General features: G+C 64.6%; 50 protein-coding genes and 1 tRNA gene (1 of these 51 running past the window's edge). 28 read left to right on the top strand and 23 right to left on the bottom strand.

The features are described from left to right. Positions 1-330: 330 nt before the first annotated feature. Genes CT676_RS29055 through CT676_RS29045 form a run of 3 tightly spaced genes read right to left on the bottom strand, consistent with a single transcriptional unit; the run spans position 331 to position 3,425 of the window. Positions 331-1,143 (bottom strand): enoyl-CoA hydratase/isomerase family protein, encoded by an 813-nt coding sequence (locus tag CT676_RS29055; protein WP_135215912.1) that lies wholly within the window; start codon positions 1,141-1,143, stop codon positions 331-333. Between the two features lie 41 nt (positions 1,144-1,184). Continuing rightward, complete coding sequence (locus CT676_RS29050) at positions 1,185-2,345, bottom strand: acyl-CoA dehydrogenase family protein (protein ID WP_008133127.1); 1,161 nt, start codon at positions 2,343-2,345, stop codon at positions 1,185-1,187. A gap of 18 nt (positions 2,346-2,363) precedes the next feature. After that, on the bottom strand, positions 2,364-3,425 hold the full coding sequence (locus CT676_RS29045) for an acyl-CoA dehydrogenase family protein (RefSeq protein ID WP_135215911.1): 1,062 nt from the start codon (positions 3,423-3,425) through the stop codon (positions 2,364-2,366). 260 nt (positions 3,426-3,685) lie between these two features. Between CT676_RS29045 and CT676_RS29040 the strand changes: the two genes are divergently transcribed. Beyond that, the gene (locus CT676_RS29040; protein ID WP_135215910.1) at positions 3,686-4,471 is read left to right on the top strand and encodes an SDR family oxidoreductase; all 786 of its coding nucleotides are present in this window, start codon (positions 3,686-3,688) and stop codon (positions 4,469-4,471) included. Positions 4,472-4,598: 127 nt separating this feature from the next. On the opposite strand, the gene CT676_RS29035 is transcribed toward CT676_RS29040, so the two are convergent. Both CT676_RS29035 and CT676_RS29030 read right to left on the bottom strand, forming a co-directional pair. Further along, entirely contained in the window at positions 4,599-4,871 is a 273-nt protein-coding gene (locus CT676_RS29035) for a GlsB/YeaQ/YmgE family stress response membrane protein (RefSeq protein WP_080586664.1), read from the bottom strand. Positions 4,872-4,913: 42 nt separating this feature from the next. Next, on the bottom strand, positions 4,914-5,516 hold the full coding sequence (locus CT676_RS29030) for a YidB family protein (protein WP_135215909.1): 603 nt from the start codon (positions 5,514-5,516) through the stop codon (positions 4,914-4,916). Positions 5,517-5,683: 167 nt separating this feature from the next. On the opposite strand from CT676_RS29030, the gene CT676_RS29025 reads away from it, so the two are divergent. Together CT676_RS29025 and CT676_RS29020 are read left to right on the top strand one after the other, a co-directional pair. Further along, a complete protein-coding gene (locus tag CT676_RS29025) occupies positions 5,684-6,691 on the top strand; it encodes a 2-dehydropantoate 2-reductase (protein ID WP_135215908.1) in 1,008 nt (335 codons plus the stop codon). Positions 6,692-6,720: 29 nt separating this feature from the next. Then, a complete protein-coding gene (locus CT676_RS29020; RefSeq protein ID WP_135215907.1) occupies positions 6,721-6,933 on the top strand; it encodes a hypothetical protein in 213 nt (70 codons plus the stop codon). 76 nt (positions 6,934-7,009) lie between these two features. Here CT676_RS29020 and CT676_RS44360 read toward each other — a convergent pair whose 3' ends face one another. Beyond that, on the bottom strand, positions 7,010-7,645 hold the full coding sequence (locus CT676_RS44360; RefSeq protein ID WP_167768194.1) for a hypothetical protein: 636 nt from the start codon (positions 7,643-7,645) through the stop codon (positions 7,010-7,012). A gap of 208 nt (positions 7,646-7,853) precedes the next feature. Between CT676_RS44360 and CT676_RS29010 the strand changes: the two genes are divergently transcribed. The 5 genes from CT676_RS29010 (at position 7,854) to CT676_RS28990 (ending at position 12,560) form a co-directional block, all read left to right on the top strand. After that, entirely contained in the window at positions 7,854-8,882 is a 1,029-nt protein-coding gene (locus CT676_RS29010; RefSeq protein WP_167768193.1) for an alpha/beta hydrolase, read from the top strand. A 95-nt stretch (positions 8,883-8,977) separates the two neighbouring features. Further along, positions 8,978-10,495, top strand: a complete 1,518-nt coding sequence (locus tag CT676_RS29005) for an AMP-binding protein (RefSeq protein WP_135215905.1) — start codon at positions 8,978-8,980, stop codon at positions 10,493-10,495. A gap of 23 nt (positions 10,496-10,518) precedes the next feature. Beyond that, positions 10,519-11,157, top strand: coding sequence for an RraA family protein (locus CT676_RS29000; protein WP_135215904.1), 639 nt, complete (start codon positions 10,519-10,521; stop codon positions 11,155-11,157). A gap of 27 nt (positions 11,158-11,184) precedes the next feature. Further along, entirely contained in the window at positions 11,185-11,556 is a 372-nt protein-coding gene (locus CT676_RS28995; RefSeq protein ID WP_135215903.1) for a cupin domain-containing protein, read from the top strand. Between the two features lie 47 nt (positions 11,557-11,603). Beyond that, positions 11,604-12,560 carry a tripartite tricarboxylate transporter substrate-binding protein gene (locus tag CT676_RS28990; protein WP_135215902.1) on the top strand — a complete coding sequence of 319 codons (957 nt, stop codon included), beginning with the start codon at positions 11,604-11,606 and terminating at the stop codon, positions 12,558-12,560. A 57-nt stretch (positions 12,561-12,617) separates the two neighbouring features. Here CT676_RS28990 and CT676_RS28985 read toward each other — a convergent pair whose 3' ends face one another. Both CT676_RS28985 and CT676_RS28980 read right to left on the bottom strand, forming a co-directional pair. Continuing rightward, positions 12,618-12,911: a GYD domain-containing protein gene (locus CT676_RS28985; RefSeq protein ID WP_135215901.1), complete on the bottom strand. Its 294-nt coding sequence runs from the start codon at positions 12,909-12,911 to the stop codon at positions 12,618-12,620. A gap of 124 nt (positions 12,912-13,035) precedes the next feature. Further along, positions 13,036-13,389, bottom strand: coding sequence for a VOC family protein (locus tag CT676_RS28980; RefSeq protein ID WP_135215900.1), 354 nt, complete (start codon positions 13,387-13,389; stop codon positions 13,036-13,038). Between the two features lie 142 nt (positions 13,390-13,531). On the opposite strand from CT676_RS28980, the gene CT676_RS28975 reads away from it, so the two are divergent. Then, positions 13,532-13,608: transfer RNA gene (locus CT676_RS28975), tRNA-Arg, on the top strand. A gap of 108 nt (positions 13,609-13,716) precedes the next feature. Continuing rightward, a complete protein-coding gene (locus tag CT676_RS28970; protein WP_135215899.1) occupies positions 13,717-14,439 on the top strand; it encodes a DUF2569 family protein in 723 nt (240 codons plus the stop codon). A 178-nt stretch (positions 14,440-14,617) separates the two neighbouring features. On the opposite strand, the gene CT676_RS45415 is transcribed toward CT676_RS28970, so the two are convergent. After that, complete coding sequence (locus CT676_RS45415; protein WP_231145450.1) at positions 14,618-14,788, bottom strand: BA14K family protein; 171 nt, start codon at positions 14,786-14,788, stop codon at positions 14,618-14,620. A gap of 72 nt (positions 14,789-14,860) precedes the next feature. On the opposite strand from CT676_RS45415, the gene CT676_RS45410 reads away from it, so the two are divergent. Then, positions 14,861-15,280: a hypothetical protein gene (locus CT676_RS45410; RefSeq protein ID WP_244623299.1), complete on the top strand. Its 420-nt coding sequence runs from the start codon at positions 14,861-14,863 to the stop codon at positions 15,278-15,280. A 221-nt stretch (positions 15,281-15,501) separates the two neighbouring features. Next, entirely contained in the window at positions 15,502-16,641 is a 1,140-nt protein-coding gene (locus CT676_RS28960) for an amidohydrolase/deacetylase family metallohydrolase (protein ID WP_135215898.1), read from the top strand. A 36-nt stretch (positions 16,642-16,677) separates the two neighbouring features. On the opposite strand, the gene CT676_RS28955 is transcribed toward CT676_RS28960, so the two are convergent. Both CT676_RS28955 and CT676_RS28950 read right to left on the bottom strand, forming a co-directional pair. Continuing rightward, the gene (locus CT676_RS28955; protein WP_085398819.1) at positions 16,678-18,288 is read right to left on the bottom strand and encodes an ABC transporter substrate-binding protein; all 1,611 of its coding nucleotides are present in this window, start codon (positions 18,286-18,288) and stop codon (positions 16,678-16,680) included. Positions 18,289-18,486: 198 nt separating this feature from the next. Further along, positions 18,487-19,212: an alpha/beta hydrolase gene (locus CT676_RS28950; protein WP_135215897.1), complete on the bottom strand. Its 726-nt coding sequence runs from the start codon at positions 19,210-19,212 to the stop codon at positions 18,487-18,489. 158 nt (positions 19,213-19,370) lie between these two features. Here CT676_RS28950 and CT676_RS28945 point away from each other — a divergent pair, with 158 nt between their 5' ends. After that, on the top strand, positions 19,371-20,351 hold the full coding sequence (locus tag CT676_RS28945; protein WP_135215896.1) for a helix-turn-helix domain-containing protein: 981 nt from the start codon (positions 19,371-19,373) through the stop codon (positions 20,349-20,351). 6 nt (positions 20,352-20,357) lie between these two features. Here the strand turns inward: CT676_RS28945 and CT676_RS28940 are convergent, their stop codons facing one another. Beyond that, a complete protein-coding gene (locus tag CT676_RS28940) occupies positions 20,358-21,503 on the bottom strand; it encodes an acyl-CoA dehydrogenase family protein (RefSeq protein WP_038957794.1) in 1,146 nt (381 codons plus the stop codon). A 125-nt stretch (positions 21,504-21,628) separates the two neighbouring features. Here CT676_RS28940 and CT676_RS28935 point away from each other — a divergent pair, with 125 nt between their 5' ends. Continuing rightward, positions 21,629-22,306 carry an alpha/beta family hydrolase gene (locus tag CT676_RS28935; protein ID WP_135215895.1) on the top strand — a complete coding sequence of 226 codons (678 nt, stop codon included), beginning with the start codon at positions 21,629-21,631 and terminating at the stop codon, positions 22,304-22,306. Positions 22,307-22,309: 3 nt separating this feature from the next. On the opposite strand, the gene CT676_RS28930 is transcribed toward CT676_RS28935, so the two are convergent. Further along, on the bottom strand, positions 22,310-23,284 hold the full coding sequence (locus CT676_RS28930) for a ketopantoate reductase family protein (protein WP_135215913.1): 975 nt from the start codon (positions 23,282-23,284) through the stop codon (positions 22,310-22,312). Between the two features lie 159 nt (positions 23,285-23,443). Between CT676_RS28930 and CT676_RS28925 the strand changes: the two genes are divergently transcribed. Next, a complete protein-coding gene (locus tag CT676_RS28925; protein WP_085398815.1) occupies positions 23,444-24,241 on the top strand; it encodes an enoyl-CoA hydratase-related protein in 798 nt (265 codons plus the stop codon). Between the two features lie 17 nt (positions 24,242-24,258). Here the strand turns inward: CT676_RS28925 and CT676_RS28920 are convergent, their stop codons facing one another. Beyond that, positions 24,259-24,813 (bottom strand): NADAR family protein, encoded by a 555-nt coding sequence (locus CT676_RS28920; RefSeq protein WP_085398814.1) that lies wholly within the window; start codon positions 24,811-24,813, stop codon positions 24,259-24,261. Positions 24,814-24,853: 40 nt separating this feature from the next. After that, positions 24,854-25,102 (bottom strand): hypothetical protein, encoded by a 249-nt coding sequence (locus CT676_RS28915; RefSeq protein ID WP_244623293.1) that lies wholly within the window; start codon positions 25,100-25,102, stop codon positions 24,854-24,856. Positions 25,103-25,301: 199 nt separating this feature from the next. On the opposite strand from CT676_RS28915, the gene CT676_RS28910 reads away from it, so the two are divergent. Both CT676_RS28910 and CT676_RS28905 read left to right on the top strand, forming a co-directional pair. Beyond that, positions 25,302-26,291, top strand: a complete 990-nt coding sequence (locus CT676_RS28910) for a TRAP transporter substrate-binding protein (protein ID WP_085398813.1) — start codon at positions 25,302-25,304, stop codon at positions 26,289-26,291. Positions 26,292-26,308: 17 nt separating this feature from the next. Continuing rightward, positions 26,309-28,345: a HAMP domain-containing methyl-accepting chemotaxis protein gene (locus CT676_RS28905; RefSeq protein WP_071916963.1), complete on the top strand. Its 2,037-nt coding sequence runs from the start codon at positions 26,309-26,311 to the stop codon at positions 28,343-28,345. 43 nt (positions 28,346-28,388) lie between these two features. Here CT676_RS28905 and CT676_RS28900 read toward each other — a convergent pair whose 3' ends face one another. Further along, a complete protein-coding gene (locus CT676_RS28900; protein ID WP_085398812.1) occupies positions 28,389-29,273 on the bottom strand; it encodes a LysR family transcriptional regulator in 885 nt (294 codons plus the stop codon). 110 nt (positions 29,274-29,383) lie between these two features. Between CT676_RS28900 and CT676_RS28895 the strand changes: the two genes are divergently transcribed. Genes CT676_RS28895 through CT676_RS28880 form a run of 4 tightly spaced genes read left to right on the top strand, consistent with a single transcriptional unit; the run spans position 29,384 to position 33,402 of the window. Continuing rightward, positions 29,384-30,751 carry an FAD-dependent oxidoreductase gene (locus CT676_RS28895; protein ID WP_135215894.1) on the top strand — a complete coding sequence of 456 codons (1,368 nt, stop codon included), beginning with the start codon at positions 29,384-29,386 and terminating at the stop codon, positions 30,749-30,751. Positions 30,752-30,796: 45 nt separating this feature from the next. Then, positions 30,797-31,801 carry an ABC transporter substrate-binding protein gene (locus CT676_RS28890; RefSeq protein WP_085398810.1) on the top strand — a complete coding sequence of 335 codons (1,005 nt, stop codon included), beginning with the start codon at positions 30,797-30,799 and terminating at the stop codon, positions 31,799-31,801. Positions 31,802-31,817: 16 nt separating this feature from the next. After that, positions 31,818-32,591, top strand: a complete 774-nt coding sequence (locus CT676_RS28885; RefSeq protein WP_135215893.1) for an ABC transporter ATP-binding protein — start codon at positions 31,818-31,820, stop codon at positions 32,589-32,591. Further along, on the top strand, positions 32,584-33,402 hold the full coding sequence (locus CT676_RS28880; protein WP_085398808.1) for an ABC transporter permease: 819 nt from the start codon (positions 32,584-32,586) through the stop codon (positions 33,400-33,402). Before CT676_RS28885 ends, CT676_RS28880 begins: the two co-directional genes overlap by 8 nt. A 116-nt stretch (positions 33,403-33,518) precedes the next feature. Here the strand turns inward: CT676_RS28880 and gtdA are convergent, their stop codons facing one another. Beyond that, on the bottom strand, positions 33,519-34,559 hold the full coding sequence (gene gtdA / locus CT676_RS28875; RefSeq protein WP_085398807.1) for a gentisate 1,2-dioxygenase: 1,041 nt from the start codon (positions 34,557-34,559) through the stop codon (positions 33,519-33,521). Between the two features lie 143 nt (positions 34,560-34,702). On the opposite strand from gtdA, the gene maiA reads away from it, so the two are divergent. After that, a complete protein-coding gene (gene maiA / locus CT676_RS28870; RefSeq protein WP_085398806.1) occupies positions 34,703-35,335 on the top strand; it encodes a maleylacetoacetate isomerase in 633 nt (210 codons plus the stop codon). Next, positions 35,325-35,837: a MarR family transcriptional regulator gene (locus CT676_RS28865; RefSeq protein ID WP_085398805.1), complete on the top strand. Its 513-nt coding sequence runs from the start codon at positions 35,325-35,327 to the stop codon at positions 35,835-35,837. Before maiA ends, CT676_RS28865 begins: the two co-directional genes overlap by 11 nt. Positions 35,838-36,001: 164 nt before the next feature. On the opposite strand, the gene CT676_RS28860 is transcribed toward CT676_RS28865, so the two are convergent. The 5 genes from CT676_RS28860 to CT676_RS28840 form a co-directional block, all read right to left on the bottom strand. Then, complete coding sequence (locus CT676_RS28860) at positions 36,002-37,615, bottom strand: benzoate-CoA ligase family protein (protein WP_085398804.1); 1,614 nt, start codon at positions 37,613-37,615, stop codon at positions 36,002-36,004. Beyond that, a complete protein-coding gene (locus tag CT676_RS28855; RefSeq protein WP_085398803.1) occupies positions 37,612-38,751 on the bottom strand; it encodes an FAD-dependent monooxygenase in 1,140 nt (379 codons plus the stop codon). The genes CT676_RS28860 and CT676_RS28855 overlap by 4 nt, the downstream gene beginning before the upstream one ends. Before the next feature lie 188 nt (positions 38,752-38,939). Then, entirely contained in the window at positions 38,940-39,155 is a 216-nt protein-coding gene (locus tag CT676_RS28850; RefSeq protein ID WP_028148322.1) for a hypothetical protein, read from the bottom strand. A gap of 126 nt (positions 39,156-39,281) precedes the next feature. Next, positions 39,282-40,073: a cysteine rich repeat-containing protein gene (locus tag CT676_RS28845; RefSeq protein ID WP_085398802.1), complete on the bottom strand. Its 792-nt coding sequence runs from the start codon at positions 40,071-40,073 to the stop codon at positions 39,282-39,284. A gap of 236 nt (positions 40,074-40,309) precedes the next feature. Further along, positions 40,310-41,311: an NADP-dependent oxidoreductase gene (locus CT676_RS28840; protein WP_085398801.1), complete on the bottom strand. Its 1,002-nt coding sequence runs from the start codon at positions 41,309-41,311 to the stop codon at positions 40,310-40,312. A 210-nt stretch (positions 41,312-41,521) separates the two neighbouring features. Between CT676_RS28840 and CT676_RS28835 the strand changes: the two genes are divergently transcribed. Together CT676_RS28835 and CT676_RS28830 are read left to right on the top strand one after the other, a co-directional pair. Then, positions 41,522-42,817: a dicarboxylate/amino acid:cation symporter gene (locus CT676_RS28835; RefSeq protein ID WP_085398800.1), complete on the top strand. Its 1,296-nt coding sequence runs from the start codon at positions 41,522-41,524 to the stop codon at positions 42,815-42,817. Positions 42,818-42,829: 12 nt separating this feature from the next. Beyond that, positions 42,830-43,750, top strand: coding sequence for an amino acid ABC transporter substrate-binding protein (locus tag CT676_RS28830; protein WP_085398799.1), 921 nt, complete (start codon positions 42,830-42,832; stop codon positions 43,748-43,750). Between the two features lie 189 nt (positions 43,751-43,939). Here the strand turns inward: CT676_RS28830 and CT676_RS28825 are convergent, their stop codons facing one another. Then, positions 43,940-44,746 (bottom strand): ATP-grasp domain-containing protein, encoded by an 807-nt coding sequence (locus tag CT676_RS28825; protein WP_085398311.1) that lies wholly within the window; start codon positions 44,744-44,746, stop codon positions 43,940-43,942. 374 nt (positions 44,747-45,120) lie between these two features. Here CT676_RS28825 and CT676_RS28820 point away from each other — a divergent pair, with 374 nt between their 5' ends. The 3 genes from CT676_RS28820 to CT676_RS28810 form a co-directional block, all read left to right on the top strand. Then, complete coding sequence (locus CT676_RS28820) at positions 45,121-45,894, top strand: ferredoxin--NADP reductase (protein ID WP_014490313.1); 774 nt, start codon at positions 45,121-45,123, stop codon at positions 45,892-45,894. Between the two features lie 379 nt (positions 45,895-46,273). Continuing rightward, positions 46,274-47,149 carry a patatin-like phospholipase family protein gene (locus tag CT676_RS28815; RefSeq protein WP_094183797.1) on the top strand — a complete coding sequence of 292 codons (876 nt, stop codon included), beginning with the start codon at positions 46,274-46,276 and terminating at the stop codon, positions 47,147-47,149. 202 nt (positions 47,150-47,351) lie between these two features. Further along, positions 47,352-47,597, top strand: partial view of an FMN-binding glutamate synthase family protein gene (locus CT676_RS28810; RefSeq protein WP_085398313.1) — the beginning only. Its footprint extends 1,380 nt past the window's final position; 246 of the gene's 1,626 nt are visible here — the first part of the coding sequence; it begins with the start codon at positions 47,352-47,354; the stop codon falls past the right edge of the window.

Here is a 47,597-nt window from a genome sequence, read left to right as displayed (position 1 = left end):
AACGAAGGGGTATGATCACGGTGCCTGTCCCTGTGATGCGAGGTCTGTTGCCGCAGCCTCGTGCAACTGTTCAGGTTGATAGATGGAACGGGCGGGAGACCGGGCCGGATCACGGCGTCAAGCGCCAAGGACCCAACGGCTTCCCGCCCACTCCATCATGACAGGCTTCCAAGACACAGGGACCCAGAACCACAGGGAGTGGTTTGGCGAAGACTCGTGTTGACCAGCTTCGCGCCACAACTCCTCCCTGTGGTTATGGGTCCCTGCTTTCGCAGGGACGACAGGAAGGTTGTGGCAATGCCAAAGTAATACGGCGAGACGCCGCTGCAATCACCTTCCCTTGAAATTCGCCGCGCGGCGCTCTTCGGTGGCCTTGACGCCTTCCTTGAAGTCTTCCGTCGCACGCAGCCGTGTCTGCTCGCCAAGTTCGTGGTTGGTCGCGGCCATCACGCGGTCGGCGAGGTTGGCGCGCATCGTGGCACGGGTGGAGAGGAGGCCGAGCGGGGAGCATTCGGCGATCTCGGCGGCGAGCTTCATCGCGCCGGCCTTCACCTGGTCCTGCGGCACCAGCTCGTTGGCGAGGCCCCACTTCACCGCCTCTTCGCCGGTGACACGGCGGCTGGTGTAGAACATCAGCTCGGCGTTGTTCTTGCCGATCAGCTCGGGCAGCGTCACGGTCAGGCCGAAGCCGGGATGGAAACCGAGCTTCGTGAAGTTCGCGGAGAAGCGCGCTTCCGGGCAGGTGACGCGGAAGTCGGCCGACACCGCGAGACCGAGCCCGCCGCCGATGGCTGCGCCCTGGACGGCCGCGACGATCGGCTTCTTGGCGCGGAAGATGCGCACGGCCTGGATGTAGAGATGGTTGATCGGGCCGAGATTGTCGGCCGGGTCGCCCTTCTTCTCGGCCTCGCGCGCTTCCTGCGCCTGCCGCGCTGGATCGCCAAAATTGGCACCGGCGCAGAATGCCTTGCCTTGTGCCGACAGCACGGATGCGCGGATCTCGATGTCGCGATCGAACTCGTCGAGTGCATCCGCGATCTGGTTGATCAGCGAGATGTCGAAGAAGTTCAGCGGCGGGCGGCGGATCTCGATGGTGCCGACGTGGCCAACTTTTTCGACGCCGATATCTTGATAGGTGCTCATGACGATCCTCGATTGAATTAGCGCAAACCAAGTCCGCGCGACTAGCGCAGGCCAAGTCCGCGCGCGATGATGCCGCGCAGCACCTCGGTGGTGCCGCCCTGGATGGTGAGTTTCGGTGCGGTCTTGATGGCGAAGTCGAGTTGCCGCTCCAGCGTCTCGCGGTTGGTCGCAGTCTCCTCGACGAAGGCGGCGAGATCGCGCACGCGGTGCGGAAGCTGCTGCTCCCAGACCGTGCCGATGTCCTTGACGATGGACGCCTCCACCACCGGCTCCTTGCCGGCCTGCAGCATGCCCGCAACCGAGACCGACATGCGCCGCATGGTGTGGAGCTGCGCCACGAGCCGGCCGATGCCTTCGGCGCTGCGCGTGTCCGGATTGGGGCCGACCGCGCGCACCAGCTCGGTCAGCACGTAATACGTCTCTAGAAAACGCTCGGGGCCCGAACGCTCATAGGCGAGCTCGCTCGTCGCCTGCTTCCAGGCGCCGTCGACTTCGCCGAGCACGTGATCATCGGGCACGAAGAAATCGGTGAAGACGACCTCGTTGAACTCGTACTGGCCGGTGATCTGCCCGATCGGGTTCACCTGGATGCCCGGCTGCTTCATCTTGACCAAAAACTGGGTCAGGCCGTGACGGCGGTTTTCCTTGGTCGGCTGCGAGGTCCGGAAGATCGCGATCATGTAGTCGGCGATGTGCGCCGACGAGGTCCAGATCTTGGTGCCGTTGATGAGGTAGCCGCCGTCGGTCTTGGTCGCGCGCGTCTTGGCCGCGAACAGGTCGGAGCCGGAGTTCGGCTCGCTCATGCCGATCGCAAAGCAGATCTCGCCGCGGCAGATGCGCGGCAGGATGTCCATCTTGATATGCTCGGGCGCGTATTTGATCAGCACCGGCCCGCTCTGGCGGTCGGCGACGAAGAAACGCCGCGTCGGCGCGTTGGCGACGCGCATTTCCTCGGTCACCACGTAGCGTTCGAGGAAGGAGCGCTCCTGGCCGCCATATTTCTTCGGCCAGGTCATGCCCAGCCAGCCCTTGGCCCCGACCCGGCGGGAAAATTCCGGCGCGTCGGTGTCTTCGCGGTTGGGCTTGTGCGGATCGAAGGTGCCGGCGGCGATTTCCTCGGCGAGGAAGGCGCGCACTTCCTTGCGCAGTTGCTCGCACTTCTCGGGCAGGCGGATCGGATCGAAACGAAGGGCAGCGGTCATTGTTGTCTCGTCCCCTGATCAGCGCGAAGCCACGAGCGGCCACAATTCGTCGGCGCCACGATTTGCCACCAGCTTGCCGAGCTCGACGGCCCAGTGACTCTCAGAACCGAAATCGTCGCGCCAGGCCAGCGCCCGCAGCGAAAAGCGGTGCAGGATGTGCTCGCTGGTGAAGCCAATGGCGCCGTGCACCTGATGCGCGATGGCGCCGCCTTTTTCCGCGGCTTCCGCGCAGCGGATCTTTGCCGAGGCAGCCTCGAGATAGACCTCGTCGTCAAACGATTTTGCGTTCGCGATGGCATCGGCTGCCGACGTCGCGGCCGCAAGCGCCGCGGCGGATTCGCCGGCGAGACGGGCGAGGTTGTGCTGCACGGCCTGAAACTTCGAGATATTCTTCTCGAACGCGACGCGCTCGTTGGAATAGCGCACGGAGATGTCGAGCATCGCTTCCAGCGCGCCCGCGATCTGAAGGCTGCGCGCGACGCCGCCCATCAGCATAAGCGTGGTCTGGTCAAAGCCCTTCGCGGGCTTGACGGTGACGGGCTGGACCTTGTCGAGCGTCACGGTATCGCTGTGGTCGTAGCCGACGTTGAGTCCGGATTCGATCCGGCCCTTGCTCGCATCGACCAAGGCAATCGAGATCCCATCCTTGCCGTGCGCCAGCACCGCAAAGTGCTTCGCAGCCTTGGCAAAGGGCACGCCGCGGGCGCGGCCGGAGAGCGCGCCGTCGGCATCGAGCGTGATGCGGTCCTTCGGCGAGGCCGGCAACACCGTCATCTCACCTTCCGGGGAGGCGATTTTCGCCTGCGCAAGCAGCCAGCCTGCGAGCATGGTCTCGGCCAGGGGAACCGCGACTGCGAAGCGGCCGGCGGCGTTCAGCAGCGCAAAACCGTCGGCAAGGCTGGCGCCGGAGCCGCCGAGATCGTCAGGCACCCAGGACAAGGGCAAGCCAGCTTCGCTCAGCGCCTGCCACAGCGGCGCCTGCCACGAACCCTTCTTGTCGTTGTTGATGGTCTGCGGATCGGCGAGATCGGCGAAGATTTTCTCCGCGGTCTCGACGACGATATTGTCACTCTCCGCCACAGCGTTCCCCGTGTTTTGCCATTGGCGCGTTCCGTCCGGTCGGCGCGGCGCGCGGTCTCTTCTTGCGCCCGATGATCCGAAAAAGCCATGGCCCTGACAAGCGTTGACCGCAGGCCCATCTGCGGCTCCGGCATGGGCGCAAGAGCTGCTATGGACTAATTCCGCTTAGCGGAGTTTGCTCGATTTGCAGGGCGCGGCAAACTCGCTAAACGGGGCCAGCTGCTTAAGGCTTGCATTCAATCAAGGGGAAGGAAATCCGGATGGCAAAAGACGGCTTGTGCGCAATCGTGACGGGGTCCGCATCCGGACTTGGTGCAGCGACCGCGGAAATTCTCGCGCGGAGCGGGGCGCGGCTCGTCATCAACTATTCTTCGAGCCAGAAGGAAGCCGAGGCCACGGCCGAACTCTGCCGCAGGGCGGGGGCGGCGGAAGTCCTGGTCGCGCAGGGCGACGTTTCGCGCGACGAGGATTGCCGCAAGATCGTTGCGGTAGCCAGCGGCTGGGGCGGGCTCGACGTGCTCGTTAACAATGCCGGCATCACCAAGCATGTTGCGCATGCCGATCTCGATGGATTGTCGGCTGAAGATTTCCAGCGCTTGTACGGCGTCAACACGATCGGCCCGTTCCAGATGGTGCGCGCGGCGCGCAGCCTGCTCGAGGCCGGCGCGAAGGCTTCGGAGCGGCCGTCCGCCGTGGTCAACGTGTCCTCGGTTGCCGGCATCAGCGGCGTCGGCTCGTCGATCGCCTATGCCGCGAGCAAGGGCGCGCTCAACACGATGACGTTGTCGCTGTCACGTGCACTGGCGCCGCTGATCCGCGTCAACACGGTGTGCCCCGGCTATATCGACACGCCCTGGTTCACCAAGGGCCGCGGCGAGGCCGGCGCCAAGCAGGTGCGCGACAGCGTGGTGGCGAAGGTGCCGCTGAAGGTCGCTTCATCCGCCAATGACATCGCGCAGCTCGTCTGCTTCCTGGCAACGCCGGCGTCGAGCAACATGACCGGCGAGGTCGTGCGGATGGATGCGGGGATGCATCTGATAACTTAATTCGTCATTGCGAGCGAAGCGAAGCAATCCAGAGAGCGTCCGCGCGGACAGTCTGGATTGCTTCGTCGCAAGGGCTCCTCGCAATGACGGAGTGCGAGGGCGGCGTCGTGCCGGACGTCCCGCACCACTATCCTTTGATCACGCCGCTCGCGACCAGCCGGTGCCAGATGAACAGCACCACCACCGCGCCGATCGTGGCCATGATGAAGCCGGCGCCCTGGTCGGGGCTATAGTGCCCGATCGCCTGGCCGATGAAGGTCGCGAGAAACGCACCGGCAATGCCGAGGATGGTGGTGAGGATGAAGCCGCTCGGGTTGTTCGGTCCCGGCGCCAGCCAGCGCGCGATGAGGCCGGCGATGAAGCCGACGACGATGATCCACAACAGGCCGCCCATGCTCATGTCAGTGCTCCCCTTCCCGAGAACGCGTAGATCAAGGTTCGATTAAAGTCTGCCCGAGAGTTCGTTCTCGGTCGGCAGCCGTCCGTCCGGCGTCAGGTGGTCGATCACCTGTGGCAGATACTGGCTGAGGCCGGAGAGCAGCTCGTCGCGCGACAGGCCGCTCTGGGCGGACAGGCTTTGGATCTGGTCGGCGCCGAGGGCGCTGGCGAGATCGCCGGGCGCGATCGCCTTGTTCTCGCCCTTGCCGACCCAGGTGCTCGCGGTCTCGCCGTGGCCGCCCTGCTGGAGCTGGTTGAGGAGATCGCCGAGACCGCCGCTCAGCACGCTGCCGGCGGCGCCGCCCGCGAGCAGGCCGCCGAGGCCGCCCTTGAGCAGGTCGCTGAGGCCGCCGCTACCACCGGGGCCGCCGGGAACAGTGCTGCTGCCCGTATTGACAGGCGTCGGAGGCGGCAGCGGCGAGCGCTGCTGCGGCGCCGGCGCCGCGTCGGGCTGGCCAGCCGTCAGATGCTTGAAGGCCTTCCAGGCGATCAGGCCGAGCAGCGCCATGGTCATTGGCGACATGCCGCCGGAGGATTGCTCAGAGCTGGGCGTGCTCGGGCCGCGGGGGCCGTTCTGCATGCCGTTGAGGACGTCGAGTAGACCCATGGTGCTCTCCTTTGGCGTTCTCGTCGGCGAGTTCTCGCCGGTGACAGCCCCCGGGGCAAAAACATATGAGGCTCTCATGACGGTTACAAGGCGAATGCACCGCAACCAATGGGCAGCCGGCGTTGCCTCTGCTATCGAGGGCGGGTCATTCAAGGGAGCAAGGTCAGGTGGTTGCGGATCGACCGATCGTTGTGGCCGGCGCAGGCGCCATCGGCTGTTTCGTCGGAGGCCAGCTGGCGGCCGGAGGACGCCGCGTCGCGCTGCTGGTGCGGCCGCGGGTCAAAACCGAGATCGAGCGGTTCGGCCTGCGGCTGACCGATTTCGACGGCTCCGAGCAGAAGCTCGGCGCGGGCCAGCTGGCGCTGTCGGAGGATCCCGCGATCTTCCACAACGCCGGCATCGTGCTGGTCACGGTGAAGAGCGCCGACACCGCCGATGTCGCGGACCAGATTGCCCGGCACGCGCCGCAGGACGCCGTCATCGTCTCCCTGCAAAACGGCGTCGGCAATGTCGCGGTTCTGCGCGGGCGGCTCGGCGGCCGGCGCGTGCTCGCCGGCATGGTGCCGTTCAACGTGATCGCGATGGGTGAGGGGCGTTTTCACCGCTCGACGTCCGGCGACATCCATGTCGGCGCGGATGAGGCGAATACGGCCGCAGCGCTGTCGGTGCCCGGCCTCGCCATGCGCGCAAGCCGCGACATCACCGGCGTGCAATGGGGCAAGCTGATCATCAATTTGAACAATGCGCTCAGCGCGCTGTCCGACATGCCGCTCGCCGCGCAACTGGCGAACCGCGACTGGCGACAACTGTTCGCCGACCAGATGGCCGAAGGCGTGACTGCGATGAACGCCGCCGGCATCGCGCCAGTGTCGGCGACGCCGATCCCGCTGAGGTGGACGCCGACCCTGCTGAGGCTGCCCGATGTGATCTTCAATGCGATCCTGGGGCGCACGATGAAGATCGATCCCGAGGCGCGCTCCTCGATGTGGCAGGACCTGAAGCAGGGCCGCAAGACCGAGATCGACTATCTCCAGGGCGCAGTCATCGCGCTCGCCGAGCAGAACAACGTCGACGTGCCGCTGATGCGCCGTATTGTTGCGCTGATCAAGCAGGCCGAGACGGCAGGCAATGGTCCGCCGCGGCTGACGCCGCAGCAGATCCGCGGCGTGGCCTGAGGGCGAGCCGGGCGGCGGGAGGAGCAACGATGCGGCGTTATCTGGTGATTGGGCTCGCGCTGGCCGCGCTCTGCGCCGCGTCGACGCTGGCCTACGCAAGGCCGCCAACGGTCGTGAACTCGCCCGGCTATGACAGGCGGTTGCAGGAGAGCAGGTCGCAGTTGGGCAATTCGCCGACGACAGAGCCCACGCGTGCGCCGGTGGTCAAACCGAAGCGCAACAAGAAGAAGCAGCCGAACTGACGCCACACGCCCGCTGTCGTCCCGGATCAGCGCTCCGCTTGTCCGGGACGACAGCGGAGTTTGCTGCGCGAGAAGCTTACCCCTTCTTCGCCGGCTTGCTTGGCGCCGGGGTGAACAGCTTCTTCAGATCGCTCAAGCTTTCCGACAGCCGCGGCCATTCGCAGGAGAACGAGCCCTTGGTGCAGGGCGCGCCCTTCGGTCGCGGGCTCACGGACTGCTGCACCTTCGGCCGCTCGACCGGGACAGGCACGCGCGCGACCGGGACGGACACGCGCTCGACCTCGGTTCGCAGTGCGACCTGCTGCTGCCGGGCTTGTTCCTGCTGCTCGCGCTGCTGACGCGCGGCGGCTTGAGCGGCTTCATTGCTGCGGCGCTGATTGGCGAGGTAGGAGGTGTAGGATTCGTCGATCTTCTTCTGCTCCTCCGGCGTCGGATTGGGACCTGCGATGTCGAAGGTACGGTCCTGGAGGAAATCGTAATAGGAATAGCCGCCGCCTGGCTTGCGGCGGCCGGCGAACTTGGCGTTGCAATCGGCAAGCGCAGCCGTCTTCTCGGTCTTGTTCGCGGCCTTCTCGGCGGCGTCGGCGCATTCCTCGAAATCGACCGGCGCGCGCTTCCACCATTGGGCGTGGGCATGCAACGGCGTCAGCAGAAGAAATCCTGCTGCGGCAACGACTAGCGCCGCACGACGCGATGCAACTACGTCCGACATTCTACGAGAGCATTCCTTGCAAAACTCAACCCGAACTGAGTCGGGTCCGATTTTTGCCCCTTTATCGCCGGCTTGTCACCCGTGGAACTCGGGAATTTCATGACTGCAATGCTGACATTTTTTGCTTGACGTGGCGCGGGAGTCACAGCCGCGCGGCACATGATCGGCTTAGACTTTATTGGTTTGAATTCGAAGGGGAATATCCGTCATGAGAGCGTTGGCCCGTCTCGCCGTAATCACATTGGCGTTCATTTCCAGCCATGCGTTCGCAGCGGACGAGGAGGCGCCCAACCGCAAGCCGGTGAGGGCGATTGCCGACGCGCGGCTCTCGGTCGGCGGCCAGGGAATGCTGCCGCTCTATCTCTCCAGCGACTGGTCGCTGCCGCTGCCGGCGATCTCGCGCGCCATCATCGTGCTGCACGGACGCCTGCGCAATGCCGACGAATATTACATGTCGGCCCATACTGCGCAGGTTGCGGCGGGCGACGACGGCAAGAGCGCGCTGATGATCGTCCCGCAGTTTCTGGCGGAGATCGATATCGACGCGCACAGGCTGCCCGCGGATACGCTGCGCTGGTCGCTGGAGGGATGGGAGGGCGGCGACGCTGCGCTGGCGCCGAATCCGGTCTCGTCCTTCGATGCGCTCGATGCGATCCTCGTCAAACTCTCGGACCGGCGCATCTTCCCGAACCTGAAGCAGGTCGTCGTCGCCGGCCATTCCGGTGGTGGCCAGGTCGCGCAACGCTATGCCATCGCCGGCAAAGGCGAGGCGGCGCTGTCGCGCCAGCATATCGATGTCCGCTACGTCGTCGCCAATCCCTCTTCCTACGCTTATTTCAGCAACACGCGGCCCGTGCCCGCGATCGCCGCATCCTGCCCGGGCTACAACAACTGGAAATACGGCATGGACGGGCGTCCGCCCTATCTTGCGAACGCAACGCCGGTCGCGCTGGAGCAGCGCTATGTCGAGCGCGAGGTGATCTATCTGCTCGGCACGCTCGACACCAATCCGAAGCATCCCGCGCTGGACAAGAGCTGCATGGCCGAGGCGCAAGGTCCCACGCGCTACGCCCGCGGCCACGCTTATGCGGATGCGATGGCCAAGCGCGACCGCGGCACGCCCAATCACCGGGTCTGGGACGTCGTAGGCGTCGGCCATGACGGCGACAAGATGCTGACCTCGAAATGCGGCCTCGCGGCGCTGTTCGATATTCCGGGGTGCGGGGCAGAGCGCTGACATCGACATCTTGAAGGCTTGGCTCCGGCTGTTACACTTCGTCTCGCGACGCCTCATCCTGAGACGACGCCAAGAAGACGAAGTGGAAACACCTGATGCTGCTGCCCCTGTCCGACGTGCCTCGCTGGTACGCTCAACGCAAACCGCAAGGCACGATCGCCGTCCGTCACGGGCAGGATACGCTGACATGGGACGAGCTCGAACGCGGTGCCAATCGGCGCGCACGGGCGTTCATGGCCAAGGGCGTCAAGCCCGGCGACTTTGTCGCAATCGGCTTGCCTAACGGCAACGCGTTCTTCGAGACCTCGTTTGCGGTATGGAAGTGCGGAGCGACGCCGACGTCACTGTCGTGGCGGCTGCCGCGCGGCGAGGCCGCCGCGGTGCTCGACATCCTGAAGCCCGCGCTGGTGGTCGGCGGCGAGGCCGACTGGAACGCGCCGAACCGCCTGCCGGCGGATTTCGTGCCGGAAGGTTTTTCGGACGAGCCGCTCGATCCGCCGGTGGCTCGCTACTGGAAGGCCATGACCAGCGGCGGCTCGACCGGCCGGCCAAAGGTGATCCTCGATCATCAGCCGGCCGTGACCGACACGGTCGCCGCGCCGCCGCTCAACATTCCCTTCGGGGTTTCGCTGCTCAATCCCGGTCCGCTCTACCACAATGCGCCGTTCATCGTGTCGCACTACGCGCTGTTCACCGGCGGCCAGCTCACCGGCCTCGTCAAGTTCGACGCCGAGGAGACGCTGCGGCAGATCGCGCGCGAGCGCGTGCAATGGGTCAATTTCGTGCCGACCATGATGCACCGGATCTGGGCGTTGCCGGAGAGCGTGCGCAACGCTTACGACGTATCGAGCCTCCAGACCGTGTTTCACATGGCAGCTCCGATGCCGCCCTGGCTGAAGGAAAACTGGATCGCCTGGCTCGGCCCTGAGCGGGTCTGGGAGCTCTATGGCGGCACCGAGCGCCATGGCTCCTGCATCATATCAGGCACGGAATGGCTGACGCACAAGGGTTCGGTCGGCAGGATCGGCGAGATGGCGCGCTTGCGCATCGTCGGCGAGGACGGCAACGACGTCGCGCCCGGCGAGACCGGCGAGATCTATTTCCTCAACAATGACGGCAAGGACGCCACCTATCACTATCTCGGCGCCGAGCCGAAGCGCCGCGCGGACGGCTGGGAGTCGCTCGGCGACATCGGCCGGCTGGATGCCGAAGGGTATCTTTATCTCGGCGACCGTCTCGCCGACATGGTGCTGCGCGGCGGCGCCAACATCTATCCGGCCGAGGTCGAGGCTGCGGTCTCTGAGAGCCCTGGCGTGCGCTCCTGCGTCGTCGTGGGATTGCCCGATCCCGAATTGGGCCAGCGCGTGCATGCCATCGTCGAGCCCGAATCTGGCGCGGATGGTCAGGCCATCGCCGACGGCATGGCGGACTTCTTGAAGGACAGGCTCAGCCGCTACAAGCACCCTGAGAGTTTCGAGATCGTCAGCGCGCCACCGCGCGATGATTCCGGAAAAGTTCGCCGCACCCTGTTGCGCGACGAGCGCGCGGCGTGGATGAAGGAAGGGCGCGCCTTCCGGATTCGGCCGGCGAAGGCACCGGCGCACGCCGAATAAGAAAAATACACAAGGATTGAGACATGACGATCACCATCGCAGCGAACAGCGTGCCGAAGCCGCCGGCCGAGATCATTGACGGCTTCCGCGGTGCGCCGACCTCGGTCATTTCAGACAATCTTGCCCGGCTGCCGGGCGCGGTGGGGTTGAAACCCTATCATCGCGGCGGCAAGCTGGTGGGGACGGCCTTCACCGTGCGTACCCGTCCCGGCGACAATCTGGCTATCCACCGCGCGCTCGAGCTGGTCGGCCCGGGCGACGTCATCGTGGTCGATGGCGGCGGCGACGAGACCCGCGCGCTGGTCGGCGAGATCATGAAGAACATCGCGCAGTGGCGCAAAGCCGAGGGCTATGTCATCGACGGCGCGATCCGCGACGTCGCGGCCTTCGCCGCTGACGACTTCCCCTGCTACGCCCGCGCGGTGATCCATCGCGGCCCCTACAAGAACGGGCCCGGCGAAATCAACGTGCCTGTGACGATCGGCGGCAGCGTGATCTCGCCCGGCGACATCGTGGTTGGCGATGAGGACGGCGTGGTCTCGTTCCCCGCCGCCGGCGCCGCGGCGCTACTGGAAGCCGTCCGCGCCCAGGTCGCGCGCGAGAAGGAAACCATGAAGGCGATCCGCGAGGGCCGCTACCAGGGCTCCTATGGCAAATCCTGATCAGATCAGAATGAAGGGGAGGGCGGCGTGAGCCAGAAGGACGAATTTCACAACATCGACGACACCAGCGATGGCCTCTTCCGCGAGCTCGCGGCGGGGGTGACCACGCGCATCTTCTCCGGCGAGCAGGCGATGCTGTCGGTGGTGACGCTGGCCCCGCATGCGCAAGGCACGCTGCATCATCATCCGGAGGAGCAATGGGGCGTGCTGCTCGACGGCTCCGCCATCCGCGTCCAGGGTGATGAGGAAATTCCGGTGAAGAAGGGCGATTTCTGGCGCACGCCCGGCAATGTGCCGCACACGATGCGCGCCGGCCCCGATGGGGCCCGCGTGCTGGACATTTTCAGTCCACCACGGCCAGAATACAAAAAAGCGGGGTCGGGCTTCGGCACGACCTAAGCGCCAAAGAGCAAAAGGCCAGGCGCAAAACCAAAGGGGAGGGGACTATGACGATCACACGACGCACGCTGCTGGCAGCGCCCGCTATTCTCGCAATCGCGCCAGCGGTGGCGCAGGCCGGCAAGATTACGCTGGTCGTGCCGTTTCCGCCGGGCGGCTCAACCGATGCGATGGCGCGGCTGTTGCAGGCCAATCTGCAGACAAAACTCAGCCGCATCGTCGTGGTCGAGAACAAGTCGGGCGCCGCCGGCGCGCTCGGCGCGGCGCAGGTCGCCAAGAGCCCGCCGGACGGGTCGACGTTCCTGGTGACCTTCGATTCCCACGCGGTGATCCCGTCCATCCTCGACAAGCCGCCGGTCGATGTCGAGCGTGAGCTGATGCCGGTGCTGCTGGTGGGCACCGCGCCCTACGTGATCGCCGCCGGCGCCGGCCGTCCCTACAAGAGCTTTGCCGACGTGGTCGCCGCCTGCAAGGCGACGCCCGGCGCGGTGAAATATGCATCCGTCGGCATCGGCACGCTCGGCCATCTCGCCATGACGGTGCTCGGCACCAAGGCCGGTGTCGAGATCATGCACGTGCCCTATCGCGGCGGCGGCCCGGCGATGAACGACGTGCTCGGCGGCCATGTCGACCTGATCGCGGGATCGGCGGCGCTGGTCTCGGCCCAGCTCGGCACCAACATGCTGCGGCCGATCCTGCAACTCGGCCGCGAGCGCCTGCCGGCGCTGCCGGATACGCCGACTGCGATCGAGGCGGGCTTTCCGGACTTCGAGACGCTCGCCTGGTGGGGCATCTTCGCGCCCGCGGGCACGCCTCCGGATGTCGTCGCGGCCATGGCGACTGCGTCGAGGGAGATCCTGAGCGAGCCCGCGACCGCCGCCCAGCTCAGGGAGACCCAGCAGATGACGCTGCTGCTCCAGGACGGCGCCGCCTTCAAGACCTTCTTCGACAAGCAGGTCGCTTATTGGGGCAAGGTGGTGCGCGAGAACAATATCAGGGCATGAGAGGCCTATTCCCGGGATTGCCATCCCGGGTCCAGTGCGCTCGCGCGGGCTTGAGCGTCAGAGCATCTTGCCGACGATCTTTGTCATATCTGCCGCCGAAAACGCGCGCAGCGTTTCGGTGCGGACATTGCCGAGTGCGCTGAGACTAAGGCTGAGCGACATCGCGGCAGCCTCATCTGGAGCCTCGAGAACGGTTACAACGTCATATCGTCCCTGCGTCCAGACGATTTCTTTCACGGTCACGCCGAACGTTTTGGCCATCTCCTTGAAGGCGTCGGCCCGCTTCGGCGAGTCCTTGACGTTGCGGACTCCCTGATCAGTGAAGTTCGCCAGCACGACATAGGTTACCATGGTCGTCCTCCCTGGTTAGAACCCAGATACAATTCTCGCTTGAGGCAACCGCGCCGAGCTTGCCACGGCGGCTGAGACAGCGCTACTTGCGCGTTGCGAACGTCAGCGGATGTGACTTATGCGGTCAGGACAACGGTCGCGCGAAACTGAGCTCATGGCCGTCGAGGTCGGTGAGATGGAAGTAGCGCTCACCCCATTCTGCATCGCGCGGCGTGGTCGACGGCTGCCATCCGGCGGCGCGTGCGCGCTCGTAGGTCCCGTCGACATCGGCGACGTAGAAGATGATGCGGCCCCACCAGGACCAGCGCTTGTCGTCCGGCTGCGCCGTCAGGTTGAGATAGCTGGTGCCGGCGCGAAAGCTGGTGAATGCAGCGGCTTCGCCGCCATACAGGAGCTCGAACCCCAGCGAACGGTAGAAGTGCACGGCGCGCCCCATGTCATGCGTGCCGAGCGTGATGGCGCTGATGCTTTCGATCATGTGATCTGCTCCGCCGAGAGGGGCCTGGAAGCGATTGTATAGCCGCCCTGTTCAGGTTGACGATGGTCCGGCCCGCCTGACGGCTGGCGAACCGCATTTTGCTCTGCTATGACGGGATCGAACCCGTACCAGCGGGTTCCGCGGTCCCGTAGCTCAGCCGGATAGAGCGGCGGTTTCCTAAACCGTAGGTCGCATGTTCGAGTCATGCCGGGATCGCCATTTGCCGCGCGTCGCCATGGACGTGTAGTGCCAATACCCCACTAATCGTTTTTCTATCGTGACGTGTACCTGCGTCGGGTAGAATACGGCGGGTGCGGGGGCGTTGGCATGACGGATTTATGGTACTACGCGGACGGCGGGCAGCAGCGCGGCCCGATCTCGATTTCGGAACTCCTTACGCTCCTCGCTCGTATCGCCGATCCTCGGCGTGTGATGGTCCGGCGGCACGGCTTCGAGGATTGGAAGCCGGTCGAGGAGGCGCACGAGATCGCGCAGCAGCTTCTTCAATCGCCGCCGCAAGAGCCGGCATCGCCACCGGCGGCCGCCGTTCGGGAGCCCGCCGTTCTCGCCGAGGACGCTACTGCCCTCAAAGATGTCCGGCGCGAGATGACCGGCATCAGCGGTTGGCTCGCGCTTCTCGCGTTCGGCCAGGTGATGGGCATCCTGCGCCTGATCTTCAACGTCGGACAATATGTGCAATCGATCGACGACAAAGTCTGGACTTACTTTCCCACGGTGATCTGGAGTGAAATGCTGGTAAACGCCGCCATGATCGGCTTCGCGATCTGGACAACGGTGCACCTGTTCAGACACTCCCACAGGTTTCCAGCCTTCTTCATCGTACAAATGATCTGCGCGGTGCTGATGCCGCTCGTCGATCTCCTCTGCGTCGCATCGTTTTTTTCCGCCGCCCTCAATCGCCCGTTCAGCGATTTTTTCATCATCGAACCTCGACAGGTCGGACAAACGGTTGTCGGTGCAATCAGTGCCACGATTTGGATAACGTACGTCCTTCGCTCCCGCAGGGTCGCGAATACGTTCACGAAGTAGACCCGCCTTATGACGCGCGTGGCGGAGGGGCTGTTCTCCTGGTTTTGCTGCCCGTCAAGTCCCCAATAAAAAAGAACCAGGCCGCCCAGTTGCGAATTGTTCGGGCCGTGCGTCGTCAGCGATCTCAGGGACTCCCGAAGTGCCGGCGAGCACGGCTCGAAGACATCACCACATCGAGCTATGGGCAGGGGTGTCGCTTGCCATCGTAGCCGAGATACGTTCCCGAAGCCGGGTCGTACGACCGATATTTTTGTTCGCAATAGGACGAGCCATCAGCGGAGTCGTCGTAATCGCCGTAGTAGCCGTCGTCGTAGCCGCCATAGTAAGGCCAGCCCGAATAGGCGCCCAGCGCTAAGGCGCCGCCAAGGCCAAGACCCCCGCCGTAAGCAAATGCGTGGCGGTAGCGATGCCGGAATCCGGCATGATGGAATTGACCGCCATGGAAGCCGGCGCCGGCCGCGACGGGACGTGGCGCATGGAAGCCGCCGGCGGCCCGGAAGTGACCAACTCCGCCGTGGAAGCCTCCGCCGCCTCCGAAGTGCCCACCACCGTGAAATCCGCCGCCGCCTCCGAAATGTCCGCCACCGCCCCCATGTCCACCGCCCCCATGCCCGCCGCCGCGCGCAGAGGCGGCCGCTCCCGGCGCCAAGGTTGCGCAAAGAGCGATCACGCCAAGCAATTTCAGTCGTTCCATCGTTTTTTCTCCAGCTACATGATGTCGGCCACGTCTCGACCTTTGCCGGACACTCATTGGCCCGAGACCTGCCGACGACTCCATGTTTGCCGGATGCGCGCTCGCCGTCTTTTCAATAGGCCGCGGATGTTTCAGCTTCGCACGTGAAGCCGGAATCCGAGCGAACAGGCCGCTGATATTGTTGACCTGAGAGCGGTTTCGTAAAACATGGGTTGAAAGTTCGAGTCGTCCCGGGATCGCCATTTTGTCATGGGCAATCGTCGCAGTTTGCCACGCTCGTCGGCGCAAAATTTGCTAGAAGCGAAAGACGTCCTTCCTGGCCTTGCCGACGTGCCGGCCACGCCTCGCTACCCCATCCGGAGACAACAATGCCTTTCGACTTGATCCTGCGCGGCGGCCGTGTGGTCGACCCGTCCCAGAAGCTCGATGCCGTGACGGACATCGCCTTTGCCGGCGGCAAGGTCGCCGCCGTCGGGACCGGGCTCAAGGCCGATCCGGGCACCGATGTGCGCGACGTCTCGCGTTACATCGTGACGCCGGGGTTGATCGATCTGCACACCCATGTCTATTGGGGCGGCACCTCGCTCGGCATCGATGCCGAGGAATTCTGCCGCCTCTCCGGCGTCACCACTGCGGTCGATACCGGCAGTGCCGGTCCCGGCAATTTCGCGGGCTTCCGCAAGCATGTGATCGAGCCGAGCCAGGTCCGCATCCTCGCCTATCTGCACGTCTCGCATGCCGGCATCTTCGGCTTCTCGCACCGGATCATGGTCGGCGAGAGCGAGGAACTGCGGCTGATGAATCCGATCGAGGCGGCCAAGGTGGCCGATGCCAACCGCGACCTCATCGTCGGCATCAAAGTGCGCGTGGGGCTGCACTCCTCGGGCACGTCGGGGATCGTGCCGCTCGACATCGCGCTCGAGGTCGCGAACGAGGTCGGCATGCCGCTGATGGCGCATGTCGACCATCCGCCGCCGAGCTACGAGGAGGTGCTGGGCCGCCTGCGTCCGGGCGACGTGCTGACCCATGCGTTCCGCCCCTTCCCCAACACGCCGGCGACCGCGCAAGGCACAGTGAAGAGGGCGGTGCTGGACGCGCGCGAGCGCGGCGTGCTGTTCGATATCGGCCACGGCAAGGGCTCGTTCGCCTTCAAGACCGCGCGCGCGATGCTCGCCAACGGCTTCTATCCCGACACGATCTCTTCCGACATCCATCAGCTCTGCATCGACGGCCCGGCCTTCGACCAGGTCACGACCATGTCGAAATTCCTGTGCATGGGCATGGAGCTGTCGGACGTCGTCGCCGCCTCGACGGTGAACGCGGCCATGGCGCTGCGGCGTCCCGAGCTCGGCAGCCTCAAGCCCGGTAGCGTCGGCGACGCCACGCTTGTTACGGTCAGGCAGGGCCAGTTCGACTATGAGGACGTCGTCGGCGAGCACCTGATCGGCGATCGCAAGATCGTCTCCGAGGGCGTCGTGATCGGCGGCCGCTGGTGGCATCCGAATTAGGGCTTTGCCTCTTCCCGTGAGAACGGGGAGAGGAAGCTACTCGTTCTTGTCTACATTCCAGAACATCGGCGTCGCCGGGCCGTCGATCACGCCGGTGAGCGATTTGCGCCAGGCGCTCGGCGCCTGGAACTGGCCGAGCGGGACGTAGATCACCTGGTCGTAGGCTTCCTTCTGCACCTCAAGCGCGATCTTCTTGCGCTCCTCGGGCGAGGTCGCGCGGGCAAAGGAATCGCGCAACTCCTCGAGCTTGGGGTCCTCGGACCAGCCGTACCAGCCGCCACTCGTGCCCTTGCCGACCATCGGGACGTTGACCAGCGGGTTCAAGGAGTCGGCGGCGCCCTGGTAGGTAAAGAACATGTTCCAGCCACCTTCCTTCGGCGGCTTCTGGATTGCCCGGCGGGTGACCACGGTCTGCCAGTCCATCGCCTGCAGATCGACCTTGAAGCCGGCGTCGCGCAACAGCTGTGCGACCACGACCGGCTGCGCCTTCAGCAGGATCTGATCGGTCGGCGCCAGGATCACCACGGGCGTGCCGTCATAACCGGCCTCGGCCAACGCCTTCCTGGCGTCCGCCATGCCGTTGCCCTTGATCAGGGTCTCGCCGCCGGCGTCGCTGGCGAGCGGCGTGTCGCAGATGAAGAACGCGCCGCACAGCTTGTAGTATTTGGGATTGCCAATTTGCGCGTCGAGCACGTCCTTCTGGTTGATCGCCAGCATCGCGGCGCGGCGGATCTTCACATTGTCGAATGGCGGATGCAGGAAGTTCATCCGGCCGAACGACTGGAAGCCGAACTTGTTCAGGATGGATACGTTGATGTCCGGATTGGACTCGAGCGCGGGCAGCATGTCGAACGGCGGCGTCTCGACGAAATCGACATCGCCTGACTGCAGCGCGTTGAGCGCGGTCTGCGCGTCCGGCATCGTGATCCACTCGACCCGGTCGACCTTGGCCACCTTGCCGCCCGAGGTCCATTCGGCCGGCTCCTTGCGCGGCACATAGTCGGTGTTCTTTTCGTAGACGGCCTTCACGCCGGGCTGGAATTCGGCCGCGACGAATTTGAATGGGCCGGAGCCGATTTGCTCGGGAATCTGCTTGGTGATCGGGGTCTCCGCAAGCCGCTTGGGCATCATGAAGGCGCAGACCGACGATGGCTTGGCGATCGTCTCCAGCACCAGGCCATAGGGCTCCTTCAGCTTGAAGACGATTGTTTTGGTGTCCGCGGCTTCGATACCGGCCGTGAAGTCCATCAGCTTGCGCGCCATGCCGTCGACGCTCGTACCCCAGCGCTTCAGGGAGGCCACGCAATCCTCGGCCGTCACCGGTGCGCCGTCATGCCACTTCAGGCCGTCGCGCAAGGTGAAAGTGTAGGTCAGCTTGTCCGCGGACACCGTCCAGTCGGCCATCTGCGGCTGCACCTTGAAGCTGGAATCGATGCCGAGCAGCGTATCGTAGACCATGTAGCCATGGTCGCGGGTGATGATGGCTGTCGTGAAGCCAGGGTCGGTGACGCGAAGGTCCGATTGCATCACCGCGCTCAGGGTCTTCTTTCCGGTCGCGGCAGATACAACCGACGTCCAGGCCAGAGGAAGTGCCGATGGCGCAACAGCCGCAAGCTGAAGCAGTTTCCGTCGCGAGACGTGAACCATTCGCTTCTCCTGACTTGACGCAAAACGAAACCAGATGGCGGTTGCCGAACACGGGCAGCGTATGGCGGGGAGCCACACGTGACAAGCAGGGGTTGCTTCTACCGATCTGGATTCGTTAGCGGACAAGCAAGGGCTGTGCCGCCGAAGCCGGCGGTAGGAGCAATCGTCGAAAGTCGTCGCGCTCTTGACGGACGCGCGTCAGTCGCGCCCCGCCTCCATGATCGCCTTGGCCAGCCGCGCCGGATCGGAGAAGCACAGCTCGTGGCTTCCCGGCACCTGCACCAGACGGAACAGGCCGAGCTTCTCCGAGAGCCGCGGATGCCAGGGATGGCTGTGCGGCATCGCGACGTCCTCGGTGCAGTTGATATAGGACTTTGCCAGCGGCATCTCCGCCGGATTGGTCTTGAGCGCGATCTTGTCGGTAAATGTCGCGAACGGATGCGGGTTGAGCACGTCATAGGCGCGCTGCGCGGTCTCGAGATCGGCATCGTTGATGAAGGCTTCGCGCCAGATCGGGAAGGGCAACACCACAGAGCTGTCGCCGCGTTCGGCCGCGATGGCATCGAACAGCCCGATAAAGTGCGGCGGCACCATGTCGTTGAGGCATTCGCCGTTGTTGGGCACGAAGGCATTCCAATACACCAGGCGGCGAATGCGCTCCGGCGCGAGGTCGGCGACGCCGGTGATGATCATGCCGCCATATGAATGGCCGAGCAGGACGATGTCCTTCAGATTGTTTTCGGCGAGATAGTCGGCGATCGACTGGATCGCGTCCTTCAGCCCGGTCGTCTTGGCATCGCCGGGGCGATTGCCCTTGATTGTCGGCGTATAGACCTTGTGGCCGGCGGCGCGGATCGGGGCCGCGACGGGTTCGAACTCGGCACCGGTGTGCCAGGCGCCATGGACGAGAACGTAGGTCGACATGTTGTAGCTGCTCCCGAGGGTGTGGTTAGATCGGCATGACGTGGGTCCTTTGCGGCGCTCGCGAGGCGCGGCGGACAATTCTTGTTGTGCGAAGTGTGAACCGGCCGGCCATTTTCCGCTTGGCTGGCGCTGAACCGGATTGGTCTCGGAGCGAACTGATGGAGCAGGTCAACCCCGTAAGCCGGCCGCGGCACGTCATCTGGAACACCGCAGTGACCCCGCCGGACGAGCAGTTTTCCTATTACCGCGAGGCGATCTGCCAGGCATTCATGAACCTGACGCCGGAATCGGCCACGACGTCGCGCTTCCCGGCCAAGGTGGAGACGATCGGGCTCGGCGCCGGCGCAATCAACCGGGTGATGTTTCCCGAGCATACCGTCAATCGCTCGCGCGCCGATATCGCAGCATCGACCGAGAGCTGCTTCTATCTCAATTTCAAGCTCGCCGGGCGCTGCCGCATGCTCCAGGGCGACAGCGAGGTCAGCTTGTCGCGCGGCCAGGTCGGCATCGTCGACAGCGACCGCGTGGTGACGCTGCTGCACGATCGCGGTCCGATGCTGGAGGTCGCTTCGTTCTGGGTGCCGTCGCGCGCCCTGCGCGACCGGCTGCCGCCGTCGTTCGATTTCAGGGCCGAGCGCGTCTCCGACGATCCCCATGTCGGTCACCTCATCGTCGAGACCGCGCGCTCCCTCAACGCCGGCGCATTGCGGATGGCGGAAGAGGACAGCATTCGGCTGTTCGACGTGTTGCTCGATCTCGTTGCGCTCAGCCTGTCGCGCCGCTCGCGGGCGCAGACGGCGGAGGCCGCCGGCTTTGCGGACGCGACCGTGCTGGCGCTGCGCCGCGCCATTCACGAGCGGCTGCGCGAGCCTGGGTTGACGGTGGCGAATGTCGCGCGCGCGATCGGCATCAGCGAGCGCTACGTGCACAAGCTGTTCGAGCGCGTGGGCACCACATTCTCGGGCTACGTGATGGATCGCAGATTGGACGGCGCGGCACGGGACCTGAGCGATCCTGCGAAAGTGGACCAGGCAATTGGCTCAATCGCCTTCGACTGGGGCTTCTCCGATCTCTCCCACTTCACCCGTCGTTTCAAGCAGCGCTTCGGCTGCCGCCCACGCGATTGGCGTGCGCGATGAACAGAGCTACAGCGACCTCGCGATCAGCAGCTTCATGATCTCGTTGGTGCCGCCATAAATTTTCTGGATGCGGGAATCGATGAAGATGCGCGAGATCGGGTATTCCTGCATGTAGCCGTAGCCGCCGAACAGCTGGAGGCATTCGTCGGCGGTCTGGACCTGCTTGTCCGAGCACCAGTATTTCGCCATCGACGCCGTGACGGTGTCGAGGTCCTTGGCGACGAGGCGCTCGATGCACCAGTCGACGAAGACGCGCGCGATCATCGCTTCGGTCTTGCGCTCGGCGAGCGTGAAGGCGGTGTTCTGGAAGTCCATCAGCGGCTTGCCGAACGCTTTCCGTTCCTTGGTGTACTCGGTGGTGAGCTTGACCGCGCGCTCCATCGAGGCGACCGCGCCAACCGCAAGCGCGAGGCGCTCCTGCGGCAATTGCTGCATCAGCTGCACAAAACCCTGGCCTTCCTCCTTGCCGAGCAGGTTCTCCGGCGGCACCGTGACGTTGTCGAAGAACAGTTCTGACGTGTCGGAGGCGTGCAGGCCGATCTTGTCGAGGTTGCGCCCGCGCTTGTAACCGTCGGCGCCCGCGGTCTCGACCACGATCAGCGAAATGCCTTTTGCACCTGCTTCACCCGTGCGTGCCACGACGACGACGAGATCGGCAGCCTGGCCGTTGGTAATAAAAGTCTTCTGCCCGTTGATGACGTAGGAATTGCCCTGTTTTTTCGCGGTGGTCTTGACGGCCTGCAGGTCCGAGCCGGTGCCGGGCTCGGTCATGGCGATGGCACCGACCATCTCGCCGGAAGCCATCTTCGGCAGCCAGCGCTTCCTCTGCTCCTCCGAGCCATAATTGAGGATGTAGTGCGCGACGATGGCACTGTGCACGGAGACGCCGGTCGTAAGCTCCGGCACCGTGCTCTCGAGGTCGTCGAGCACGGCGGCGTCATAGGCGAAGGTGGCGCCGAGGCCGCCATATTCCTCCGGCACGCTGGCCAGCAGGGCGCCCATCTCGCCGAGCCCGCGCCAGGCGAAGCGGTCGACCATCTTCTGCTCGCGCCATTTCTCGGCATGCGGTGCCAGATCCTTGGCCAGATATTTCCGGAACTGGTCGCGGAAGATTTCGAGCTCTTCGGTCATCCAGGAGGAGCGGTAGGACATGGTCACCTCGGTCAATGCGGCTTTCCGGCTTGGTAGGCTGGTCGGCGGCGGCAATTATTGTGTTTTCAGGCTGCGCCGGCGACGCTACCAAGGCGGCCGGAAACGCGTCTGCAGGATGGCTGATTGTGGCGACCAAAACTCAAGAGCTCAAGCTCGACATCGAGCGCATCGGCACGGTCTCGGCGATCCTGAAGCAGCCGGATAATGCGCGCGCCTGCTACGTCCTCGCGCACGGCGCCGGCGCAGGGATGCGGCATGCATCGATGGACAAGATTGCGGAGGGGCTCGCCGATCGTGGCATCGCAACGTTCCGCTTCAATTTTCCCTACATGGAAAACAAGCAGGGCCGTCCTGACCAGCCGGCGGTCGCCCACGCCACCATCCGCGCGGCAGTCGCGGACGCAGCGCGGCTCTGCCCCGGTCTGAAGCTTGTCGCCGGCGGAAAATCCTTCGGCGGGCGCATGACCTCGCAGGCGCAGTCCAAGGCGCCGCTGCCTGACGTCAAAGGGCTCGCCTTCCTCGGCTTTCCCCTGCACGCCGACAAGAAGCCGTCGACGGAGCGCGCCGAGCACCTGGCCCATGTCGAGATCCCGATGCTGTTCCTGCAAGGCACGCGCGACGGGCTTGCCGATCTCGGCCTCCTCAAGCCCGTGATTGCGCAGCTCGGCCCGAAGGCGACGCTGCACGAGGTCGCCGGCGGCGATCATTCCTTCGCGGTGCTGAAGAAGTCCGGCCGGACGAATGAAGAGGCGCTTGCAGAGGTGCTCGACACGCTCACGGCCTGGATCGATGAGCTCGCTTAAGGCTCAAGCGGAATAAAGCCCCTTGTCGCGCGCCTTCTGGATCGCGAGCGCGGCGATCAGGTCGAGCGTCGGCGTCGACAGGCCGGCGGTGCGGGCGAAGGCGGCGGGCGCCTTCACCAGCACGTCGATCTCCATGGCGCGGCCAAGCTCGTAATCCTGGAGCAGCGACGGCTTGTGGTTGGGGGCGGGGCCGCTGCGCGTCACGCGCTTGACCTCGGGGATGAAGTGCTGCGCGATGTCGTTGGCCTCGTTCAGCATGCGCGGAATGACCTCGGCAAAGGCGGGGTCGTCGCGCACGCCGCGCGCGGTCTGGCCGGTGAGCAGGCACAGCACCGACAGTGACATGTTGGTCAGGAGCTTTGACCAGATCGCCTCGCGGATCTCCGCCACCGGCGGCGATTCCAGCCGTGCGTCGTTGAGAACGCCGCGAAGCCTGGTGATGCGCTCGCAATTGCGGTCGTCGCATTCGCCGATCAGCAGGCGGTTGCGGTCCGGCGTCAGGTTCTGCACCACACCGGGCGCGATCACCTCGTTGGAGGAGAAGACGACGCCGCCGACGATCCGCTCTTTCGGAATGCATGCGCGCAAGCGCCCGCCGGGGTCGAGGAAGGAAATGTCGGGCGGCGTCGGATGCCGCGGCGGCAGGCCGATGCCGTACCACCAGGGAATACCGTTCTGCGCAAAGACGATCGCGGTGTCGTCATGGAGCAGCGGTTTTATGCTGGCGACCAGCCCCGTCAGCGCGGTCGCCTTGAGCGTGCTGATCACGACGTCCTGCGGGCCGAGCTGGGCCGCATCGCCGGAGGCGCTCACCTTGGCGGTGACCTCGGAATCGCCGACGCGCAGCTTCAGGCCATTGGCGCGGACCGCCTCCAGATGGGCGCCGCGCATCACGCACGAGACCTCATGGCCGGCGCGGGCCAGCCTGACCGCGATATGGCTGCCGACGGCGCCCGCGCCGAAAATGCAGATGCGCATGGTGTGATGTCCCGTCCCTGATCCCGTGATGTCGCCCGGCAGCAGCATGACACAACCCGCCATGCGATGGACGCGGCCGCCCTACGCCGGAAAGATATGGATCGGGATGAGTTGCCTCAGCCATAGTGGGCGGCAAACAAGATGCCCGGAGGATCGCCGATGACTGCCAACCCCGTCCTGTGGACCCTCGATGAGCGTGGGGTTGCGACCGTCACGTTAAACCGGCCTGAAGTGAACAATGCCTATGACGGCGCATTGATCGCAGGCGTGCTCGCAGCCATGGACGATCTCGGCAGGAAGTCCAACCTTCGCGTCGTCGTGCTCCGGGGCAATGGCAAGCATTTCCAGGCCGGCGCCGACCTCAAATGGATCAACGGCGTGCGGCCGCAATCGCCTGAGGCGAACGAGGCGGCGTCGCGGGCGACCTTCGAGGCCGTACAGCGGCTCAATACCTTGCCAATCCCGACCGTCGCGCTGGTACAGGGCGGCTGTTTTGGCGGCGGCACCGGTGTGATCGCCGCTTGCGACATCGTGATCGCGGCGGACAATGCGCTGTTCTCGATCACGGAGGTGCGCTGGGGCCTGACCGCCGCGATCATCATCCCGCAGCTTTGCGATACCATTAGTGTACGGCAAGTCCGCCGCTACGCGCTGACCGGCGAACGTTTCGGCGCCGAAGACGCCCGCCGCATCGGCCTCGTCCACGAGGTCGTCCCGCTCGCCGACCTCGAAGCCGCCGGCGCCAAGGTGGTCGAGCAGCTCCTTGCCAACGGACCGGAGGCGATGGCCGAGACCAAGCGGCTCGCGCTGGAGAGCTCGTTCGGCGGGATGGCGGTGGACGATGCCGCGTACAAGCGGCTGGTGCACCTGCATTCAGTCAAGCGTCAGAGCGCGGAGGCGGCGGAAGGGCTGGCGTCGTTCGCGGAGAAGCGGGCGGCGAATTGGGGTAGCGGCTAGGGGAAAGGGGGGCTCGCCTACCGTTTTGATCTCAGCAAGTGGCGAACTTTCATGAGCGCAAAACCCAGCAGATTCAGTCCGCGCCATTTGTGAGGCTCTCTTGCCCGCTTGTCGTCGGCAGCAAGACCGATGCCCCAAATCCTGTCGACAGGGCTGGCCTCCACAAGCACCGCATTGCCCGTCACCAGCAGCCAGTCTTCAAGCTCGGCGTTTTGGCCGAACTTCGCAAAATTGCCGCGTACCGCCGTCTCGAAGCGATGTGCAATCCAATGCTCTTCATCAAAGCCGCGCACGGTCCGGCCAAGGCTCTTCGCCTCAGAGGGGCTGGACGAAGACAGAATGGCGGCGAGAGTCTCTTGATCCCCGAACAGCTCGGCCTTCCGGACCATCATGTAGTGTTCGGCGGTCGCGTATGTCCGAGCGTCAACGGAGAACGTTGCCGGCCACCACTGGCTGAGCACGTGCTTATCGATCCTTTGATCCTTCGGGGTATGCCCCCAAAACAGCAGAAATTCGGGAGCCCACCCGGAGTCGATTGCGCTCTTCAGGGCCCCAACGTCCTCAATTTGCATCGACGTTCTCTTCCGTCAGTTCGGTCACAAGTCGCACCGTTCAGCAGCCGCGGCAGATGTTGTTGATACTGCGATAGACGGCATCGTCGTCCTGCCGCATCTGGCGCACCGATTCGAGCGTCTTGCTTTCCGCGCCGGGCTCCGGCTTGCGCTTCGCGGCCAGCGCGGCTTCCTGACGTTGGTAACACGCTTCGCGCTCCGGCTTGGCCTGGATGAACCGGCATTGCGCGACCTCGGCGCGGGCCGGGGCCGTACCGGCCATAATGCCGATCGCGATGACGGCAGCCACGCATATTCTTGATCCCATCGTCATTCGCTCGAACCACACATTATCCCACAGCAACCCGATACCATCTGCATCGGACCTCCGTCCCAATTCTCGTCGGCGGCGGTTCGAAGCGAATCTCCGTAATTCCGCGGGGCCTTCCTTAAGGGTTCAATCATTCCCCGCCATTAGGGTTACGACAATTGTCACGCCATGGTGTCGAATGCACAGACAAGTTTTGGGACTTTGGAAAGCCGGATCGATCGTCGCCGCGGCGGCGGGGCTGCTGGTTCTGCAACCGGCTGCCGCTTCACCGCGATTGATCTCTCTGGCATTCAATTCCCAGCTGGGGAGCCCGCAGCAAATCGGAGCCGATGAGTTTCGCCAGAAGCTGGTGGCATCGGCCGGCAAGCGCATCGTGATCGACGAGCGCGCCACCAACGCGCTCGGCAGCGAGAATGCCATCCTGGCGGCGACCCGGGCCGGCTCGGTCGATATGGCGGTGCTGTCGGGGTCTGTGGTCAGTTCGGTCGTCCCCGAACTTGGCGTGTTCGACATTCCCTTCCTGTTCCGCGACACAGCCCACGCGAAGGCCGTGGCGCAAGGTCCGGCCGGCGCGGCGATCGCCACTAAATTCGCTGACAAGGGGCTGACGCTGCTGGCAATCGGCCGACAGGGATTTCGCAACGTCACGAATTCCAAACGGCCGGTTCGCACGCCCGAGGATATCAAAGGTCTCAAGATTCGCGTCATTCCGAACGAGATCTACCAGATGACGTTCAAGGCGCTCGGCGCCGAAGTGGTCCCGATGGAATTTCCGCTGGTCTATACCGCGCTGAAGGACGGCCGGCTCGATGGGCAGGAAAATCCGGTGCCGACCATCGCCGGCTCCCGGCTCTACGAAGTCCAGAAATACCTCACGCTGACCGGTCACTTCTTCGCGCCGATCGCGTTCGTCGCCAACCGTGCCATGTTCGAACAGCTTCCGCCGGCCGACCAGGCCATGCTGATCGCGCTGGCGAAGGAGGGAGCGGAGGCGACCTGGCAGGCGAAGCTCGATGCCGCGTCGCTCGAGCAAGTGCGTAGCGGCGGCATGGACGTCATCGAGACATTCGATCGCCAGCCCTTCGTCGACGCGGTCAAGCCGCTCGATCAGGAATTCGAGAAGCGGTTTGGCAAGGATCTGCTCGCCGCCATCCGCTCCACCCGTTGAAGAATTTCGGATTTGCCATGAAATTATCGCACATGATGTCCCGCGTCGGCGTTCGTCCGCGCGTGTTTGGCGGCTTCGCGCTGGTTCTCAGCTTTCTGGTCCTGCTCGCGGGCTTCGCCATGGTCCAGGTCGAGCGGATCGGCGGAACGGTCAATGAGCTCGTGACCAGCGCTGCCGGCGACGCCGGCATGTCACAGGCGCGGGCCGCGCTTCTGGAGGCGAACTCGGCGGTCGAGAAATTCATCCGAACCTGGAATGTCGGCGACAAGGATGCCGCGGCCAAGGCGATCGACGGCGTCGGCAAACTGGCCGATCAGGTCGACCGGCAGTTCGGCAAGCTGCAAGCGATCGCGGAAGGCATCGGCCCGGTCAAGACCGCGCTGGAAACCTATCGCTCGTCGTTCACCGCGGCAGCGGAGGCGGCGGATCGGCTGCGCGCCGCGACCACGAAAACCGACGCCCAGGGTGCAGCCGCCGGCCTCAATGTCAGCGGCATTCAGGTTGCGCTCGCCAACCGGTCCGAAGACGCGGAACGGCTGGTCAACCCGATGCGTCTGGCCGGCGTCGTTGACGCACTGCGGATCACCGTGATGCGCTATGGCTCCACCTTGTCGACGGGCGATGCCGACGACGCCAAGCAGGCCTTGTCCTACGCCCAGCTGGCGATCGCGGACACCGAGGCTGAGCTGGCGGGGGCGAACGACGCCAAACTGAAGGCGCTGGTCGCCGCGCTCAAGACCGCGATCACTGCCGACGCGGCCGCGCTGGACGAGGTCATCAAGGTGGCCGCCGATCTGCGCGCCAGGCAGGCCGAATTGAAGAAAGCCAGTGCGGCAATCGACGACCACGTCAACAAGATCAACGCGAAGCTCGGCACCGTGCGCGCCGAGCAGGGCGACAAGACCGCGGCAGCGGTCGATCAGACCAAGCAGACCGTCATCGCGACCGCGGCCGGCGCGCTGCTGCTGGGAGCGGTGCTGGCGTGGTTGATCGGCGCCAGCGTGTCCGGTCCGATTCGCAGCATGACCGACCGGATGCAATCGCTGGCGGCGGGCGAGCTCGATGAGCCGATCCCGGGCGGCGACTCGCGCGACGAAATCGGCCGCATGGCGCGCGCCGTCGAGGTGTTCCGCGAAAACGCGCTAGCGGTTCGCCGCATGGAAGGCGAGGCGACGGCACAGCGCGAAGCCAGCGAGGCTGACCGCGCCCGCATGATGTCGGATCTTGCCGGCCGCTTCGAGCAGGGCATGCAGGGAGTCATTTCCGGTGTCGGCGGCCGTGCCGACGACATGGGGCGCAGCGCCGAGGAATTGGCAAAGGTCGCCGAACGCGGACGCGGGCTCGCCGAAGCGGTCGCGACCCGCGCCGAGCAGGCATCGATGAATGTGCAGACCGTCGCCTCCGCCACCCAGCAACTCGCGGCCTCGATCCGTGAAATCTCGAGCCAGGTGCACCGCTCCGTCGCGGTCTCGAACAGGGCGACCGACGAGACCAACCGCACCTCCGAATTGATGCATGGGCTGTCGGATGCGGCTGAGAAGATCGGCACCATCATTCAGCTGATTCAGGCCATCGCCAGCCAGACCAATTTGCTGGCGCTGAACGCGACCATCGAAGCGGCGCGCGCCGGCGATGCCGGCCGGGGCTTCGCGATCGTCGCCAGCGAGGTCAAGAGTCTCGCCACCCAGACGGCGCAGGCGACCGAGCAGATCGCCAGCCAGATCGCGACGATTCAGAGTGCGACTGGCCAATCGGTTCAGGCGATCAGGCAGTTCGGCTCCACCGTCAAGGAAATGGCCGACATCGCCACGGCGATTGCCGCGGCCGTCGAAGAGCAGGGCGCGGCCACGGGCGAAATCGCGCGCAACGTCGAGGAGGCGGCCAACGGTACCACGGCGGTGACGCAGGAAATCGGTCAGGTGCGCGCCGTGGCGGGCGAGACCGACGCCGGCGCCGAAGCCGCCCTCACGGTCGCAGCCGCCCTGAAGCAGCAGGCGGATTCGATGAGGTCGAACGTCGACGATTTCCTCCACACCATCCGCTCGGCTGCCTGAACCCGGAGAAGCCGGCGACGCCATGGGGGCGCACGAGGCGGCCTTACAGCACCGGTAGCAGCGCGCTCTTCAATTCGCGCAAGAGAGCTTGCACCGCGGCGGCGTTGCGCCGCCGCTCGGGGATCGCGGCCTTGACCCACAGCTCGGGAATTGGAAAGTCGCGCAGCACCGGCTTGAGCGTACCCTCGCGCAGGGCATCCGCCACGAGATAATGGGAGATTAGCGCGATGCCGTTACCGGCGATCGCGCTGCGCGCCAGCACATGGCCCTCGTTGGAGGAGAGCAGCGGGCTGACCTGAATGCTGATGCGCCCGCGCGGGCCGTCGAAGATCCACTCCGGTCCCGTCGGCAGGAAGCTGAGGCAGCGATGGTCGACGAGGTCGCGCGGGTGCTTTGGCGCGCCGTGCTTCTTCAAATAGGCCGGTGAGGCGCAGAGCAGCCGCTTCAGCGGACACAGCGGCTCGTCGACCACGCCGCCGAAGGAATGAGGGAAGGCGCCGATGGCGATGTCAAAGCCTTCGGTGACGGGATCGACCGGACGGTCGATCAGCACGATCTCGAGTTTCAATCGGGGGTTCTGCGTCTGGAAGGCGCTGAAGGCGTCGGCAAGGCGCGCCACGGTGAGCGAGGTCGGCGCCTTGATGCGGAGGTGATCGACGAGATCGTGTCCCTTCTCGCCCATGCGCGAGAGCAGGTCGGTGGCATCGGCGACGACACTGCGGGCGCGATGCACATAGCGCTGGCCGGCCTCCGTCAGGCGCAATTGCCGGGTCGAGCGATGGAACAGCGGCGCGCCGATCCGCGCCTCCAGTTGCGTGACGCGCTTGGCCACGACCGAGGTCGAGACATTGAGCTTGCGCGCGGCGGCAGAGAATCCGGCCGTATCCGCGGTGGCGAGGAAGGCCTGAAGGTTCACCAGGATGTCCATGTCGACCTTTCTCGATTCGAGAAAGCTGATCGCGTATTTTGGTGGATTGTAGCTTGCCCTGCGTTAATTCATAGTCGGCTTCAAGCAAGAGATTTTGGGAGCGGACGCGCATGCGGGCCATGATGATCGAAGAACCGGCACGCCAGGTGCCGCTCTACGGCGATTATGAAGTCGTCGTTCTCGGCGGCGGCCCGGCCGGCATCGTGGCGGCGGCGTCAGCGGCGCGCGCGGGACGAAAGACGCTGCTGATCGAGCGCTACGGCTTCCTTGGCGGCATGGGCACGGCTGCCGGCGTCACCAATTTCTGCGGCCTGCATGGCAATGTCTACGGCGAGGCCCACCGGCTGGTGCAGGGCATGGCGTCCGAACTGCTGGCGCGGATCGATCATTTGAACGGCCTCAACGCGCCGCATCTGATCCTCGGCAAGGTCTTCGCCCAGGCCTATGACACCGCGGCCTACAAGATCGCGGCCGACGAGCTGCTCGCCAGCCACAAGGTGCACATCCTCTTCCATGCGCTCGGTGCCGGCGTCGTGATGGGCGATAACAGCCGCATCGATGCGCTGATGGTCGAGACCAAGGCCGGACGGCAGGCGGTTCGCGCCGAGATCTTCATCGATTGCTCCGGCGACGGCGACCTCGCGGTCTGGGCCGGGGCGCCGTTCGAGCTCGGCGACGAGCACGGCCATCCGATGTACCCCTCGATGATGCTCCGCCTCAACGGCATCGATCCCGAGAAGGCTGGCGATGCCTGGCGGACCATCCCGGAATTGATGGAGAAGGCGATCGCCGCCGGCACCCACACATTCCCGCGCAAGAGCGCAATCGTGCGGCCGCAGAAATCAGGGATCGAATGGCGGGTGAATTTCACGCAAGTGGCGCGCGAGGACGGCCATGCCATCAACGGCATCGAGCCCGACGACCTCACCCGCGGCGAGATCGAGGGCCGCAAGCAGGCGCTGGCTGCATTCGAGTTCCTGCGCAGCACCGTGCCGGGTTTTGAAAAGTCCTACATCGTCGATTTGCCGCCGCAGCTCGGCATCCGCGAGACCCGTCGCATCAAGGGCGGCTACCAGCTCAGCGGCGAGGACGTGCTCGGCTGTGCCTCGTTCGCGGATTCGATCGGCGTCAATGGCTGGCCGATCGAGGCCCATGTTCCCGGCGACGTGGTCTTCACGTTCCCGCCAATCCCGGAATCGCGCGGCTACAACGAGCTGCCTTACCGGATGCTGGTGCCCGAGGGCGTCGACAATCTCCTCGTCGCCGGCCGCTGCGCCTCGATGACCCATGAGGGCCAGTCGGCGGCGCGGGTTTCCGGTGCCTGTTTCGTGATGGGGGAGGCCGCCGGTTCCGCCGCGGCGCTCGCGCTCTCAGGAAACCGCATCCCGCGCGACATCCCCATTGAAAAATTGCAGGAAACGTTGAAACAACAGGGCGCCTTCATCGGGCGGGACCAGCCCGTGCCTGAAGGTTTGTGACGGTTGTAACAGAACGACCGAGAGAACGACGACGGAGGACACGGGATGATCGGGATTGCGCGGCTCGCACTGGCTGGCCTGATGGCGATCACAGCGATGGGCACGGCCCGGGCCGAAGACGCGCTGAAGGCCAGGATCGGCGTGCTCCGCCTGTCGTCGTCCGCGCCCGTCTTCATTGCGCAGGACAAGGGCTATTTCCGCGAGGCCGGTCTCGACGTCGAGCTGAAGTTCTTCGATGCGGCGCAGCCGATCGCGGTCGCGACGACCTCGGGCGACATCGATTTCGGCGTCACCGCCTTCACCGCCGGTCTCTACAATCTCGCCGGCAAGGGCACGCTGAAAGTGATCGGCGGCATGAGCCGCGAGAAGGCCGGTTATCCCTTGATCGGCTATTTCGCCAGCAACAACGCCTATGCCGCCGGGCTGAAGACGCCGAAGGACCTCGCGGGCAAGCGCGTGGCCGTGACGCAGGTTGGCTCGTCCTTTCACTATTCGCTGGGGCTGCTCGCCGACAAATACGGTTTCAAGCTCGCCGACGTGAAGATCGTGCCGCTGCAATCGCTGTCGAACGCGGCCGCCGCACTGAAGGGCGAAACCGTGGATGCGGCGCTGCTGCCGATCTCCACCGCGCGAAAGCTGATGGACGAGGGCGGCGCGAAGTTTTTGGGATGGGTCGGCGACGAGACGCCGTGGCAGCTCGGCGCAGTGTTCGCTTCGCCGAAGACGCTGACCAACAAGGTGCTGGTGACAAAATTTCTCGGCGTACTCGCGAAAGCCGACCGCGAATATCACGACGTCATCCTCGCCGCCATGAAGGACGGCGTCGCGCCCATCAACGACAAGACGAAACCGCTGCTGGAGATCATCGCGAAGTACACCAACTTGCCGGTCGAGCAGGTGGTCGGCAATTGCGCCTATATCGATCCCGACGGCAAGCTGGACGTCAAGAACGTCGACAACCAGATCAAATGGCTCCAGGAGCAGGGCTTTGCCGACAAGGGCTTTGATGTGAACGCGATCATCGCCAAGGATTTTGTGAAGGCGGATTGAGAGTAGAACGCAGCTTATGGACCTGATCTCTAACCACATCAGCCATCGCTTCGGCGACCTCGCCGTGCTCGACGACGTTTCCTTCACCGTCGGTGCCGGCGAAGTGGTGGCGATCGTCGGGCCTTCGGGATGTGGCAAAAGCACGCTGCTGTCGATTCTCGGCGGGCTGTTGCAGCCGACCTCGGGCGCGCCGGAGCTGCGCGGGACTCCGCCGGCGGACAGCCTCAATCCGCTGACCTTCGTATTCCAGGATTTCGCGCTGCTGCCCTGGGCGACGGTGGAGGAGAATGTCGAATTCCCGCTGCTGCATACCCAGCTCTCGGCCGTGCAGCGCCGCGCGCTGGTCGACGACGCCTTGCGCCGCACCGGCTTGACCGATTTTCGCACAACCTATCCGAAGCAGCTTTCCGGCGGCATGCGCCAGCGCGTCGGCATTTCGCGCGCGCTCGCGGTCAAGCCCGCCATCCTGCTGATGGACGAGCCGCTCTCGGCGCTGGATTCGCAAACCCGCGAATTGCTTATGGAAGACTTCGTCCGCCTGCTCGCCGATGGCGGCATGGGTGCGGTCTATGTCACCCACAATCTCGAGGAAGCCGCACGGCTCGCTGACCGCATCGTGGTGCTGTCGCGGCGGCCCGGCCGTATTCGCGAAGTCGTGACCGTACCGATGACGCGCACCGAGCGCGGCGAGATCGCTGCGCGTGAAAAGCTGCTGGCGCTTCAGAACCAGATCTGGTCGCTGATCCGCAACGAGGCGATCGACGCCGAGCGCGAGGTCCAGCATGCTTGATCGCGCGGGGACGTCTGCGAAGGACGACACGACGCGGCGCGTCCGTTTTCGCGGCGCCGGCTTCGTGCCCGCCAGCAGCCGCTTCGGCGGCTGGATCGCGCTCGCCCTCGTCATCGCGATCTGGCAGGCGGCCGGCAGCGCTGGGCTTGTCAATCCGCTGTTCCTGCCGGCGCCGGCTGCGATCGCACGGGCGATCTACGAGCTCGCGATGTCAGGCGCGCTCTGGCAGCATCTGTCGGCCTCGATCCTGCGCATCGGCGTCGGCTGGGTGCTGGGAACGGCGGCCGGCGTCGCGGTCGGCTTCGCCATCGGCCTGTCGCGGCTTGCACGCAGCGTCGGCATCACCTTCATCTCGGCGCTGTTCCCGATCCCGAAGATCGCACTGCTGCCATTGCTCATTCTCTGGCTCGGCATCGGCGAAGAGCCGAAGATCGCGACGATTGCGCTCGGCGTGTTCTTCTCGACCGCGATCTCGGTCTATAGCGGCGTCGATGCGGTGCCGCGCAACCTCATCCGCATGGCGCAGAGTTTCAACGTTCCCTTCGCCACCATCGTGCGCAAGGTGATCTGGCCCGGCGCGCTGCCCGCCATCCTCGCCGGCTTCCGCATCACGGCGTCCGTCGCGCTGCTGCTCGTCGTCAGTGCCGAGATGATCGGCGCCCAGTACGGCATCGGCGCCTTCGTGCTTCAGGCCGGCAATCTGATGCAGACGGACCAGCTGCTCGCGGGCGTGGTGATCCTGTCGGTGTTCGGGCTTGTGGTGGGGAAGGTGATCGGCTGGCTGGAGATCAAATTATTGCACTGGCGGTGAGGCATACTCTCGTCATTGCGAGGAGCGGAGCGACGAAGCAATCCAGACTGTCTCCGCAGAAAGATTCTGGATTGCTTCGCTTCGCTCGCAATGACGATGCTGGCTGGCGGCGTCGCCTACGCGTTCCCGCGATCCTCGCGGAACAGATCCAGCTTCTGCTGCACCGGGCGATCCGAGAAGCTGAACAGCACGGCGTCGTCTTCGGCTTCGTGCGTCACCCACTGCCAGCTCGGCACCACGAACAGATCGCGCGGGCCCCATTCGAAAACGGCATCGCCAATACGGCTGCGTCCCTTGCCCTCGATCGGACAGAACACGGTCGCATCGGTCGCGCGATAGCGTGCCGTCTTGAAACCCTTCGGCAGCAACTGGATGAAGGTGCCGATGGTCGGCATTGCGAAATCGCCGGTCTCGGGGTTGCTGAATTTCAGCTTCAATCCGTGGCAGCCGTCCCACTCCTGGCTCGCGCGTGCTTTCTCCAGCGCCTCGCGGGTGTAGGCATAGGGATAGCTGAAGATCGGTGAGGTCTTGGACGATCGCTTCGCGTCGACCGGCAGCAAATTGTGGCCGTAGCGCGCAAAGCTGTCGCCGGCAGGCCTTGTGATCCTCTGCTGGTCTTCCTTGGAGCCTTCCGCAAAGGAGCAGTCGAAGAACTGCACCAGCGGGATGTCGAGGCCGTCGAGCCAGAACATCGGCTTATCGGTTTCGTTGGAATGGTCGTGCCAGGTCATCGACGGCGTGATGATGAAATCGCCGGGCTCCATCGCGGTGCGCTCGCCGTCGACCGCTGTGTGGGCGCCCTTGCCTTCGAGCACGAAGCGCAGCGCCGACTGGCTGTGGCGGTGTGCGGGCGCGACGTCGCCGGGCACCACCATCTGCACGCCGGCATAGAGCGAGGTCGTGATTTTCGACTGGCCACGCAGGCCGGGGTTCTCCAGCACCAGCACGCGCCGTTCGGCTTCCTTGGCCGTGATCAGTCGGCCTGCTTCCGTCATGTAGTCGCGGATGACGTCGAATTTCCACAGATGCGGGCGGCAGGCGCTCCTCGGCTCCGGCGTGATCAAATCGCCCATCACCGTCCACAGCGCGGTGAGGTTTTCGCCGTCGATCTTCTTGTAGAAGGCCTCGCGTTCCGGCGTCTTGGTCACGGCTTCCATGGTGCGGCTCCCGTTCGTTTTGTTGATTGACAGTATACTGACGATCTAGGTAGCGTCAACGTAATGGACGACATACAAGGTCGTCATTCCGGGCTCTCGCTTCGCGAGCCCCGGAATGACGAAAAATAAAAGGGAGGGTTCCGATGAAGCTGCACGGCTATTTCCGCTCCAGCGCCGCCTATCGGGTGCGGATCGCGCTGAACCTCAAGGGCCTCGGCGCCGAGCACCTGCCGCATCATCTTCGCAAGGGCGAGCAATGTGCGCCCGCCTATCTCGCCATCAATCCGCAAGGGCTGGTGCCGACGCTGGAGAACGATGCGGGAGCGGTACTGACCCAATCGGTCGCCATCATCGAATGGCTCGACGAGACGCATCCCAATCCGCCGCTGCTGCCGAAGGATCCGCTGCGGCGCGCCAAGGTGAGGGCGTTCGCGCTGGCGATCGCTTGCGACACCCACCCGGTGCAGAATTTGAAGGTGCTGGCGCGGCTGCGCGAGCTCGGCCTTGCCGAGGAGAAGGTCCAGGACTGGGCGGCGTGGGTCAACCGCGAGGGGCTGTCGGCCTGCGAGACGCTGATCAGGGACGAGGCGGGGCCGTTCTGCTTCGGCGATGTGGCGACGCTCGCCGATCTCTGCCTGGTGCCGCAGCTCGCCAATGCCCGCCGCTTCGGCGTCGATGTGTCGGCCTATCCGCGGCTGCTGAAGGCGGAGGCTGCGGCAAAGGCGCTGCCGGCCTTCGCAAATGCCGCGCCGGAGAAGCAGCCCGATGCCGAGTAAGCCCGCCGCTCCGATCACGATCGACGCGGTCTATGCCGCGCCGGGCTATCTGTTCCGGCGCATGCAGCAGATCGCAGTCTCGATCTTCATGGAGGAGTGCAAGGCGTTCGATCTCACCCCGGTGCAATATGCGGCGCTGATCGCGATCCACACCCATCCCGGCATCGACGCGACACGGCTGTCGGCGGTGATCGCTTTCGACCGCTCCACGCTCGGCAGCGTGATCGAGCGGCTGCAGGCCAAGGATTTTGTCGAGCGCAAGCCGGCACCCGAAGACAAGCGGATCAAGCTGCTCTATCTGACGAAATCAGGCGCCGCGATCCTGCGCGAGATCATCCCCGCCGTCGAGCGCGCCCAGGCGCGCATGCTGGAGCCGCTGAAACCCGCCGACCGCAAGGCGCTGATGGGGCTTTTGGTGCAGCTCGTCGACCTCAACAACGAGGCCTCGCGCGTGCCGCTGCGCGCGGAGGACGCGCTGGAGCATATGGGGAAGGCGGGGTGAGCGGGATGGTCGGCGGATGCGGTGACGCTGTCGCCTTTATCTCCGCTGTCATTCCCCGCGAAAGCGGGGAATCCAGTACGCCGCGGCTTCTCGGTTCAATCACAACCGCCTCTGGAATACTGGATCGCCCGCCTTCGCGGGCGATGACAGCGAGTTTGGGACTGCTACATCCTCAACAACGCCTGCCGGTCAATCTTCCCCGTCCCCGTCTTCGGCAGCTCGTCGATAAAAATCACCTCGCGTGGATATTTGTAAGGAAGCAGCTTGCCCTTGACGTAATCCTGTAGCCGCCGCGTCGCCTCATTCTGATCGGTCGCGCGGTTGTTCATCACCACCACGGCCTTCAGCGTCATGCGCCGGTCCGGCAGCTCGGCGGCGAACACGGCGCATTCGCGGATGTCGGGGTGGTCGGCGAGGCACAGCTCGACTTCGAGCGGGTAGACCCACTGGCCGGAGATCTTGATGAGGTCGTCGGCACGGCCGCGGAAGAAGTGGAAGCCGTCGGCATCGCGCACGAAACGGTCGCCGGTGTAGATCCAGCCGCCCTCGCGGATGGTCTCGGCGGATTTGTCCGGTCGGTTCCAGTACAGCGGCGTGTTGGAATCGCCGCGCACCCACAAGATGCCTTCCTCGTCGTCGGCGACGTCGCGGCCGTCCTTGTCGCGCAGTGCGACCTCGTAGCCTGGCACGCGCAGGCCGGCAGCGCCGAGCTTCTTCTGCTCGGGCCGGTTGGAGAGATAGATGTGCAGCACTTCGGTCGAGCCGAGGCCTTCGACGATTTCGAGGCCGGTGAGCGTCTTCCAGCCGTTGAAGACGTCCGCGGACAAGACCTCGGCCGCCGAAAGCGACATGCGCAGCGACGAGAAGTTGGTCTTGTCTGCCCCCTCCGCCTTTGTCAGTGAGGTGTACAGCGTCGGCAGGCCGAAGAAGACCGTCGGCTTGTATTGCTCGATCGCGGCAAAGATCGATGCAGGCTTCGGTTGGCCCGGCAGCAGCAGCGTCGTGGCACCCGCGGAGAACGGGAAGGTGACGGAGTTGCCGAAACCGTAGGCGAAGAAGATCTTCGGCACCGAGAAGCAGATGTCGCCGGGCGTCAGCTTCAGCACGTTCTGCGCAAAGGCGGCATCGCTGTAGGCCATGTCGTGCTGGAGATGCACGATGCCCTTGGGCCGGCCGGTCGAGCCGGAGGAGTACATCCAGAACGCCATCTCGTCGCGATGGGTGTCCGCTTCCGCGAGCTCGGCCGGGAACTGCGCGAGCCAGCTGGGCGCCGCGATCGCCGCAGGCGCGGCGTGGCTGCGCGCTTCGCCGTTGACGACGATCAGCGTGCGCAGGCAGGTCGCCGCGCAGGCCCCCGCATCGAAGCGTGTCGCGAATTCGGCATCCGCCACGGCGACCGCCGCGCCAGAATCGGCGAGATAGAATTGCAGCAGGTCCGGCGGCGTCAGCGTGTTGATCAGGAGCGGCACGAAGCCGGCGCGCACCGCGCCGAAGAATGCGGCCGGATAGGCCGGGGTATCGTCGAGGAACAGCAGCACGCGGTCGCCGCGCTTCAGGCCGAGCGACGCGAAACCGTTGCCCCAGCGGCAAGCTTCCGCGCAGAGCTCGGCATAGCTGCGCGTCCCCGCTGACCCGATCAGCGCGGGCTTGTCGCCGCGGCCCTTGGCGAGCTGGTCGAACAGCACGCGGCTGGCATTGTAGGTTTGCGGAATGGCAAAGCCGATTTCACGGGCGCCCGGGCTGTCGGCGGGCACCTGATCGCGGATCTCGCTGCTCATGCGGCATCTCCGCCGTTCTTCTCGGCCTCGTAGCGCGTCATGAAGGCGGGCGACATCGTGCGCAGCCGGGGGTCGTCGATGCGGCCGGAGCGGGTGATGTAGCTGTAGGCGAAGTCCATCAGGCCGAGCTGCATGTGCTGGGCGAAGTGCTCGTACCAGAACGCGGAGGTGCGCGCGGCATTGACGAGCTTCTGCACCACCGGCTTTCGCGCGGCCTGATAACGGTGCAGCGCGGTCGACAGATGCGCATCCGATTCCAGCGCCTTGACCAGCGCAATGGCGTCCTCGATCGCGAGCCGCGTCCCCGAGCCGATGGAGAAATGCGCCGAGTGCAGGGCGTCGCCGAGCAGCACCATGTTCTTGAACGACCAGTGCTCGTTCCAGACCCAGGGAAAGTTGCGCCAGACCGACTTGTTGGAGACCAGGCAGTGGCCGCCCAGCGTGTCGGCAAAGACCTCCTCGCAGACGCCCTTGCACTGCTCGGCATCCTTGTAGGCGAAGCCATAGGCCTGCCATGTCGCGTGGTCGCATTCGACCAGGAAGGTGCTCATGGTCGGGGAGTAGCGATAGTGATGGGCATTGAAGGCGCCGCGGTCCGTCTTCACGAAGGTCTGCGACAGGGTGTCGAAGCGTTTCGAGGTCCCGTACCAGACGAACTTGTTGGAGGAGTAGGACAGCGACGTGCCGAAATCGCCCTCATAGGCGCGCCGCACCAGCGAATTCAGCCCGTCGGCCGCGACGATCAGGTCGTGGCCGTTGAGCTGGTCGATGGCGTGGATCTGCGTGTCGAAGCGCGGCGTGACGCCGGCGTCGAGCGCGCGCTGCTGGAGGAACTGCAGGAGCTCCAGCCTGCCGATCGAGGAGAAGCCGACGCCGTCGATGGCGACGCTGTCGCCGTGAAGGTTCAGCGTGATGTTCTCCCAGCTCTCCATATGCGGCGCGATCGCATCGACCGTTTCGGGGTCGTCGGCGCGCAGGAATTCCAGGGCCTGATCGGAGAACACGACGCCAAAGCCCCAGGTCGCGTCGGCCGGGTTCTGTTCGAACAGGTCGACTTGATCCTCGGGGTGACGCTTTTTCCAGAGATAGGCGAAGTAGAGCCCACCGGGCCCCCCGCCAATCACGGCGATCCGCAACGTCTGCCTCCCTAATTGACAGTATACTTACTATCTAGGGGTACACTAATGTGCTCCGGCCGTCCGCGCCAGCGGAATTATCGAAGGCGGGGCGCGTCGAAGCTTACTCCCGGACACGCGCCAGGCGCGTGTCCGGGGCAGTGACGTTGCGAACCATAGCCAAACCGCGCGAGCTTGGCCATCCGGGGTCAGACGCAGCGCTTCACGTAGACGCCGTTCACCAGCACCCTGGTACAGCGGACCGCGGGAACCGGCTTGCGCACCACGACGGCCGCATTCGGCCCGGCACAGCCGGCGCGGTAGACGCCGCGGGCGCACACCACCGCGTTGGCATCGGTAGACTCAAAGGTCATGCTCGCGCCGAAGGCGAGGAGCGCGGCAGCAATAAGCAGAAATGAACGCATGTCTTTCTCCGGTCTTGTCGTGATCGAAATCGGTTACTTGCAAAGGGTTTGTCGCGGCAGGCGCGCGAAAATTCATTCGCGCGCGGCCGGTCGGTGGCGCGCGCTTGGCGCGCAATCACGCGCCGCTTATCGCGCCGCGAATGGCGCCAGCACTTCCTTGCAGGCGGGCGACAGCGACGCGGCATTGCTGGAGATGCATTGCACGATGCGGCCCCCGCCCGGTGCGACGCCGGCGCAGAGCGTGCGGATGTCGGCACCGCAGGCCGAGCGCACGATGAACAGCTCTTCGCGCGGCCGCAGCGGGCGCAGAGCGATGACGGCCGGCGCCGCCGCTGGTGCTGCCGCCGCTGGAGCTGCGCCCGCAGGCGCTGCCGTTGCAGCGGCGCCGCCGCCACCGGCCGCAGCGGTCACGGCCTTCTCGCAGGCCGGCGAAACCTTGGCCTTGTTCTTCTCGAGGCATTCGAGGGCGGGGGCGCCGCCCGGCGGCACGCTGGCGCACACCTTGGGATAATCGGCGCGGCACGCGCTCTTGACCGCGGCAATCTGCGTGCTGCTCGGCTGCTTTGACGCCGCCGCTTTCGGAGCGGCTGCGGCGGCGGGGGCGGCTTCAGTCTTTGCCGGTTCAGATTTGGCGGGCGCAGCTTCAGTCTTCGGCGCCGCAGCGGGCTCGACCGCGCGAACCGCGGTCTGGCATCCCGATGACAGGCTGGACATGTTCTTCTGGAGACATTGATACGCCTCCGCGCCACCGGGCGTGACGCTCGCGCAGTGTGCCATGAAGTCCGAGCGGCATGCGGAACGGATGGCGCTCTTCTGAGCCTCGGTCGGCGCTTGCGCGAATGCGCCTGTTGCAGTTGCGAAGAGCGTTGCCGCCAGCAGCGCGCGACGCGTTGATGCATGTTTCAACGTGTTGAACATTTGGGTAAATTCCCTGCCCTGTCGGTCACGCCGACAATTTTTAAATGTAATGCAAGCAATCATTGCGGGTGATGCCGCGTGCAGCATCATTGGCTGCCTCGGCCTCTACCGCAAGTAGATTATACGGGCGCAATTGCGACGTAACTAGAGCACGATCCGGAAAAGTGTGCCGCGGCTTTCCCTTGCGACAAACGCGGAACGCGTTGGCGCGGAGATCATGCTCAAACAATACGGCGTCAGAGCTTGACCATGCGCTTGCCGCGGTTCTCTCCCGCCAGCAATCCGATCAGCGCCTTCGGCGTATTCTCCAATCCGTCGATGATGTCCTCCTGCACCTTCAGCTTGCCGGATGCGACCCAGCCCTGGAGGTCGGCGAGCGCGCGCTGGCTCTCCTTCATGTAGTCCATCACGATGAAGCCCTGCATGACGAGCCGCTTCACCACGATCAGGCCGGGCACGCCGCGCGGGCCGTGCGCGGCAGGTGCGCCGTCATATTGCGAGATCGCGCCGCAGCAGGCGATGCGGCCGTAATTGTTCATCTGCGGCAGGCAGGCTTCCAGAATGTCGCCGCCGACATTGTCGAAATAGACGTCGATGCCTTTTGGCGCCGCCGCGCGCAGGGCCTTGAACACCGCGCCGTCCTTGTGGTCGACGGCGGCATCGAAGCCGAGCTCGGAGGTCAGCCAGTTGCACTTGTCTGCGCCGCCGGCGATGCCGACCACGCGACATCCCCTGATCTTGGCGATCTGCCCGACGATCGAGCCGACGGAGCCGGCCGCCGCGGACACCACGACGGTCTCGCCCTCTTTGGGCTTGCCGATCTCCAGCAGGCCGAAATAGGCGGTGAGGCCGGCGATGCCGAACACGCTGAGCAGATGCGTCATCGGTTCGAGCTTCGGCATTTTCGTGAGATGCTTTGCCGGCACCGCGGCAAACTCCTGCCAGCCGGTGTCGCCGAACACGATGTCGCCGGCAGCCAGCCCCGGCGCCTTCGAGCTGACGACCTCAGCGATGCCGCCGCCGGCCATCACGCTGTTGGCCTCGACCGCGGAGCGATAGGTCGCACCATGCATCCAGGCGCGGTTGGCGGCGTCGAGCGAGATGTAACGCACCTGCAGCAAGGCCTCGCCGTCCTTCGGCTCCGGCATCGCACCCTCGACCATCTTGAAGTGCTCGGCACCGAGCTTGCCGCTGGGCTTTTCGACCAGAAGAATCTGGCGATTGATGCTGCTGCTCATGGCGTTTCCTCTTCGTTTGCTTGACGATTATTGATGCAGCCACCGCAAAGAAAACGTGCAAGCCGCATTCGTTGTGCGCTGCATGAAGGCTAGATCGCGCCGACCCGTTTCGCAACGGGAACATCAGGCCATCGCGCGAGCACGCCAAGCGTGTTGCGTCGTCGTCATATCTGCGACATCATGAAGCGCCGGTGTAGGTGGGGGTAAGCGATGTCGAACAAGTTTACGCAATACATTCTGGCCGCGATGGTGCTGGGCATCGTCATGGGGGCGGCGATCTTCAACTTCCTGCCTGACACCAGAGCCGAATGGGCTTCCTCCATCAACCTGATCGCCATGATGTTCCTGCGCCTGATCAAGATGATCATCGCGCCGCTGGTGTTTGCGACGCTGGTCGGTGGCATCGCGCATATGGGCAGCGGCTCGCGGCTCGGGCGCATCTTCGCCAAGACCATGGGCTGGTTCGTCAGCGCGTCCTTCGTGTCGCTGCTGCTCGGCCTCGTCATGGTCAATCTGCTCCAGCCCGGCGCGAACTTCCCCGGCACGCTGCCGCAGGCGGGGCAATCGACCGGCTTGCCGGTCTCGGCCTTCTCGATCGAAAAATTCCTGACCCATCTGATCCCGACCTCGATCGCCGACGCCATGGCGCAGAACGAGATCCTGCAGATCGTGATCTTCGCCGTGTTCTTCTCGGTGGCGATGGGCTCGATGCCCGAACGGTCGAAGCCGATCCTGGCAATGATCGACGACGTCGCTCACATCATGCTCAAGGTGACGAGCTATGTGATGCTGTTCGCCCCGCTCGCGGTATGGGCCGCCATCACGGCCACTGTCGCCAAGAACGGCCTCGGCGTGCTGTGGAAGCTCGTCGTCTTCATGGGTGGCTTCTATCTCGCGCTTGGGATCCTGTGGGTCATCCTGATGATCGTCGGCTTTATGGTGATCGGGCCGCGATACAGCCATCTGCTGAAGCTGATCCGCGAACCCCTGATGATCGCGTTCTCCACCGCGAGCTCGGAAGCGGCCTATCCGAAGACGCTGGAGGGGCTGACCAAGTTCGGCGCGTCGTCGCGGATCTCGAGCTTCGTGCTGCCGCTCGGTTACTCCTTCAATCTCGACGGCACGATGATGTACTGCACCTTCGCGAGCATCTTCATCGCGCAGACCTACCACATCGAGATGTCGCTCGCGACGCAGCTGGCGATGCTCGCGACGTTGATGATCACCTCCAAGGGCGTTGCCGGCGTACCGCGCGCATCCCTCGTGGTGATCGCCTCGACGCTGTCGCAGTTCGGCATCCCCGAGGCAGGCCTGCTGATGATCATGGGCATTGACACGTTCCTCGACATGGGACGCAGCGCCACCAATGTCATCGGCAATTCGCTCGCGACCGCCGTGGTCGCGAAGTGGGAAGGTGAGCTCGGGCCCGAGCACGAGCTCGGACCCGGCGAAGCGACGACGCCGGACATGGTTCCGGGCGAACTGCCCGCGATGGCCGGCCATTGACGGGAGTGCATCATGCGCCTTTCAACGGCGATATCGGGTGGCCTGTTGCTGGCGGCGTGCCTGCTGGCAACCGGCGCCTCCGCCCAGACCGGCGGCAGCGAAGGGCTTAGCCCGACGCTGTCGGCCATCAAGAACAGGCACACCGTGCGGCTCGGCTATCGCGAAAGCTCGCCGCCGTTCTCCTTCCTCGACCAGTCGGGCCGTCCGATCGGCTACAGCCTCGAACTCTGCGAGGCCATCGTCGAGGAGATCGGCGTCGAGGTCGACGATCCCGATCTGAAGATCGACTACGTCAAGGTCACCTCGGACGACCGCATCGACGCCGTGCTCCAGAACAAGATCGACCTGGAATGCGGTTCGACCACCGCCAATGCCGAGCGGGGCAAGCGCGTCGCGTTCTCGCCTTTGATGTTCGTCGCCGGCACCAAGCTGATGGTGCCGAAGGCGTCAAAGGTCCAGTCGTTGACCGATCTGAAGGGCAAGACAATCGTGGTGACGAAGGGCACCACCAACGAGCAGGCGATCCAGGCGGCCGACAAGAAGCTTTCGCTCGGCCTCAACATCGTCACGTCGCCGGATCACGAGCAGTCGTACCAGATGCTCGTCGACGGCAAGGCAGATGCATTCGCGACCGACGACATCCTGCTCTCCGGCCTGATCGCGCGCCACAAGGCGCAGGACAAGTTCCGCGTCACCGGCGATTACCTGTCCTATGACCCCTACGGCATCATGTTCAGGAAGGGTGAGCCTCAGCTGACGGCGGTGGTCGACCGCACCTTCCGCAAGCTCGGCTCCAATCGCGATCTCGTTCCGCTCTACAACAAATGGTTCACCGCGCGGCTGCCCACCGGCGAACGCCTGAACGTGCCGATCTCCCTGCAGCTGGAGGAAGCCTTCAAGGCGATGGACGATTCCGCCAGCGCGAATAATTAGCGACGGTTTCTCTTACCCTCCCCTGGAGGGGGAGGGTCGATCGCGCGTAGCGCGAGCGGGGTGGGGTGATCTCTCCACGCGGGCACTGCTTCGGTGGAGAGACTGTCACCCCACCCCGCTGCGCATTCCGCTTCGCTCCATGCACAGCGACCCTCCCCCTCCAGGGGAGGGTGGGGATCTTCGCCGTGGCTATTGCGTTTCGTTCCCAAACACCCGATCCAGCGCCGCGTCATACGTCGCCTGCACCAGCTCCGGATGCAGCTTCGCCAGCGCTTCCATCATCACGCCGGAATTGATTTCCAGCACCCGCCACTCGCCATCGACACGGATCACGTCAATTGACGCAAAGGCGATGCCGATGGCGCTCGCGGCATCGGTCGCGAGCTTCACGCAGGCCGTACGAACCTTGTCGTCCTCCAGCAGCACCGGCTTTGCGCCGGCATCGAGATTGTGTCGCCAAGCCGACCCACGCTGCTTGCTGTAGACGACGAGTGGCACGTCATCGAGCAGGATCACGCGCACCTCTTGCTCGATCGCGACATAGGGCGAGATCACGAGTCCGGCGCTCATTGAAAAGACCTCGGCAGCCGCGTGGTCGAGTTCCGCCTCTGTCGTCACCTTGAACACCGAGCGCCCCGATGTTCCCTCGTTCGGCTTCACCACCACGCCTTGCGGTTGGTCGTGAAGCAGCTCGAGCATGGCGTCTCGCCAATTGGGGCCAACAACGTTCTTGCCCAGCTTTGGGTTGAGGAAGAGGCGATGCGGAATGCATGGCACGCCCTCAAGCGCCAGCACCTCGGCAGTGGCCGATTTGTCGTTGGCGAGGCGGTGCGCGATGGCGCTGTTGAGACCGATGTCGTAGCCGAACGCGAAGTGGCGCTTTGCGCGGCTGCGCATCGCGAGCAGCCAACCGCCGGCGCGGACATCGAGCGCGATGCCATGGGTCGCGCAATAGCGCCTGATCGCCTGGACGAAGATCCGCTCGCCGCTCGCCATGTGTTCAGTCGTTCCTGTCGCCAAAAGCCGCAAAAATGCGGGAAACGGCGCCAAACCGGGGTGAAAGTCAGAGCTATTCTTAATGAAATTCTCGCGAGCGCGACGGAAATTAAGTGCTGCAATCAGGCCCTGAAGGGAAAAGAAATTGCCCGCCGCGCATGCCCGGCAGCAGATTCATTAATGATGTGGCCATTTCCGCCGCAAATGCCGGTTTGAGCGGCATCAATTGCATCCGGAACGAGGTTGATTATTGGCCTCAATGGCGTAGATCACACACGCGAAATCCTCCGCCATGGCAATGGTGTCCGCCCCGCTTTCAGGGGCCGGGCAATGCTTTTGCCCTAAAACCGCAATTATTCGGAATATCGAAAATCATGAGCGCGTTTTACCGAGAGAAGGTTCTTTCCGTCCAGCACTGGACCGATACGCTGTTCAGCTTCCGCGCCACGCGCGACACCGGCTTCCGCTTCCAGAACGGCCAGTTCGCCATGATCGGCCTCGAGGTCGACGGCCGTCCGCTGCTGCGCGCCTACAGCATGGCGAGCGCCAACCACGAGGAAGAGCTCGAGTTCTTCTCGATCAAGGTTCAGGACGGTCCGCTGACCTCGCGCCTCCAGAAGATCAAGGAAGGCGATACCATCCTCGTCGGCCGCAAGGCGACCGGCACGCTGATCACCGACAACCTCATTCCCGGCAAGCGGCTGATGCTGCTCTCGACCGGCACCGGTCTCGCGCCCTTCGCCAGCCTGATCAAGGACCCCGAGGTCTACGACCAGTTCGACAGCATCGTGCTGGTGCATGGCTGCCGCCAGGTCTCCGAGCTTGCCTATGGCGAGAAGCTGGTTGCTTCCTTGCGCGAGGACGAGCTGTTCGGGGAGCTGCTGGCGGATAAGCTGATCTACTATCCGACCGTGACCCGCGAGCCGTTCAAGAACCGTGGCCGCATCACTGACCTCATCAACTCCGAGCAGATCTTCAACGATATCGGACAGGGCCCGCTCGACATCGAAACCGACCGAATCATGATGTGCGGCAGCCCGGCGATGCTGGAAGAGCTGAAGGTGATGTTCGAAGGTCGCGATTTCATCGAGGGAAGCGGCAACAAGCCCGGCCATTTCGTGATCGAGAAGGCGTTCGTCGAGCGGTAAGCGCCGTTCGGCTTTTGATTGGCGCTCCGTAGCCAAAACATCGGTGTCGTCCCGGGGCGCGCGACTTGTCCGCCGTAGCTCGAAGAGCGAAGGCGGAAGCGCGAGCCCGGGACCCATAACCACAGGAAGTGGTTTGGCGACGGCTAGTGGTTATCAGCTCGCGCCATAACCTCTCCCTGTGGTTATGGGTCCCCGCATTCGCGGGGACGTCAGTTGAGTGTGGGGCTGCCATTTCGCCTCTCACACACTCGCCAGCCATCCACGTCCCTCACCATCCTCCCCCGACTTTGTTATTGGCGCGTCTCGCGCGCCCCTTGTTATAAGCTCGCGCCAAAATCTCGCCGCGATGTTGCAATGCGAGAGGGGAGCTGCGCAAATCTTGTCCGTGATCGACCATGGTCCGCCGAAACCGACCGCCTTCGTGCTGGCGGGCGGCGGCAGTTTTGGAGCGATCCAGGTCGGCATGATGCATTCGCTAGCGCGGCACGGGGTCGTCGCCGATCTCGTCGTCGGCTCCAGCGTCGGCGCGATCAACGGAGCCTATTATGCTGGCAATCCCTCGCTCAAGGGCGTGCTGGGGCTGGAGGCGGTCTGGCGCGGCCTGAAGCGTCATGATGTCTTCCCGGTCACCTGGAAAAGCCTCGCCGGATTCATGTGGCGGCGCGATTTCCTGATTCCCCATGACGGCATCCGCAAGCTGGTCGAGGACCACATCCCCTATCGCAACCTCGAGGATGCCGTGCTTCCGGTGCACATCGTCACCACCGATTTCGTCTCCGGAGAGAGCGTGGTGTTGTCGGAGGGGGCGACGGTGGACGCGATCCTGGCGTCCACTGCGATCCCCGGCGCGTTCTCGCCGGTCTACTACCGCAATCGTTTCCTGGCCGACGGCGCGCTCTCCTCGAACACGCCGGTCCGGGTCGCGATCAAGAAAGGCGCAAAACGGCTGGTCGTGCTGCCGACCGGACACGCCTGCGCGGTGAAGGACCCGCCGGTGGGCGCGGTTGCCAATGCCCTGCATGCGCTGACGCTGCTGATCGCCCGGCAATTGGTGGCGGAGCTCGAGGGGGTGGCGTCCGACATCGAATATGTCGTGGTGCCGCCGCTCTGTCCGCTGGTGGGATCGCCCTACGATTTTTCGCGGACCGACGACCATATCGAGCGTGCGGTCGCGAGCACCGATGCCTGGCTGGCGCGAGGCGGCCTCGAGCAGCACGGCGTCATTCCGCACGAGGCGCAGCCTCATGGTCACTGATTTGTCATTTCATTTGAATCTATTGCACTGCGAAGCCCGCCGCGGGATGGATTGATTTGCGGCATCCGGATTCGGTAGCCTCAAGGCGGGGTCCGCGTCATAACCATGGACGTGGCGCGGGCGTATCATGCCCTGTCAGACTGACGAGAGGGATGTGGTCGTGGCCAACGATAACAAGACGCAAGCTTCGCCCGAAGGGCTGATGGAAACCCTGCTGCTGCCGTTCTCGCCGCGCTTCATCGTGCTGACCATCTGCGCGGTCGTCACCGCGCTGCTGATCGGCATCGGTCTCGCCGATGGCAAGATCTTCGACATCCTGCTGATCCCGATCCTGATCTTTGGCGCGCTGACGCTGCTCGGGGTCCGCGACCTCATGCAGAAGGGCCATGCGGTTCTGCGCAACTACCCGATCTCGGCGCACATCCGTTTTCTGCTCGAAGAGATACGC

It is taken from the genome of Bradyrhizobium sp. MOS001 (assembly GCF_004634465.1).
In the GTDB taxonomy this organism is placed as follows: domain Bacteria; phylum Pseudomonadota; class Alphaproteobacteria; order Rhizobiales; family Xanthobacteraceae; genus Bradyrhizobium; species Bradyrhizobium barranii.
This window is presented reverse-complemented; position numbering and strand designations above follow the sequence as displayed.

Excerpts from the sequence above, each read along its gene's own strand:
- CT676_RS28860 (WP_085398804.1), bottom strand. The coding sequence starts at position 37,615 with ATGAGCAGCGAGATCCGCGATCAGGTGCCCGCCGACAGCCCGGGCGCC.
- CT676_RS29000 (WP_135215904.1), top strand. The coding sequence starts at position 10,519 with ATGACGATCACCATCGCAGCGAACAGCGTGCCGAAGCCGCCGGCCGAG.
- CT676_RS28835 (WP_085398800.1), top strand. The coding sequence starts at position 41,522 with ATGTCGAACAAGTTTACGCAATACATTCTGGCCGCGATGGTGCTGGGC.
- CT676_RS28880 (WP_085398808.1), top strand. The coding sequence starts at position 32,584 with ATGCTTGATCGCGCGGGGACGTCTGCGAAGGACGACACGACGCGGCGC.
- CT676_RS28960 (WP_135215898.1), top strand. The coding sequence starts at position 15,502 with ATGCCTTTCGACTTGATCCTGCGCGGCGGCCGTGTGGTCGACCCGTCC.
- CT676_RS28895 (WP_135215894.1), top strand. The coding sequence starts at position 29,384 with ATGCGGGCCATGATGATCGAAGAACCGGCACGCCAGGTGCCGCTCTAC.
- CT676_RS28840 (WP_085398801.1), bottom strand. The coding sequence starts at position 41,311 with ATGAGCAGCAGCATCAATCGCCAGATTCTTCTGGTCGAAAAGCCCAGC.
- CT676_RS29005 (WP_135215905.1), top strand. The coding sequence starts at position 8,978 with ATGCTGCTGCCCCTGTCCGACGTGCCTCGCTGGTACGCTCAACGCAAA.
- CT676_RS28920 (WP_085398814.1), bottom strand. The coding sequence starts at position 24,813 with ATGCAAATTGAGGACGTTGGGGCCCTGAAGAGCGCAATCGACTCCGGG.
- CT676_RS28910 (WP_085398813.1), top strand. The coding sequence starts at position 25,302 with ATGCACAGACAAGTTTTGGGACTTTGGAAAGCCGGATCGATCGTCGCC.
- CT676_RS29010 (WP_167768193.1), top strand. The coding sequence starts at position 7,854 with ATGAGAGCGTTGGCCCGTCTCGCCGTAATCACATTGGCGTTCATTTCC.
- CT676_RS28900 (WP_085398812.1), bottom strand. The coding sequence starts at position 29,273 with ATGGACATCCTGGTGAACCTTCAGGCCTTCCTCGCCACCGCGGATACG.
- CT676_RS28945 (WP_135215896.1), top strand. The coding sequence starts at position 19,371 with ATGGAGCAGGTCAACCCCGTAAGCCGGCCGCGGCACGTCATCTGGAAC.
- CT676_RS28905 (WP_071916963.1), top strand. The coding sequence starts at position 26,309 with ATGAAATTATCGCACATGATGTCCCGCGTCGGCGTTCGTCCGCGCGTG.
- CT676_RS28955 (WP_085398819.1), bottom strand. The coding sequence starts at position 18,288 with ATGGTTCACGTCTCGCGACGGAAACTGCTTCAGCTTGCGGCTGTTGCG.
- CT676_RS28830 (WP_085398799.1), top strand. The coding sequence starts at position 42,830 with ATGCGCCTTTCAACGGCGATATCGGGTGGCCTGTTGCTGGCGGCGTGC.
- CT676_RS28885 (WP_135215893.1), top strand. The coding sequence starts at position 31,818 with ATGGACCTGATCTCTAACCACATCAGCCATCGCTTCGGCGACCTCGCC.
- CT676_RS44360 (WP_167768194.1), bottom strand. The coding sequence starts at position 7,645 with ATGTCGGACGTAGTTGCATCGCGTCGTGCGGCGCTAGTCGTTGCCGCA.
- CT676_RS28845 (WP_085398802.1), bottom strand. The coding sequence starts at position 40,073 with ATGTTCAACACGTTGAAACATGCATCAACGCGTCGCGCGCTGCTGGCG.
- CT676_RS29030 (WP_135215909.1), bottom strand. The coding sequence starts at position 5,516 with ATGGGTCTACTCGACGTCCTCAACGGCATGCAGAACGGCCCCCGCGGC.
- CT676_RS28825 (WP_085398311.1), bottom strand. The coding sequence starts at position 44,746 with ATGGCGAGCGGCGAGCGGATCTTCGTCCAGGCGATCAGGCGCTATTGC.
- CT676_RS28865 (WP_085398805.1), top strand. The coding sequence starts at position 35,325 with ATGCCGAGTAAGCCCGCCGCTCCGATCACGATCGACGCGGTCTATGCC.
- maiA (WP_085398806.1), top strand. The coding sequence starts at position 34,703 with ATGAAGCTGCACGGCTATTTCCGCTCCAGCGCCGCCTATCGGGTGCGG.
- CT676_RS45410 (WP_244623299.1), top strand. The coding sequence starts at position 14,861 with ATGATGGAATTGACCGCCATGGAAGCCGGCGCCGGCCGCGACGGGACG.
- CT676_RS28985 (WP_135215901.1), bottom strand. The coding sequence starts at position 12,911 with ATGGTAACCTATGTCGTGCTGGCGAACTTCACTGATCAGGGAGTCCGC.
- gtdA (WP_085398807.1), bottom strand. The coding sequence starts at position 34,559 with ATGGAAGCCGTGACCAAGACGCCGGAACGCGAGGCCTTCTACAAGAAG.
- CT676_RS28890 (WP_085398810.1), top strand. The coding sequence starts at position 30,797 with ATGATCGGGATTGCGCGGCTCGCACTGGCTGGCCTGATGGCGATCACA.
- CT676_RS29055 (WP_135215912.1), bottom strand. The coding sequence starts at position 1,143 with ATGAGCACCTATCAAGATATCGGCGTCGAAAAAGTTGGCCACGTCGGC.
- CT676_RS28980 (WP_135215900.1), bottom strand. The coding sequence starts at position 13,389 with ATGATCGAAAGCATCAGCGCCATCACGCTCGGCACGCATGACATGGGG.
- CT676_RS29035 (WP_080586664.1), bottom strand. The coding sequence starts at position 4,871 with ATGAGCATGGGCGGCCTGTTGTGGATCATCGTCGTCGGCTTCATCGCC.
- CT676_RS28820 (WP_014490313.1), top strand. The coding sequence starts at position 45,121 with ATGAGCGCGTTTTACCGAGAGAAGGTTCTTTCCGTCCAGCACTGGACC.
- CT676_RS28850 (WP_028148322.1), bottom strand. The coding sequence starts at position 39,155 with ATGCGTTCATTTCTGCTTATTGCTGCCGCGCTCCTCGCCTTCGGCGCG.
- CT676_RS28950 (WP_135215897.1), bottom strand. The coding sequence starts at position 19,212 with ATGTCGACCTACGTTCTCGTCCATGGCGCCTGGCACACCGGTGCCGAG.
- CT676_RS28990 (WP_135215902.1), top strand. The coding sequence starts at position 11,604 with ATGACGATCACACGACGCACGCTGCTGGCAGCGCCCGCTATTCTCGCA.
- CT676_RS28970 (WP_135215899.1), top strand. The coding sequence starts at position 13,717 with ATGACGGATTTATGGTACTACGCGGACGGCGGGCAGCAGCGCGGCCCG.
- CT676_RS29050 (WP_008133127.1), bottom strand. The coding sequence starts at position 2,345 with ATGACCGCTGCCCTTCGTTTCGATCCGATCCGCCTGCCCGAGAAGTGC.
- CT676_RS29040 (WP_135215910.1), top strand. The coding sequence starts at position 3,686 with ATGGCAAAAGACGGCTTGTGCGCAATCGTGACGGGGTCCGCATCCGGA.
- CT676_RS28940 (WP_038957794.1), bottom strand. The coding sequence starts at position 21,503 with ATGTCCTACCGCTCCTCCTGGATGACCGAAGAGCTCGAAATCTTCCGC.
- CT676_RS28925 (WP_085398815.1), top strand. The coding sequence starts at position 23,444 with ATGACTGCCAACCCCGTCCTGTGGACCCTCGATGAGCGTGGGGTTGCG.
- CT676_RS29020 (WP_135215907.1), top strand. The coding sequence starts at position 6,721 with ATGCGGCGTTATCTGGTGATTGGGCTCGCGCTGGCCGCGCTCTGCGCC.
- CT676_RS28930 (WP_135215913.1), bottom strand. The coding sequence starts at position 23,284 with ATGCGCATCTGCATTTTCGGCGCGGGCGCCGTCGGCAGCCATATCGCG.